Source organism: Aquirufa sp. ROCK2-A2, assembly GCF_054558485.1.
Genome location: NZ_JBPXKA010000002.1, coordinates 115,343 through 173,013, shown reverse-complemented (window position 1 = coordinate 173,013; position 57,671 = coordinate 115,343). Strand labels below are relative to the sequence as shown.

The 57,671-nt window shown below is 34.3% G+C and carries 54 protein-coding genes, 1 tRNA gene and 1 riboswitch (2 of these 56 running past the window's edge); of the genes, 28 read left to right on the top strand and 27 right to left on the bottom strand.

Features of this window, described 5'->3' with window-relative positions; translation table 11 throughout:
• Window positions 1–1,271: the 5' portion of a glycosyltransferase gene (locus tag V7S76_RS03970; RefSeq protein WP_459508745.1), read on the bottom strand. The gene continues 556 nt to the left of window position 1, outside the view; only the first 1,271 of its 1,827 coding nucleotides appear in the window; its start codon is at window positions 1,269–1,271; the stop codon falls past the left edge of the window.
• An 11-nt stretch (window positions 1,272–1,282) separates the two neighbouring features.
• Window positions 1,283–2,224 (bottom strand): N(4)-(beta-N-acetylglucosaminyl)-L-asparaginase, encoded by a 942-nt coding sequence (locus V7S76_RS03965; protein WP_459508744.1) that lies wholly within the window; start codon window positions 2,222–2,224, stop codon window positions 1,283–1,285.
• Window positions 2,225–2,345: 121 nt separating this feature from the next.
• On the opposite strand from V7S76_RS03965, the gene V7S76_RS03960 reads away from it, so the two are divergent.
• The 5 genes from V7S76_RS03960 (at window position 2,346) to V7S76_RS03940 (ending at window position 7,061) form a co-directional block, all read left to right on the top strand.
• Window positions 2,346–4,790: a penicillin acylase family protein gene (locus tag V7S76_RS03960; protein ID WP_459508743.1), complete on the top strand. Its 2,445-nt coding sequence runs from the start codon at window positions 2,346–2,348 to the stop codon at window positions 4,788–4,790.
• A gap of 1 nt (window position 4,791) precedes the next feature.
• Window positions 4,792–5,151 (top strand): hypothetical protein, encoded by a 360-nt coding sequence (locus tag V7S76_RS03955; RefSeq protein WP_459508742.1) that lies wholly within the window; start codon window positions 4,792–4,794, stop codon window positions 5,149–5,151.
• Between the two features lie 70 nt (window positions 5,152–5,221).
• Window positions 5,222–5,806, top strand: a complete 585-nt coding sequence (locus tag V7S76_RS03950; protein ID WP_459508741.1) for an OmpH/Skp family outer membrane protein — start codon at window positions 5,222–5,224, stop codon at window positions 5,804–5,806.
• A 62-nt stretch (window positions 5,807–5,868) separates the two neighbouring features.
• The gene (gene smpB / locus V7S76_RS03945) at window positions 5,869–6,327 is read left to right on the top strand and encodes an SsrA-binding protein SmpB (RefSeq protein WP_459508740.1); all 459 of its coding nucleotides are present in this window, start codon (window positions 5,869–5,871) and stop codon (window positions 6,325–6,327) included.
• Window positions 6,328–6,506: 179 nt separating this feature from the next.
• Window positions 6,507–7,061 carry a DNA-3-methyladenine glycosylase I gene (locus V7S76_RS03940; RefSeq protein ID WP_459508739.1) on the top strand — a complete coding sequence of 185 codons (555 nt, stop codon included), beginning with the start codon at window positions 6,507–6,509 and terminating at the stop codon, window positions 7,059–7,061.
• Between the two features lie 585 nt (window positions 7,062–7,646).
• Here V7S76_RS03940 and V7S76_RS03935 read toward each other — a convergent pair.
• Both V7S76_RS03935 and V7S76_RS03930 read right to left on the bottom strand, forming a co-directional pair.
• Complete coding sequence (locus tag V7S76_RS03935; protein ID WP_459508738.1) at window positions 7,647–7,850, bottom strand: helix-turn-helix transcriptional regulator; 204 nt, start codon at window positions 7,848–7,850, stop codon at window positions 7,647–7,649.
• Window positions 7,840–8,292 carry a hypothetical protein gene (locus tag V7S76_RS03930; protein WP_459508737.1) on the bottom strand — a complete coding sequence of 151 codons (453 nt, stop codon included), beginning with the start codon at window positions 8,290–8,292 and terminating at the stop codon, window positions 7,840–7,842. The genes V7S76_RS03935 and V7S76_RS03930 overlap by 11 nt, the downstream gene beginning before the upstream one ends.
• A gap of 198 nt (window positions 8,293–8,490) precedes the next feature.
• Between V7S76_RS03930 and V7S76_RS03925 the strand changes: the two genes are divergently transcribed.
• From V7S76_RS03925 to infB, 7 genes are all read left to right on the top strand, one after another.
• On the top strand, window positions 8,491–9,225 hold the full coding sequence (locus V7S76_RS03925; RefSeq protein ID WP_459508736.1) for a polyprenol monophosphomannose synthase: 735 nt from the start codon (window positions 8,491–8,493) through the stop codon (window positions 9,223–9,225).
• On the top strand, window positions 9,225–9,761 hold the full coding sequence (locus V7S76_RS03920; protein WP_459508735.1) for a CopD family protein: 537 nt from the start codon (window positions 9,225–9,227) through the stop codon (window positions 9,759–9,761). The genes V7S76_RS03925 and V7S76_RS03920 overlap by 1 nt, the downstream gene beginning before the upstream one ends.
• A 31-nt stretch (window positions 9,762–9,792) precedes the next feature.
• Window positions 9,793–9,983: riboswitch (cobalamin riboswitch) on the top strand.
• A gap of 88 nt (window positions 9,984–10,071) precedes the next feature.
• The gene (locus V7S76_RS03915) at window positions 10,072–12,015 is read left to right on the top strand and encodes a TonB-dependent receptor plug domain-containing protein (protein ID WP_459508734.1); all 1,944 of its coding nucleotides are present in this window, start codon (window positions 10,072–10,074) and stop codon (window positions 12,013–12,015) included.
• Between the two features lie 66 nt (window positions 12,016–12,081).
• Window positions 12,082–12,612, top strand: coding sequence for a DUF4833 domain-containing protein (locus V7S76_RS03910; protein ID WP_459508733.1), 531 nt, complete (start codon window positions 12,082–12,084; stop codon window positions 12,610–12,612).
• A 250-nt stretch (window positions 12,613–12,862) separates the two neighbouring features.
• Window positions 12,863–13,336, top strand: a complete 474-nt coding sequence (locus V7S76_RS03905; RefSeq protein WP_459508732.1) for a ribosome maturation factor RimP — start codon at window positions 12,863–12,865, stop codon at window positions 13,334–13,336.
• Window positions 13,337–13,359: 23 nt separating this feature from the next.
• The gene (gene nusA, locus V7S76_RS03900; protein ID WP_459508731.1) at window positions 13,360–14,607 is read left to right on the top strand and encodes a transcription termination factor NusA; all 1,248 of its coding nucleotides are present in this window, start codon (window positions 13,360–13,362) and stop codon (window positions 14,605–14,607) included.
• Window positions 14,608–14,664: 57 nt separating this feature from the next.
• Window positions 14,665–17,505 (top strand): translation initiation factor IF-2, encoded by a 2,841-nt coding sequence (infB, locus tag V7S76_RS03895; protein ID WP_459508730.1) that lies wholly within the window; start codon window positions 14,665–14,667, stop codon window positions 17,503–17,505.
• Window positions 17,506–17,583: 78 nt separating this feature from the next.
• Here infB and V7S76_RS03890 read toward each other — a convergent pair whose 3' ends face one another.
• A complete protein-coding gene (locus tag V7S76_RS03890) occupies window positions 17,584–18,588 on the bottom strand; it encodes a proline iminopeptidase-family hydrolase (RefSeq protein WP_459508729.1) in 1,005 nt (334 codons plus the stop codon).
• 213 nt (window positions 18,589–18,801) lie between these two features.
• Here V7S76_RS03890 and V7S76_RS03885 point away from each other — a divergent pair, with 213 nt between their 5' ends.
• A complete protein-coding gene (locus V7S76_RS03885; RefSeq protein WP_459508728.1) occupies window positions 18,802–19,503 on the top strand; it encodes an SGNH/GDSL hydrolase family protein in 702 nt (233 codons plus the stop codon).
• Between the two features lie 469 nt (window positions 19,504–19,972).
• Here V7S76_RS03885 and V7S76_RS03880 read toward each other — a convergent pair whose 3' ends face one another.
• The 7 genes from V7S76_RS03880 to V7S76_RS03850 all read right to left on the bottom strand — a co-directional run bounded on the left by V7S76_RS03880 (window position 19,973) and on the right by V7S76_RS03850 (window position 26,911).
• On the bottom strand, window positions 19,973–20,521 hold the full coding sequence (locus V7S76_RS03880; RefSeq protein WP_459508727.1) for an acyl-CoA thioesterase: 549 nt from the start codon (window positions 20,519–20,521) through the stop codon (window positions 19,973–19,975).
• Window positions 20,522–20,603: 82 nt separating this feature from the next.
• Window positions 20,604–21,392: a hypothetical protein gene (locus V7S76_RS03875; RefSeq protein WP_459508726.1), complete on the bottom strand. Its 789-nt coding sequence runs from the start codon at window positions 21,390–21,392 to the stop codon at window positions 20,604–20,606.
• Between the two features lie 45 nt (window positions 21,393–21,437).
• Window positions 21,438–22,751: a serine hydrolase domain-containing protein gene (locus V7S76_RS03870; protein ID WP_459508725.1), complete on the bottom strand. Its 1,314-nt coding sequence runs from the start codon at window positions 22,749–22,751 to the stop codon at window positions 21,438–21,440.
• Between the two features lie 98 nt (window positions 22,752–22,849).
• On the bottom strand, window positions 22,850–23,572 hold the full coding sequence (locus V7S76_RS03865) for a bacteriorhodopsin-like (protein ID WP_459508724.1): 723 nt from the start codon (window positions 23,570–23,572) through the stop codon (window positions 22,850–22,852).
• A 117-nt stretch (window positions 23,573–23,689) separates the two neighbouring features.
• Window positions 23,690–24,547, bottom strand: a complete 858-nt coding sequence (locus V7S76_RS03860) for a Brp/Blh family beta-carotene 15,15'-dioxygenase (RefSeq protein ID WP_459508723.1) — start codon at window positions 24,545–24,547, stop codon at window positions 23,690–23,692.
• Window positions 24,544–25,677, bottom strand: coding sequence for a lycopene cyclase family protein (locus V7S76_RS03855; protein ID WP_459508722.1), 1,134 nt, complete (start codon window positions 25,675–25,677; stop codon window positions 24,544–24,546). The genes V7S76_RS03860 and V7S76_RS03855 overlap by 4 nt, the downstream gene beginning before the upstream one ends.
• A gap of 88 nt (window positions 25,678–25,765) precedes the next feature.
• Window positions 25,766–26,911, bottom strand: coding sequence for a hypothetical protein (locus tag V7S76_RS03850; RefSeq protein ID WP_459508721.1), 1,146 nt, complete (start codon window positions 26,909–26,911; stop codon window positions 25,766–25,768).
• A gap of 155 nt (window positions 26,912–27,066) precedes the next feature.
• On the opposite strand from V7S76_RS03850, the gene V7S76_RS03845 reads away from it, so the two are divergent.
• Window positions 27,067–28,239: a sialidase family protein gene (locus V7S76_RS03845; protein ID WP_459508720.1), complete on the top strand. Its 1,173-nt coding sequence runs from the start codon at window positions 27,067–27,069 to the stop codon at window positions 28,237–28,239.
• A gap of 324 nt (window positions 28,240–28,563) precedes the next feature.
• Complete coding sequence (locus tag V7S76_RS03840; RefSeq protein WP_459508719.1) at window positions 28,564–29,982, top strand: Gfo/Idh/MocA family protein; 1,419 nt, start codon at window positions 28,564–28,566, stop codon at window positions 29,980–29,982.
• Window position 29,983: 1 nt separating this feature from the next.
• Here V7S76_RS03840 and V7S76_RS03835 read toward each other — a convergent pair whose 3' ends face one another.
• Window positions 29,984–31,219 carry a DEAD/DEAH box helicase gene (locus tag V7S76_RS03835; protein ID WP_459508718.1) on the bottom strand — a complete coding sequence of 412 codons (1,236 nt, stop codon included), beginning with the start codon at window positions 31,217–31,219 and terminating at the stop codon, window positions 29,984–29,986.
• Window positions 31,220–31,495: 276 nt separating this feature from the next.
• Here V7S76_RS03835 and V7S76_RS03830 point away from each other — a divergent pair, with 276 nt between their 5' ends.
• Window positions 31,496–31,963, top strand: a complete 468-nt coding sequence (locus V7S76_RS03830) for a nuclear transport factor 2 family protein (protein WP_459508717.1) — start codon at window positions 31,496–31,498, stop codon at window positions 31,961–31,963.
• A 124-nt stretch (window positions 31,964–32,087) separates the two neighbouring features.
• Here V7S76_RS03830 and V7S76_RS03825 read toward each other — a convergent pair whose 3' ends face one another.
• The 3 genes from V7S76_RS03825 to V7S76_RS03815 all read right to left on the bottom strand — a co-directional run bounded on the left by V7S76_RS03825 (window position 32,088) and on the right by V7S76_RS03815 (window position 35,630).
• Window positions 32,088–33,296, bottom strand: a complete 1,209-nt coding sequence (locus V7S76_RS03825) for a nucleotidyltransferase family protein (RefSeq protein WP_459508716.1) — start codon at window positions 33,294–33,296, stop codon at window positions 32,088–32,090.
• Window positions 33,297–33,368: 72 nt separating this feature from the next.
• Complete coding sequence (locus V7S76_RS03820) at window positions 33,369–35,264, bottom strand: asparagine synthase-related protein (protein ID WP_459508715.1); 1,896 nt, start codon at window positions 35,262–35,264, stop codon at window positions 33,369–33,371.
• 69 nt (window positions 35,265–35,333) lie between these two features.
• Window positions 35,334–35,630 (bottom strand): lasso peptide biosynthesis PqqD family chaperone, encoded by a 297-nt coding sequence (locus V7S76_RS03815; RefSeq protein WP_459508714.1) that lies wholly within the window; start codon window positions 35,628–35,630, stop codon window positions 35,334–35,336.
• Between the two features lie 355 nt (window positions 35,631–35,985).
• Here V7S76_RS03815 and V7S76_RS03810 point away from each other — a divergent pair, with 355 nt between their 5' ends.
• Genes V7S76_RS03810 through V7S76_RS03790 form a run of 5 tightly spaced genes read left to right on the top strand, consistent with a single transcriptional unit; the run spans window position 35,986 to window position 37,881 of the window.
• On the top strand, window positions 35,986–36,903 hold the full coding sequence (locus V7S76_RS03810; protein ID WP_459508713.1) for a phosphoenolpyruvate carboxykinase (ATP): 918 nt from the start codon (window positions 35,986–35,988) through the stop codon (window positions 36,901–36,903).
• Window positions 36,887–37,306 (top strand): lasso peptide biosynthesis B2 protein, encoded by a 420-nt coding sequence (locus V7S76_RS03805; protein ID WP_459508712.1) that lies wholly within the window; start codon window positions 36,887–36,889, stop codon window positions 37,304–37,306. The genes V7S76_RS03810 and V7S76_RS03805 overlap by 17 nt, the downstream gene beginning before the upstream one ends.
• Window positions 37,307–37,360: 54 nt before the next feature.
• A complete protein-coding gene (locus V7S76_RS03800) occupies window positions 37,361–37,498 on the top strand; it encodes a hypothetical protein (protein WP_459508711.1) in 138 nt (45 codons plus the stop codon).
• A gap of 52 nt (window positions 37,499–37,550) precedes the next feature.
• Window positions 37,551–37,691 carry a hypothetical protein gene (locus V7S76_RS03795; RefSeq protein ID WP_459508710.1) on the top strand — a complete coding sequence of 47 codons (141 nt, stop codon included), beginning with the start codon at window positions 37,551–37,553 and terminating at the stop codon, window positions 37,689–37,691.
• A gap of 52 nt (window positions 37,692–37,743) precedes the next feature.
• Complete coding sequence (locus V7S76_RS03790; RefSeq protein ID WP_459508709.1) at window positions 37,744–37,881, top strand: hypothetical protein; 138 nt, start codon at window positions 37,744–37,746, stop codon at window positions 37,879–37,881.
• A 146-nt stretch (window positions 37,882–38,027) separates the two neighbouring features.
• Here the strand turns inward: V7S76_RS03790 and V7S76_RS03785 are convergent, their stop codons facing one another.
• Window positions 38,028–38,507, bottom strand: coding sequence for a YybH family protein (locus V7S76_RS03785; protein WP_459508708.1), 480 nt, complete (start codon window positions 38,505–38,507; stop codon window positions 38,028–38,030).
• Window positions 38,508–38,696: 189 nt separating this feature from the next.
• Window positions 38,697–39,722: an endo-1,4-beta-xylanase gene (locus tag V7S76_RS03780; protein WP_459508707.1), complete on the bottom strand. Its 1,026-nt coding sequence runs from the start codon at window positions 39,720–39,722 to the stop codon at window positions 38,697–38,699.
• Between the two features lie 496 nt (window positions 39,723–40,218).
• Between V7S76_RS03780 and V7S76_RS03775 the strand changes: the two genes are divergently transcribed.
• A complete protein-coding gene (locus V7S76_RS03775; RefSeq protein ID WP_459508706.1) occupies window positions 40,219–40,815 on the top strand; it encodes an SOUL family heme-binding protein in 597 nt (198 codons plus the stop codon).
• Between the two features lie 61 nt (window positions 40,816–40,876).
• Here the strand turns inward: V7S76_RS03775 and V7S76_RS03770 are convergent, their stop codons facing one another.
• Both V7S76_RS03770 and V7S76_RS03765 read right to left on the bottom strand, forming a co-directional pair.
• Entirely contained in the window at window positions 40,877–42,388 is a 1,512-nt protein-coding gene (locus V7S76_RS03770) for a glycoside hydrolase (RefSeq protein WP_459508705.1), read from the bottom strand.
• Between the two features lie 256 nt (window positions 42,389–42,644).
• Window positions 42,645–43,925, bottom strand: a complete 1,281-nt coding sequence (locus tag V7S76_RS03765) for a carboxypeptidase-like regulatory domain-containing protein (RefSeq protein WP_459508704.1) — start codon at window positions 43,923–43,925, stop codon at window positions 42,645–42,647.
• A 631-nt stretch (window positions 43,926–44,556) separates the two neighbouring features.
• Here V7S76_RS03765 and V7S76_RS03760 point away from each other — a divergent pair.
• On the top strand, window positions 44,557–45,717 hold the full coding sequence (locus V7S76_RS03760) for a hypothetical protein (RefSeq protein ID WP_459508703.1): 1,161 nt from the start codon (window positions 44,557–44,559) through the stop codon (window positions 45,715–45,717).
• A gap of 593 nt (window positions 45,718–46,310) precedes the next feature.
• Here V7S76_RS03760 and V7S76_RS03755 read toward each other — a convergent pair.
• The 4 genes from V7S76_RS03755 to V7S76_RS03740 all read right to left on the bottom strand — a co-directional run bounded on the left by V7S76_RS03755 (window position 46,311) and on the right by V7S76_RS03740 (window position 51,762).
• The gene (locus V7S76_RS03755; protein WP_459508702.1) at window positions 46,311–46,463 is read right to left on the bottom strand and encodes a hypothetical protein; all 153 of its coding nucleotides are present in this window, start codon (window positions 46,461–46,463) and stop codon (window positions 46,311–46,313) included.
• A gap of 467 nt (window positions 46,464–46,930) precedes the next feature.
• The gene (locus V7S76_RS03750) at window positions 46,931–47,272 is read right to left on the bottom strand and encodes a hypothetical protein (RefSeq protein WP_459508701.1); all 342 of its coding nucleotides are present in this window, start codon (window positions 47,270–47,272) and stop codon (window positions 46,931–46,933) included.
• A 284-nt stretch (window positions 47,273–47,556) separates the two neighbouring features.
• Window positions 47,557–50,997 (bottom strand): S1 domain-containing protein, encoded by a 3,441-nt coding sequence (locus tag V7S76_RS03745; RefSeq protein ID WP_459508700.1) that lies wholly within the window; start codon window positions 50,995–50,997, stop codon window positions 47,557–47,559.
• Window positions 50,998–51,246: 249 nt separating this feature from the next.
• Window positions 51,247–51,762: a VWA domain-containing protein gene (locus V7S76_RS03740; protein ID WP_459508699.1), complete on the bottom strand. Its 516-nt coding sequence runs from the start codon at window positions 51,760–51,762 to the stop codon at window positions 51,247–51,249.
• 278 nt (window positions 51,763–52,040) lie between these two features.
• Between V7S76_RS03740 and V7S76_RS03735 the strand changes: the two genes are divergently transcribed.
• From V7S76_RS03735 to V7S76_RS03725, 3 genes are all read left to right on the top strand, one after another.
• Window positions 52,041–52,505 carry a hypothetical protein gene (locus V7S76_RS03735; protein WP_459508698.1) on the top strand — a complete coding sequence of 155 codons (465 nt, stop codon included), beginning with the start codon at window positions 52,041–52,043 and terminating at the stop codon, window positions 52,503–52,505.
• Window positions 52,502–53,029 carry a hypothetical protein gene (locus V7S76_RS03730; RefSeq protein WP_459508697.1) on the top strand — a complete coding sequence of 176 codons (528 nt, stop codon included), beginning with the start codon at window positions 52,502–52,504 and terminating at the stop codon, window positions 53,027–53,029. Before V7S76_RS03735 ends, V7S76_RS03730 begins: the two co-directional genes overlap by 4 nt.
• Window positions 53,030–53,174: 145 nt before the next feature.
• A complete protein-coding gene (locus V7S76_RS03725; protein ID WP_459508696.1) occupies window positions 53,175–54,344 on the top strand; it encodes a DUF3800 domain-containing protein in 1,170 nt (389 codons plus the stop codon).
• A gap of 162 nt (window positions 54,345–54,506) precedes the next feature.
• On the opposite strand, the gene V7S76_RS03720 is transcribed toward V7S76_RS03725, so the two are convergent.
• Window positions 54,507–55,223, bottom strand: coding sequence for a hypothetical protein (locus V7S76_RS03720; RefSeq protein WP_459508695.1), 717 nt, complete (start codon window positions 55,221–55,223; stop codon window positions 54,507–54,509).
• Between the two features lie 125 nt (window positions 55,224–55,348).
• Window positions 55,349–55,423, bottom strand: a tRNA-Val gene (locus V7S76_RS03715).
• A gap of 155 nt (window positions 55,424–55,578) precedes the next feature.
• Between V7S76_RS03715 and V7S76_RS03710 the strand changes: the two genes are divergently transcribed.
• Window positions 55,579–56,361: a TerC family protein gene (locus V7S76_RS03710; RefSeq protein WP_459508694.1), complete on the top strand. Its 783-nt coding sequence runs from the start codon at window positions 55,579–55,581 to the stop codon at window positions 56,359–56,361.
• 232 nt (window positions 56,362–56,593) lie between these two features.
• On the opposite strand, the gene tsaD is transcribed toward V7S76_RS03710, so the two are convergent.
• Complete coding sequence (tsaD, locus tag V7S76_RS03705) at window positions 56,594–57,592, bottom strand: tRNA (adenosine(37)-N6)-threonylcarbamoyltransferase complex transferase subunit TsaD (RefSeq protein ID WP_459508693.1); 999 nt, start codon at window positions 57,590–57,592, stop codon at window positions 56,594–56,596.
• A gap of 69 nt (window positions 57,593–57,661) precedes the next feature.
• Between tsaD and V7S76_RS03700 the strand changes: the two genes are divergently transcribed.
• Window positions 57,662–57,671: the start of a translocation/assembly module TamB domain-containing protein gene (locus tag V7S76_RS03700; RefSeq protein ID WP_459508692.1), read on the top strand. Its footprint extends 4,472 nt past the window's final position; the window shows 10 of its 4,482 coding nt (coding positions 1–10); the start codon lies at window positions 57,662–57,664; the stop codon falls past the right edge of the window.

Sequence of the window (57,671 nt, the reverse complement as noted above, 5' to 3'; positions counted from 1 at the left end):
ACGGTCCTACGTAAACGTAATCTCCAATATTCATCCACAAATTGGTTCAAATCAGGCAATTGCATATCGTTGGAAGCAGCGGAGGCTTGAAATAATTTATCTCCTACTGTCTTTTCAATGGAATGGCAATTTTCTCTAATTTCGTCCAGCACTGCTCTAGAATGAAGCACTTCTGGGTCAATGGAATGGTAAGGCTGTTTGGTAATGAAAAACATAATGATGGTTTTCTTACTACCAGCCTCTTTCATTTTCCGATTCAGAATTTCCAGGGCATCCAAAGTCATGTCATACCCTTTGTTGGAATATTCAAATCTGCCCGATGTAAATAGATACAAGGTTTGTTCCAAATCGAAAGGTTGATTAGGGAAAAAATGCCCCATAACGAAATCGGAAATGCTTTCTTTGTATTTCGAATGTAAATTTTGATGCTCATGCAAGGCCGCAAATCGTTGAATATTCAAACCATTGGGCAAAATAATCTCTGGAATTCTACCCAGGAAATATTGACATTCCTTGGCTGTGATATCGGAGACAGTTGTTAAGACATCTGCTTTTTGGGCAGCTAATCTTTCAAAAGTAGCTTGCGCTTCGATTCCATAATGTTTGGCTTCTTTGGCCCAATCGAAAGTGTCAATGACATCATAAAAATTGGGAATATTACCTGCCAAATAGCGACCCAGCATGGTGGCATGCGTGGTAAAAACCGTTGAAATTTTAACTTTGCTTTTCTTTAAATCAGGTAAACATGTGGAGGCCATCCATTCATGAAAATGGACAATCACATCTTTCTTGTTATTTACCTCAATCGCAAACTGGGTTAAAAACAACCGGATTAATTCTCCCAAAGCAATGGTTTGTGAAACTAAATCTTCTGCACCTAAGGTAGAAATTTTATGATCAAGCCATAATCGGCCTTTAATGGCATCTACTTGTTCGTAAATGCTTTTAATATCAAATAATACAATTTTGGGTTTTCCTGTAATCAACCAGTTTCCATAATGGACTTCATAACCTTGCTCACGCATCCAGAGAATCGCTTTTCCAAGTGGAGTGTCATCTGTAACATTCAAGGATTCAAATTCTGCGGCTGCCGTTTGAGTCACATAAGGGCCTAATAACAAATAATCATCTCCCCATTTTTCCACCATCGATGGAACCTTGGTTCGAATGACGGTGTAAATTCCTCCCACTTGGTTACAGGCCTCCCAAGCAACTTCAATTAGAAATTTGCTCTTTTCCGTGGATTTTTTGGTCGTTTTTTCTTTAATCATTGCACAAACACTTAAGACATGTAGGATTTACTTTCGATTACTTGGGTAACTCCATTTTTCGTAATAGTGAAATTAAAACCTTTTTGGATAGAATACGCACCATATTCTCCTTTTTTATTGATTGCTAAGTATCCAACTTGAAAATCTTGGTATTTATACCTTTTGACAATACGTATCACGGCTTCTTCGCAAGCTTGTTGAGGAGATTTTCCTTGTCGCATAAATTCAACGATTAAAAAAGAGCCTAAGGTTTTCATGACAAATTCGCCCAAACCTGTTGCACACGCTCCACCAACTTCATCATCACAAAATACGGCTCCTCCGATGATGGGTGAATCTCCAACTCTTCCGTGCATTTTAAAGGCAAGACCACTGGTTGTACAAGCCCCTGCAATTTCTCCATTTTTACCTATACCCAATAAGCCGATGGTATCGTGTCGCTCAATATTGATTTTGGGTTCGTATTTCGATTCTTTTTTCCATTCTTCCCAAGCGTTTTTGGCTTTTTCCGTTAATAGATTTTCATGTGGAAATCCTTGAGAAATGGCAAATTGATAGGCTCCTTTTCCTGACAGCATCACATGGGGTGTTTTTTCCATCACGGCTCTTGCCACCGATATGGGATGCATGATGTTTTCCATAAAGGTCACGGAACCAGCATTGCCTTTGTGATCCATAATACAAGCATCCAAAGTCACATGTCCATCGCGATCAGGGTATCCACCATATCCAACAGAGGTGTCGTTTGGATCAGCTTCTGGAATACGTGCACCCGCTTCAACTCCGTCCAAGGCCAAACCCGTTTGCATTAATTTTTCATAACCAGCAATGGTCGCTTTTTCGTTTTTCCAAGTGGCAATGATGAAAGGTTCCGAGGCTTTTGTTGATTCTGATTTCAAAGTTGTACTAGCTCCGAGAAGTCCAGCAGTTTGGATAAACGTTCTTCTTTTCATAAATAATTCAATTAGATTATAACAGATTGTTTGCTGATTAAAGTGTAAATGTGTAAAATTGTCTTTTTAAAGTAAAAAAAAATCTTTGAAATTTTACTTTTTATCGACTTTTTCAACAATTATGAAACTAATTAAGCTTATTTTCCCCCTATTTCTGGTTGGAGCATGGACTTATGCACTAAATTCCAACTTCGGGACCATACCTCCACTCGGCAAACTTTTAAGTCCTTTTCATGGTTTTTGGCAAAATGCAGAAGGCCCCGAGGCGTCAGAACAGAGCGAGGAATCCTTGCAAATTCCAGGACTTCACAAACCTGTTCAAGTTTTCTACGATGAAATGGCCATTCCCCATGTTTTTGCAACGGATGACCATGATTTATTTTTAGCTCAAGGTTATTTAACGGCCAAAGATCGTTTGTGGCAAATGGAATTTCAAACGCATTTCGCTGCAGGCCGAATTTCTGAAATCGTTGGAGAAAAAGGCCTTGCTTCTGATCAGTTCCAAAGAAGAATGGGAGCGGTTTATGGAGCGGAAAAAGCTTTAGAAGGGATGATGGCAGATCCTCAGTCGAATTTGGCATTGGATTCTTATACAGAAGGGGTAAATGCCTATATTAATTCATTGTCAGATAGAACCCTGCCTTTGGAATATAAATTATTGAATTATCAACCTGAACCTTGGGCTCCTATCAAAAGTGCCTTGTTCTTGAAAAACATGTCGTTTGTTCTAGCATCTGGAACGGATGATTTGAAAATGACCAATATTGTTCGTCAATATGGCAAGGAAGTAGCAGAAAATTTATTTCCGAATTATCCTTTTGAAGAAAGTCCCATCATTCCTACAGGATCTCCCATCGATTTTAAACCAGTCCCTGTTCCTGCTGCTCCGAAGGATTTCATAGGTTTAGGCAGTTCCATGCAAACTCCTGAAAAAGATCCCAACATCGGTTCAAATAACTGGGCAGTTTCGGGTAACAAAACGGTTTCAGGTCTGCCAATTTTAGCGAATGACCCACATTTGACATTATCGCTACCTTCTATTTGGTATCAAATGCAATTGGTTGCACCAGGAGTAAATGTGTATGGTTCTACCATGCCAGGCGCTCCGAACGTGATTGGAGGTTTCAATAAAAATATTGCTTGGGGAGTAACCAATGTGGGTTCGGATGTATTGGATTGGTATCAAATTAAATTCAAAGATGCTTCCAAAAAAGAATATTGGCATGATGGAAAATGGAAAAAAACGACCATGCGAATAGAGAAATTTCAAATTAGAGGTAAAAAAGAAATGGTAGATACCATCTTTTTCACTCACCATGGTCCTGTTGTTTATTTGAGTCATGAAAAACCATTCAAATCAAACATTCCTATTGGGCATGCTTTAAAGTGGATTGCACATGAAAAATCTCAAGAATTATCGGCTTTTTATCGTTTAAATAGAGCCCAAAATTACAACGATTACAAAGAGGCTTTAACCTATTACGCAGCTCCTGCTCAAAACTTTGTATTTGCTAGTAATCAAGGGGATATTGCTTTATGGGTCAACGGCCGTTTTCCTTTGAAGTCGAAATTGCAAGGCAAATATTTGATGGATGGAACAGATGCTGGGGCGGATTGGCAAGGGTATATTCCTCAAGCTCATAATCCGCACGTATTGAATCCCGTTCGGCAATTTGTTAGCTCGGCTAATCAATTTTCCACGGATCCATCTTATCCCTATTATTTAGGTTGGCAATATGCACCTTCTGAACGAGGAAGAAGAATCAACGAACGCTTAGAAGGTATGAGCAAAGTTACCATTGATTCTTTAAGAGGTTTGCAAAATGATGTTTTCAATATACGCGCCCGCCGGATGTTGCCTTTGCTTTTGGCACAAGTAAAAAACCCAACAGCTAAACAACAAAAAGTGATTCAAGAATTGAAGCAATGGAATTTGCAAAACGCACCTAATTTGATTGCCCCAACCATTTTTGAAAATTGGGTCATTACCTTGCAGTCCGCACTTTGGGACGATGAATTTAATCAGGATGAAAATGTTCCAATGAACAAACCTTCGGTTGATCGCACCTTGAAAATGTTGATTGAAGAGCCCAATGCGGTTTGGTGGGACAATGTGCATACAAAAAACAAAAAAGAGCTTATTTCGGATATCATTAGCCTTTCCCTTCAAGCCAATATCGATTCTTTGGAAAAACAACATGGTCCGATGAGTCAAGAAACTTGGGCATGGTACAAACACAAACAAACAGGCGTACGCCACTTAATTCCAGGAATGGATGCTTTGAGTCGTTTGAATATTCCGATCGGTGGTGGTGGTACAATTGTCAACGCAACAACCATGAAAACCGGTCCTTCTTGGCGATTGGTGGTGGAATTGTCCAAAATGGGCACACCAAAAGGTTATGGTGTATATCCAGGAGGACAATCAGGAAATCCGGGAAGTAACCATTATGATGACTTAATTGATACTTGGGCGAAAGGTGAATTGAAACCATTGTTGTACATGGAGTCGCCTACACAACGCACCAATCGTATCCGTAAAAAAATAACATTAGACGTGAAGTAAGATGAAAAAAGAATTATCAAGTGCTAATAAATTAGTTTTGGTTCTCATTATGGTCATAGTGGGAGCTTTGGTGGAAAATTATTTTCCATGGTATTCCATGGGAATCGCTTTCGGAATTTTGTCCTATATTTTTGCCTTGAATGGGAAGTCGGCTTTTTGGATTGGCTTACTCTCAGGCTTTATTTTATGGGCTCTTGGTGCTTATTGGGTCGATTTACAACACCCCAGTACCTTGCCCGGCAGAATGGCTCAAATATTGCCTTTAGGAGGCAAAGTGTGGGTTTTAATGCTCGTTACAGGAGTTTTCGGAGGCTTAACTGGAGGAATTTGGTCATTTTTAGGAGCAAAATTACGCTTCTAATTTCAAATTTTTTAGGACAACTCATTCATTCATACTATCTTTGCCGCAATTCAATTAAACATTAATATACGTGAAAAATTTACCTTTAATTTGGTGTGCCGTTTTAACCTTAGTGGTTGGATTTTTATTATTTAAGCAAAATGGAAGTAGTTCAACAGGATTAGGAACTACCACAGCAGACGGAAAAAGAATCGTTTTTGTTAATTCTGATTCATTATTGAATAATTATCAATTCTACAAAGACGCTCAAAAAGAATTTGAAAACAAAGGATATCGTCTTCAAGTTGATTTAGGTCAACGTGAAAGAACACTTCAAGGAGAGCTTCAAGCGATTCAACAAAGAGCCAACGCAATGACTCAAGCAGAATTACAAGCTGCCGATATGACTTTGAAGAAAAAAGGTGCTGAATTGCAACAATACAGCCAACAAAAACAAGCTGAGCTAGGTCAAGAGCAAGCTAAGAAAAACGAAGAGTTGTACAACAATATTCGTAATTACATTGCTAAAGTTAATAAAACCAACAAATACGAATTCGTTTTAGGTTATTCTAAAATTGGTGGCGGTATTTTATTCGCTGATGAATCAGTAGATGTGACTCAAAAATTAATTGAAGGTTTAAATAAAGAATACGCAGCTACGAAAGACGCTAAATAATTTTTATCCTTTTTAGAAAGCCACGCAGTTATTATTTCTGTGTGGCTTTTTTATTTAACGAAATGGCAAAAGAAAAAATTCAAAAAAAGGTTGAAATTCAAAATAGGCGAGCCTCTTTTGAATACCAGTTTTTGGAAACTTTTACGGCAGGACTTGTTTTGCAAGGGACTGAAATTAAATCGATTCGTCAAGGAAAAGCGAATTTGACAGATGCTTATTGCCTTTTTTTTCAAGATGAATTGTACGTCAGGAATATGCATATTTCCACCTACGAAGAAGGGACGCATTATAACCATGAACCACTGAAAGATCGTAAATTGCTGCTCTCTAAAAGGGAACTCAAAAAGCTGATCAAAGAGCTAAAAAATGTCGGTTTAACCATCATTCCTACTCGTTTATTTATTTCCGACAAGGGCTACGCTAAATTAAACATTGCCTTGGCCAAGGGTAAAAAGACTTTCGACAAACGCGATGATATCAAAGAAAAGGATATTAAGCGTGATTTGGAGAGAAGCTTGTGAGATAGAAGGTAATAGGTAAAAGGTAATAGGTAATAGGAGGCTTCGACAGACTCAGTCACCGAAATTTGTTTATCCTTCTCATGGAATATGCCAATATGGAAATGAAAGTTTTGATATTGGTGATAAACAGATGAATTTTTGGGATAGAATTTTCAATAAACAAAAAAGTGATATCTAAAATGGATAAAATTCGTTGTGCTTGGGCAGGAAATGATCTTTTATATCAAAAATACCATGACGAAGAATGGGGAAGGCCAGAACATGATGAACAAAAATTGTTTGAATTGTTGATTTTGGAAGGTTTTCAAGCTGGTTTGAGTTGGATAACTATTTTAAGAAAACGAGAAGATTTTAGGTCCTGCTTTGACGAATTCGATTACCGTAAACTTGCTGCTTGGGATAATCATCAATTGGAGGCATGTATGCTTAATCCCAAAATCATTCGAAATCGATTGAAGATAAATGCGGTAAAAACGAATGCGCAGGCATTTATGAAGATTCAAGGACAATTTGGAAGTTTTGATCAATACATTTGGTCTTTTGTCGATTTTCAACCTATAAAAAATCATTTTAATCATCATCGTGAATTACCCGCTGCCACCGAATTGTCGATTGAAATTAGTCGATCTTTAAAGAAAGCAGGTTTTAAGTTCATTGGCCCTACCATAGTGTATGCCTTCATGCAAGCTTCCGGAATGGTGAATGATCACGTTAAAGATTGTTTTTGCTATTAATTATTAGTGATTAGTTGTTATTTATTAGTGTTTAGTTAATAATGCGAATCAAGGGTTAAAAACATGTAAAAGGCTGGAATTTAGCTTTGATTCTCTATTTCACTACAAAAATTCAATTTATTGGTCCTTTCATTTTCCATGGCATTTCTTTTTTTGCAAAAAAAGAAACAAAAAAACTTAATTTCTGCAAGTTAATCCAAGACGAATCAGTCTAGCGACTGATCGATTTTCACTTCGCTATCGGCTTTTTTCTTTGACCCTGACGCACATCTCCCATGCGCATTGTCAAAGCTCCGCCTACCGCTTCGTTCAAATCTTTCGTCGGATTAACCGCAAGTTCATTTATAAGTCCTTTAAAGAATAAATAGTGTTAGCTGAGATCGGTTACTGAGCCTGTCGAAGGATGGAAGCCAAAAGCGGTATGAGAAGTAAAAATAGATATTTTAACCCTTGATTCGCATTATTAGTTATTAGTGTTTAGGTATTAGTGATTAGTTTATAATGAATTTTGTCTTCTTCGAAGAGAATATTCTAATGGCTAATAAATATAACTAATCACTAATAACTAATAACTATTCTCACATCTCAAAAATCCGCTTCTTCCAATTCAAAAATCTCTTCTACTGCTTTTGAAAAAAATTTGGCAATTTTCAATGCTAAGATTGTTGAGGGAACATATTTGTTGGCCTCCAAGGCATTGATGGTTTGCCGACTTACTTGCACCTCTTGTGCCAAATACTCTTGAGTAATATCCATGATTGCTCTTTCTATTCGGATTCTATTCTTCATTGGATAATTTAATTTTGAGTTTATAAGCTTGGAAGACGATGATGTATATGGGTAAAAGCGAGAAAAATGAAAGTCCAAAGTATTGCCAGTAAGTTCCATTGTATAAAAATAGCTCCATGCTTATTTGTAAACCTATTTGACTTATAATAGCAATCATCATGGATCTTAACCGGATGTTGTTGAGCATTTCATCCTCTATTTTTTCTTTAGCGAAAGTAATAAAATAGAATCCTATAAGTCTAGATATGATTATGATTTCTTGTTCCAAATCATTTTCAATTAAAGTAAACCATTTGCCTTCATCATATATGACAGGAATTGTAAGGTTAAATGAAAATCTTAAAGGACTATCAGATGGTAACTCTGGCATCATGAGGGAGAAGCCAGCTAAGACAATTCCGATGTAAATAAAATAGCGAGGTAATAAAAAGTGTGTTTTCATAGTGATTGTATGTTTTGTTTGACCAAATGTAAAGTATGTATTTCTAAATGTAAAATTTATTTTACATTATTTTTTTAATTGTGTCACTTTTTCATTTAGGATTTTATCATCTTCTTGATAAAAAAGGCCTCTATGTGTTTAATTCATAAAAAAATGCTAGCTTTGGAGTTAATCTGAAGGTTTATAAAATATCAATCCATGAATTCGAGGGTAGTAATCATCCCCACTTATAACGAAATAGAAAATATTCAAGCAATCATTGAAAAAGTGATGAGCTTGGAACCTGTATTTGATATTTTGATTGTCGATGATGGCTCACCAGATGGAACCGCAAAGGTAGTTAAAACCTTGCAGGGGCAATTTGCTGATCGAATTCATTTACTGGAACGTCAAGGAAAATTAGGTTTAGGAACTGCCTATATCACAGGTTTTCATTTTTGTTTGGAAAAAGGTTACGATTACATCTTTGAGATGGATGCGGATTTTTCCCATAATCCAGATGATTTGATTAAACTCTATCAATCATGTTCTGAACATGGAACTGACATGGCGATTGGATCAAGATATATCAATGGTGTGAATGTCGTTAATTGGCCGATTGGCCGAGTTCTTATGTCCTATTTTGCTGGATATTATGTTCGTTTTATAACAGGTATGCATATTCAAGATACGACTGCTGGTTTTGTTTGTTATCGAAGAAAAGTTTTGGAGACAATTCCTTTGGATCAAATTAAGTTTATTGGCTATGCTTTTCAAGTTGAGATGAAATTTACCGCTTGGAAATATGGTTTTAAGTTGACGGAAGTACCGATCATTTTCACCGATCGCACCAAAGGAGAAAGTAAAATGTCGGCAAATATTTTTAAAGAAGCTATTTTTGGTGTTATCCAATTAAAAATAAGCAGTTTGTTTAAAAGATATCAATCGAATTAATGAGCTACGAGGTAATCAAATCTTTGCACATCATTTTCGTAGTAAGTTGGTTTGCTGGCTTATTTTATCTACCACGCCTTTTGGTTTATCATGTGGAGGCACAAGATAAGGACGAAATCGAGAAAATTATTTTAAGTAAGCAATTTGAGAAAATGGAAAAATTGCTTTTCAATGCGATCATGATTCCTGCGATGTTCTTGACATGGATAACTGGGCTAACACTTATTTACCTGACTTGGTGGAATGGATTTGGTCAACATACTTGGTTGCATCTAAAACTAGCCTTTGTTGTAGTCATTACCATTTATCATTTCTATTGTCGACATATTATTCTTCAGTTTAAGAATCAAAAATTCATCTTTTCTGGCCCAAGCTTGCGTTTGTTCAATGAAATAGCCACCATTCTTTTGGTAGCCGTGGTCTTCTTAGTTGTCAACAAAAACGCCATCGATTGGATGTACGGCTTATTGGGATTTGCTTTATTTGCCATTTTCATCATGTTGGCTGTCAAATTGGTAAAGAAGCTGAAATCCTAAATATTTCTGTAATCCCAGTTTAATTATTTTATCTTTGTACCCAAGTAAGGGTGTACGCGCTTTTCATAGAGCGATTACTTAATAGGGAATTCGGTTGAAGCCGAGACTGTCCCCGCAACTGTAAGTTTCTTTAACACTTTTCATTGTTGTCACTGGCCTTGGCTGGGAAGACGAAAAGGAATGGAAACGAGTCAGGAGACCTGCCTTTATTTATTCTTGATTTCGAATTACGGAGGATGAATCGAGATTGAGCGTTCGATTGCTTTTCATTTTATTAGCCTTTTTAGGCATTTTTATGTTGAATTTTTCTTTGTCACGAACACTAGTTGGTGTTTGTGCACTTTTTAGTTGCTTTTCTGTTTCCGGACAAGAAGTAATTTCCCTACCTACCTTACAAGAAGTCGAAATATCTGCTCCCAAATATCCGCAAAAACTGAGTCGGTCTGGCAAGGTAGTCACGGTCATTTCCAATGAACAAATTCAGATGGCATTAGGGAAGAATTTGGGCGAATTATTGCAAGAACAAGCGGGTATTTCAATTGTTGGTTCCCGAAGTGCTGCCGGGACCAATCAAGAAGTATATGTGCGGGGTGCCAATACGGGCCACGTATTGGTATTGATGGATGGGTTTCCTTTGAATGATCCTTCCCACATTTCTCAAGTTTGGGATTGGAATTTGGTGAGTTTGTCGTCTTTGGAACGAATTGAGATTTTGAAAGGAGGGCAATCGACTCTTTATGGATCAGATGCCATGGCAGCAGTGATCAATTTGGTTAGTAAAAAAATGGATGTAGAACATTTACAAACTCATCTTAATTTACAGGCTGGTGGTTTTGGTACTTATTCGCCGCAAGTTCAGTTGTTAGGGAAATTTAAGAAAATCCAATGGAAAGTATTAGCCAAAGATTATATCAGCAATGGTTTTTCTGCTGCAGAAGTAAAGGGTGGAGAAAACGATGGATTTCGACAACAAAATGTTGATCTGCAATTATCAAGTCCTGTCGGAAAAAAATCTTGGTTGGATTTGGCTTATCAAGTACAAAATTATCGCGGCAATTTAGATGCGGGTCCATTTACGGATGAATTGGATTATACTTCTAAGGTGAATTCATCATCCTTTAGATTTCAATTTCAGCATAAATTAGGTCATGCCGACATCTACTTACGTGGATTTACGGATGTGATTCATCGGATATTTAAGAATGATTCGACTTATGTTTCAAAAGATGCCTTTTCAAGCTATTATGAATCTCATTATCAAGGGTTTAGTAAAGGTGTGGAGTTATATTCTAAGATTTCTTTTGGAGCTCATTCTTTGATGATTTTGGGTGGTGAATGGAGAAATCAATCCACTCAACAGACGGATTTTTCCATCAGCTCTTATGGTCGGTACGATTCACCGGAGATCAATGAATCATTGGCTAATCAGTCGATTTTGGCTTTTTACGCTACTTTTCAACAAAATTGGACCGAGCGAATAGGTTTGGAATTGGGTTCGCGATGGAATCACCAATCTACATTCGGGAATTTCACGACTCTCAATATAAATCCTTATTGGATGCCTCATAAAAAGCTAAAGATTTTTGCTAATGTAAGTACTGGATTTAAGGTTCCTTCGCTCTACCAATTATTCTCACCTTATGGAAATGTAGCATTGGTTCCTGAAAAGGGAGCTACGTATGAAATGGGTTGGGAGAATCGATTTTCTTTTTGGAAGTATCGAATAGTCCTTTTCGACAATCAAGTCAAAGATGGAATTGTATTTCAATCGATGGATACTGATCCATTTGGGAAATATGTGAATGTCTCCAAACAAAATACCCAAGGCCTAGAAGCTGAAATTTCCTTTCAATCGACAAAGTGGTCGAGTCAAATGAATTATACTTATTTGACAGGTACGGTATCGTCTAACATTGGAGGCAAGGATAGTACGTATTCTTCATTAATTAGACGGCCTAAAAATACCATTACTTGGAATGTTACTTATGCTTTCCATGAAAAATGGAAATTGTCGATGATGAATCAATGGTTGGACTCTCGAACAGACTATGTCTATGATGAGCAAGTGTATACGGTGGTAGCTAAACAATTGGAGGCTTATTATTGGATGGATTTACAAGCATTTTATCAAGCAAGTAAAAATGTACAAATAGGGGTGGTTTTGAAAAATGTTTGGAATCAAAAAATAGCGGAATTGTATGGGTATAATGGTCAGATGAGAAATACGCAGGTTAATTTAAGCATCCGTTTTTAGTTTCATAAAAAATATTTACTTTTGAAAGTAAATAACCATCATATTCAACGCTCTTAAACTTATTTAATGTATCGGTCTTTTATTATTATTTTCTTAAGTATAGCTTTATTCAGTTTTATTGACCCAATTGACCGATTTCCGACGCCACCTGAAAGTAAAATTTCTTTGTTTTACATTCAACGAAGTACCAATGCCAATGCCGTCATTTATGATGCCAATTTACTTCCAGATAAAAAATTAAATCCCAAAAATCCAGTTCATACGTATTGGTTGAGATATGGAGAAAAAGGTCAAAAAGAGGAATTGACAGCCATTCAACGAACACTTGCCTATGGACTTTATACGAATCCGATCTTGAATGAACCTGAGGCTTATGAAGGCTATTTTTTGGCATATCGTAAACGTAAATTTGTAGTAAAATTAGATTCCAAAGGAAATCCAATTGCCTTATTTCCTATAAATGGGAAATTGCAAATATTGAAAAAAGTCTTTGTTAGTGTGAATGAGGAGAAATTTATGCCCTCTGTTTATTATATCGAACTCTTTGGAAAGGATCCTGTGTCAGGTAAAGATGTTTATGAGAAGTTTAAACCTTAGCGGAAGATAGAAAATAGAAAATAGAAAAGAGGAAAGAGAAAAGAGGAAAGAGGAAAATGACGAATTTCCATCCATTCCACACAAAAAAATGCCATTCCCTATTCCCTAATTTTCTTATATCGCTTTTTTCTCTCCTCTCTTGTAAAGCATATATGCTTGTTTTATCCAAAAAAATAATTATATTTGCATCGGAAAAAATAGAAAAGAAGAGGGGTTTTTAATCCCTCTTTTTGTTTTCAAAAGAAATTACATGAGTGATATAGCTGAAAAAATTAAGAATTGGGTGTTGGAGTACATTGGAGCAGGCCCAATATTTTTAGTTGATTTTCAATTTGTTCCTGGTACAAAAAGGACCTTATTAACCATTTTGGTGGATACATTGGAAGGTGTTTCCATCGATGAATGTGCCTTGTTAAGCAGGAAATTGGCTCATTTTATTGAAGAGAACGAATTAATTCCAGATGCCTTTAATTTAGAAGTATCATCGCCCGGGCTTGATTTTCCATTGACTCAGGGTTGGCAATTTCAAAAGAACATTGGCAGATTAGTAAAAGTTTGGATGAAGAAATCAGACGCAGTAGAAGGTACGTTGTTGTCTTATACGGCTGATTCCATTGAAGTATTAACGGAGAAAACGGTGAAACATCGCAAGGTGATAGCCAAGGAAAGTTCTCATTTTACTTTAACGGATGTTGATAAAATAAAAGTACAAGTGTCATTTTAATAAAAAATAATAAAAAATTAGCAATGAACAGTGTTGAATTAATTTCGTCATTTGCAGAGTTTGCTCGGGATAAAAATATCGACAAACCGACGATGATTTCGGTATTGGAAGAGGTTTTTCGTACCATGATTCGTAAGAAATTCGGTTCCGATGAAAACTTTAATGTGATTGTAAATCCAGAAAGTGGCGACTTAGAAATGTGGCGTACACGTGAAATCGTTGATGACAATTCAGAAGATATTTGGGATTTTGATAAAATACCTTTGGCTGAAGCGAAATTGATTGAGCCAGATTTTGAAATAGGTGAAGAGGTTGCTGAATTAATTAAATTAGAAGATTTCGGTCGTCGCGTGGTTCAAACGGCTCGTCAAACATTGATTCAAAAGATCAAGGATTTAGAAAAAGAGAGTTTGTATGAGAAATACAAGGATTTGGTTGGGGAATTAGTGTCTGCTGAAGTATACCAAATTTTGGGTCGTGAGTTGATTTTGATTGATAATGATGATAATGAATTGATTTTGCCAAAACCTGAAATGATTCCCAAAGATCGTTTCAAGAAAGGTGATACCATTAAATCAATTATTCATAAGGTAGAGATGTCGAATGGTACTCCGCGTATTATTATGTCACGTATTTCTCCTGTATTTTTAGAGCGTTTGTTTGAGCAAGAGATTCCGGAAATTTATGATGGTACCATTACCATTCGTAAAATTGTTCGTGAACCAGGTGAGCGTGCTAAAATTGCGGTGGAATCTTATGATGACAGAATTGATCCGGTAGGTGCTTGTGTAGGTATGAAAGGATCACGTATTCATGGCATTGTTCGTGAATTGCAAAATGAGAACATTGACGTGATTAATTACACGGATAATTTGGAGCTTTTGGTGAATCGTACTTTGAGTCCAGCGAAATTGAATTCCATGAAAATTGACAAAGAGCGCAAGCGAATTTCAGTTTACTTGAATTCTGATCAAGTTTCTATGGCGATTGGTCGTGGAGGTCAAAACATCAAATTGGCAGGTAAATTAGTTGGTTATGAAATTGATGTATTCAGAGATGTTCCGAAAGAGGAATTAGACGATGAAGATGTAGAATTAGTAGAATTTTCTGATGACATCGATGCATGGATTTTAGAGGAATTACATAAAATTGGTTTAGATACAGCTAAGCAAGTTTTAGCTCTTTCTAAAGAAGAATTGGAGCGCAGAACGGAATTAGAAGAAGGTACCATTGATGAAATCATGGCTATCTTACGTTCAGAGTTCGAGTAATGTTATTGAGTGAATTAAGAGTTTATTAGTTAAAACATATAGTATTTAGTAAAATTTATGGCAGAAGAAAAGACAATGCGATTGAGCCTTGTAGCAAAGCAAATTAATGTAGGAACGTCTACGATTCTACAATTTCTTTCTGCTAAAGGTCACAAAATTGACAATAACCCCAACGCCAAATTAAACTTTGAGCAGTTGACTTTATTGGCTAAAGAATATCATGCAGAGCATATTCTTGAGGCAGGTGAAGCACCTAAAAAAGTAGAGGAAGTAGCTGAGGTTATTGCTCCAACTCCTGTGTCAATTCCAGAACCCGTAGCTGAGGTAATTGCTCCTAAACCTGAGCCAATTCCAGAACCTTTACCTGAACCTTTACCTGTTCAAGAACCTGTCAAGGTGGTTGAAAACATCGTTGAGGAAAAACCGGAAGTGATAGAAACTCCCAAGTTGGAAGAAAAGGTTATTGAAAAGGAAGAACCTAAACAAGTAGGTTTAAAGATTTTAGGCAAAATTGATTTGGATAAAAAGGGTAATCCCGTTCGTCCGAAACCAGAGCCTGTGGTTGAGAAAGTAGAGCCAAAGTCGGAAGCTCCTAAAATAGAAACTCCTATTGAGGAAAAAGCACCAGAACCCGTTGCTGTTGCACCCAAAGTGGAAGAAGTAATCGCTCCCGTTGTTCCTGAAGAAATTCAGTTGATCGAGGCTAGAGGGGAAACATTGAAAGGTTTAACCGTATTAGGTAAAATTGAATTACCTGTTGCAAATGACCGTTCAAACAATAATAACAAGCATAAGCGTAAAAGAATTATTAAGGATGAGAAGAAACCGGCTCCTAACACAGACCAGGCGAATCGTCCAAATAATCCTGCCAACAATAATTCAGGTTCTCAAGACCCGAATAAAAAGAAAGATTTCACTAAAAAACCTGGTGGAAATCAAGGTGGAAATCAACAAAATGCAAAGGTTCAACCAAAAGAAGAATTATCTGATAAAGATATTCAAGAGCAAATCAAGGCTACTATGGCCCGTTTGCAAGGTGCAACCAATAAGCAAAGTTTTGGAGCTGATAAACGTAAATTAAAACGTAGAGAAAGAGCAGAGGCGGAAGAAGCTCGTCAATTGGCGGAGGATGAAGGCGCTAAAGTTTTAAAAGTAACTGAATTTATTTCTGCGAGTGATTTGGCTTCTTTGATGGATGTGTCTGTCAATGAGGTAATCTCCACTTGTATGAGTTTAGGTATGTTCGTTTCCATCAACCAACGTTTGGATGCAGAAGCGATTACCATTATTGCGGATGAATTTGGTTTTGAAGTAAGTTTTGTTTCTGCTGAAGAAGAAATTGATGCGGTAGAAGTAGAAGTAGAAGATGATCCAGCCGATTTAGTTCCAAGAGCACCGATTGTTACCATCATGGGTCAAGTTGACCACGGTAAAACCTCTTTGTTGGATTATATCCGCCGTGCCAAAGTAGCGGCAGGTGAAGCTGGTGGTATCACGCAGCACATTGGTGCATATTCCGTACAAACGGATTCTGGTAAAAAAGTAACCTTCTTAGATACTCCTGGTCACGAAGCATTTACTGCGATGCGTGCAAGGGGCGCTAAAGTGACAGACGTTGTAATCATTGTTATTGCAGCGGATGACTCCGTAATGCCACAAACCAAAGAAGCAATTAATCATGCGATGGTTGCTGGTGTTCCCATCATCTTTGCTTTCTCAAAAGTAGATAAGGATGGTGCCAATACGGATAAAGTAAGAGAAGAATTGGCTGGTATGAACATGTTGGTGGAAGATTGGGGTGGTAAATACCAATCTCAAGAAATTTCTTCTAAATCAGGACTTGGGGTTAACGATTTGTTGGAAAAAGTTTTGTTAGAAGCTGAATTATTAGAATTAACAGCTAATCCAAACAAAAAAGCGGTAGGTTCAGTGATTGAAGCAGAATTAGATAAAGGTAGAGGTTATGTTACTACATTATTGATTCAAGCGGGAACTTTACATGTAGGGGATATGATGTTAGCGGGTGATAATTACGGTCGTGTGAAAGCGATGTTTGATCACCATGGAAATAAAATTAAAAAAGCGGGTCCATCTACTCCAGTTCAAGTATTGGGATTAAATGGTGCTCCACAAGCGGGGGATAAATTGATTTGCTTGGAAAACGAGCGTGAAGCAAGAGAGATTGCCAACAAACGTGAGCAAATTTTACGTGAACAATCTTTACGTACCCGTAAACACATTACATTAGAAGAAATTGGCCGTAGAAAGGCGATTGGTACTTTCCGTGAGTTGAACGTTATTGTAAAAGGTGACGTGGACGGTTCAGTAGAGGCCTTGTCTGATTCATTGATGAAACTTTCTACAGAGGAGGTTCAAGTTCGTATTATTCACAAAGGAGTAGGACAAGTTTCTGAATCTGATGTGGCTTTAGCGAGTACTTCTGATGCTGTTATTATTGCTTTCCAAGTAAGACCTTCTCAAAATGCCCGTAAATTGGCAGAAACAGAGCAAATTGAAATTCGTAACTACTCGATTATCTATCAAGCGATTGATGAAATCAAAGCAGCTATGGAAGGTATGTTAGCTCCAACTTTTGAGGAAGTGAATACTGCTAATATTGAGGTTAGAGATGTATTTAAAATCACCAAAATTGGTACAGTTGCAGGATGTTATGTCTTAGACGGTACGGTGAAAAGAGCTCATAAAATCCGTGTTATTCGCGATTTTGTTGTCATTCATGATGGAGATATCTCTGCATTGAAACGTTTCAAAGACGATGTGGGTGAAGTGAAATTTGGATACGAATGTGGTCTTTCCGTTAAAAACTTCAACGATTTAGAAGTCGGTGATTTATTGGAATGCTACGAAATGAAAGAAGTGAAGAGAACGTTGAAATAGTATTAGTTGTTAGTTATTAGTTATTAGTTGTTAATATTTTTCTGATAACTAATAACTAACAACTAATAACTATCTAAATTACTCCCCACTCACTTTTTTAATAAACCCAATCACCCCACTCATATAAATTTTTTGGTCATCCCACATGGCTAAGTGACTTCCGTTAGGGCAATACAAGTATTCTCCGTTTTGAACCATTTTACTTTGCTCTTCCATGGCTTTAGGGTCCATGGTGTCGTATTTAGCGCCAATCATTAAGGTTGGAACGGCAATTTCTTTCAAACGATTTTTGATGTCCCATTTGGCTAAAAGTCCACTGATGCCAAATTCACTCGGGCCTTGCATTTGCACATAAATGGTCCCATTGGCATGTTTTAAAGAACGATTCAAGGCATCAGGCCATTCATTTAAGCGGCAAATATGTTCGTGGTAAAAGTTGGGTATTAAGAGTTCCATGTAGCGTGGATTCGCAAAATCTTTTTTGGCTTCTATCGCGCGGATTTCACTCAAAATTTCTGGTTTCATTTGTTTTGCCAATACTTCATCGGCATATTTCCCATATTCTGGTGCACTGGCTACCATGTTGGAAACCAATAAACCTTTCATGTTTTTTTGGTATTTCAAGGCATATTCCATGGCCAAAATACCACCCCATGAATTCCCTAAAATGTAGAAATTAGACGCATCCGCTCCAATGGCCTTGCGGACTTGTTCTACTTCCTCCACAAATCTTTCTGTTTTCCAAAGTGTTGTATCAGTAGGTTGATCACTATAATAGGATCCTAATTGATCGTATTCGTAAAATTCAAATCCTTCTCTTTGAAAGAACGTTTCAAAACATTCCATGTATTCATGTGTCATGGCTGGTCCACCGTGCAACAGCAATATTTTAATTTTTGGGTTATTACCAAATCGCTTGGTCCAAACTTTGAATGGTCCCGAGGGAGTTGTAATGGGAATCATTTTTACTCCTGCAGACTCTAACGTATCTGGATAACTGAAATAACTGGAAACGGTTTCTGATGATTTGGAACAAGAAATGATTAAAAAAATCGAGACGATAAATAGTAGCTGTTTTAACATGATAACTTAGATTTAGAGATTTCGATGGCTAATTTGATATTGTAAACATAATCTTATTTTTAATAGAAAATGATCTTTTAAATAAAATAAAAGTTGAAGGTCTTTTTAACAAAGCGGCCACAAAGATTATTTCGTTAAAATTCCTGAATAATCAGCAGAAATAATCCAAGTTTTGTAGTTTAAACAATTAACCTTTGTATGGGTTTAAATGGCATGAAATATTGTTTCCTGATTTTTTGGATGGCTTTAGGATTTTCTTGTCGGAAATCCATGGAAACTGAAATAGTGCTGCCTAAGCCTGTTGTCGTTCAAAAAGATTCAACTTTCATTTCTTGGTTGGCTTTAGGCGATTCCTACACCATCGGTCAAGGAGTCAATCAAGCAGATCGATTTCCTTATCAAGCATTGGAATTATTGAAAATGAAATTTATTCAACCCAAGCGTTTGACTTACGTGGCCAAAACGGGTTGGACGAGTGCTGATTTGCTTAGATCCATGGGGGAGCAAAATTTAGATGGCCATAATTTTGTGTCGCTTTTGGTTGGGGTGAATGATCAATACCAAGGAATCGATACGAGTACCTATCGGAAAAATTTTACGCTTATTTTAAATCGGTCCATTGAATTGGCTGGGGGAGATCAACGTAGGGTTTTGGTGCTTTCCATTCCTGATTACAGTTTAACACCTATCGGAAAACAATTGGATACCTTGAAAATTCGGAAAGAAATAGATGTTTTCAATGCCATTAATAAGCGGATTACACTTCAAAATAAATGTTCCTATTTAGACATTACGGAATTGGGAAGAAATGCCAAAAACAATCCTGATTGGGTGGCTCAAGATGGCTTGCATCCCTCTGCATTGGCCTATCGTAAATGGGCAGAATTGATTTATGCAGGTTTTTTGAGTTTTTGAAATGAAGAGAGAAAAGAGAAAAGAGAAAAGAGAAAAGAGAGAAGCCCTATTACCTATTAATGCGAATTAAAGGTTAAAAAACATATCAATCAATCTATCTATGTAAATATTCATTTATGCCAACGCTTAATCCTAACGAAAGATTTGAACGCAGCGGCAAGGCGGAGCTTTGACAATGCGCATGGGCAATGTGCGACAGGGTCAAAGAAAATAGCCGTGAGCGAAGTGAAAATCGGTCTGTCAGCACCAGCTGACGGATTCGTCTTGGATTAAACAAAAAAAAGTTTTTTTGTTTCTTTTTTTTCAAAAAAAGAAATGCCATGGAAAAAGAATTAGCCCGAAAAGAGCATTTCTGTAAAATAAAGAGTCAAAAAGTAAATTTAAATTGGCTAGTTTTCAAATTATTTGAATTTAGCTTACTGATAATTTTAAGCCTTAATTCGCAATATTACCTATTACCTCTTACCTCTTAATGATATTTCAATTCGCATTTTTCTCCAATACACATTTGTTGAATATCGCCGGCAATATTTCTTAAATCAGACTTTAATAATTCACGCTTCTCTAAAGATAATTTGCGTAATAATTTTCCTTCTGCAAATCGACGGACTTGTGTTTCGTTCTCTAAAATCAATCCAGGAACCTCTGTCAATTGACCTTCCTCATTTTTGGCAGCCATGGTGAAATAACAGGAATTAGTGTGGGTCACAAGCCCCGTTTTGGGTTTTAAGGTCTCGATTCGCATGCCGATGATCATGGTCGTTCTTCCCACATAATTAACAGAGGCTTTGATGGAAACTAAATCGCCAACTTCGACCGGATTAAAAAATTCTACGCCTTCCACGGCCACCGTAACACAATATTGACCACTGTGTTTGGCTGCGCAAACATAGGCTACTTTATCCATCAAGGATAACAAAGTGCCCCCATGAATTTTACCACTGAAATTGGCAAAAGCGGGAATCATTAATTCGGTAATAGTTGTTTCGGATTCGGAAACTCTTTTGGAAAGGATCATTTGGGTGATTTGAATGCTAACAAATTTACGCTGAATTATTTACTTAATGGACTATAGCCTTTTCAAAATTGGTTATTTTGGATTATTTCTGGGTTGAAATATCTGGATAATCTTTTCTCAACACTTGGATCAAATGTTGTAGTTTATGTTCATAATTGACGTAATAACTCGATTGAGTTACTTGCATGAGAAAATCTACTCCTCTTAATGCATTTACCGTTTTGTTGACAAATCCTTTTTCATTCACATCAAAGAAAAAGTCTTTTTTTGACAATTTACTAGGATTGTTTTTAAGTAAATTCAATGTTGATTCTCTGGATAGACCTAACCTTAGTGAATCCTGGTAGGCTAATTCGACATGATCCACGACCAAAGGTTGGATAAACGAGTAGAAATATTCTTTTTCTCGCTCTTGTCGAAATTCAATTTTCTTTAACTCCATTTTTAAGTCGGAAATGGCATGAATGAGTTCATCATTTTTGAAATATCTCAAAGAGCCCGAACTTATAATTTGGTCCATATTGGCGTATCGAAATTCGGGATGTCGCCAAACAAATACCCCTTTGATAAAATGATAATATAAAATGGAATCATGGGTAGATATTCCACGCGTTTCGATGATTTTGATCGCTGAATCAATGGAATTTCGGTCAATTTTACGAATGGATCTGAATTTGTAAAAATCGGTTGAATCCGCCACCAAATCCTTTAAAAGGGCTTGTGCTAATTCTTCTGCTCGATGACCTTCTACATAATGTTCTCGTTGATTTTCGACTAAGAATCCCAAAGAAACGGCCAAAAATAGCATAAAAAATTCTCCAAAATATTCTTTCCAATTTTTGGGAGCATGGTGTGGGTGATGTACTTCCATGTGGGGAGGTAATTTGTTTTTCAATTAAAAAAATGGGGAGATCCCTTATTTCAAATCTTGAAAAATGGTTTTTCTGAATTGATCTCCAAAATAATAATGCAAAGGATTTGGATTGGGAATGGATCCAATTTGTGTCATAAATATTCCAATGATTTTTTTCTCAGGATGGATGAAAAAATGGGTTGAATTAGCGCCACTCCAAAAATATTCTCCTGCTTGGGCATTGTCTCTTCCCGCTTCAGTTGGATTATTTAATATGGCAAATCCCAGTCCAAAGCCATAACCCGGTTCCAAATTGGAACTTCCATCTGCTCCAAAAACAATGCCATTGGCTAATTTAAACATGGGTGAATTTTTATTGGGTTTATTGGTAAATGTGGCTGTTTGATCTTTTAACATCAAATCAATCGTTTCCTTTTTAAGAATTCTTTTGCCATGTAAAGTTCCACCATTGTATAACATGCTAGCAAATTGCAAATAATCATGCATCGTTCCGAACAAGGCATTAATCCCTGCAAAAATGGTTATTCCTGAGCTTGCTGGTTGAGTGGAGCGATCCAATTTTTTACTACTGTTGAAATCATAGACAGTCATTATTCTCTTCTGTTGCTCTGGACTTAAATTATAACCTGCATCTTTCATACCTAGTGGAGTGAAAATATTTTTTTTCAGGTATTGTTCTGTTGTTTCTCCAGATAAAACTTCAATCAAACGTGAAAGTACGTCTGTTGAAAAACTATAATTCCATTTAGTTCCTGGTTCGTAGGACAGAGGTAACTTGGCAATCTCTTTGACTCTATCAGCTACCGTTTTGATCGAAGGATTTAACACGGCATTCCAAATTTCCCGATCCATTTTTAGCGGAGTTAATCCGTGGGATAATCCACTGGTATGACTAAGTAATTGTTCAATGGTGATTTTGTTTTTGGCAGGATGTGTACCACCAGCTGTGCCAAGGTTAACATTATTGACCACTTGCATATTAGCAAATTCTGGAAGGTATTTCTCAACTGGATCATTCAATGCAAATTTCCCTTTTTCAAATAAGGTCATTAAAGCAACAGAAACGATGGGTTTCGACATGGATTGTAAATAATACAATTCTTGTCCATTCATAGCCACATTTTCTTCTCGGTCTCTTTGGCCATAATATTGATTATACACCACTTTCCCATCTTGGTAAACCAATCCGTGTACACCTACTAATTGTTGTTTGGCAACTTCAGATTGCAAGTATTGATCAAAGTTTGGAAAGGCTTTTTGTGCTAAAATTGATTGAGAGATACTCAGAAGAAATACAACAAAAAGAAAAATTTGCTTGAATACTTGGCGATACTTTGTGATAGGTAATGTTTTCATGGGTGATAAATTTAGATGCTCTACAAAAGTATTTTATTTTGGCATAAAAAAAAACCACCTCTGAATAGAGATGGTTTTCTTTTGAAAAGAGAATTGAATTATTTCTCGCTTGCTGTAGCTCCTTTTGCAATTGAATAAATAACTAAGCCAAAGCCAATTTTATTTACTGCATCCGCAATGTTGTAAGCTAAGTCGATGTTTCCAGATAATCCAGATAGCAAGTTTCCTGGTAACATCATATAACCAATTGGATAAATAGCCCAACCTACTAATGTAAACCAACGCATTACTTTGTAACCCGATTTTACATGTTCGTTTGTAGAACTAGCCGCTAATTTAGAAGCCTCACCCATGTAAATTTCATAGATAATTACTGCCCATCCCAAAGTCGAAATGAAACCCCATAACATGTTTTGATCTGGCACAACAGCCTCACCAATGTAACCTGCTACTAACATCACCACGGAACCAAGAATCAAACGAGAAAGCATTCCCGATTTTGCTCCAGCTGGCTTTAAAATTAAATAGTACTCGATACACATTAATGGAACGGTTAAAGTCCAGTCAATGTAACGGAACTGAGTTGGTGAAACTCCTTGTTCCAACCATACTCCACGCATGTAATAATAGTGTACAGCTGCGATGAAAGTAATCAATGCTGAAATCAACAAGGAAGTTTTCCATTTGTCGCTAACCGTTCCGCGCTCAACGATAAAAAAGATGGACGCTGCAAGCATTGACATATAACCTGTAAAGAAGGTGAAGCCAATGTAATCTCCGGCTGCTAATGTGCCGTTTAGTAAAATGTTTAATGTTTCCATAGATTTTGGATGTTTAAAGTGAATTATTGTTAAAACATTGATAATGAGATAATTGTTTAAAAAAATATAAAAAAAGTTTAAAAAAAAGTTAAAATATTTCAATAAACCCACTTAGGATTATTTCAAGGCCATTTTATGCATTAAAAAAAAATGTGGAAGTGTCAATAATGAAAGAAATATAAAGAGTTGAGTTCCAATAATTTGATTCCTAAAAGTGACTACATACACTACGCCAATGAAGGTCGCGAGTAAACTAAATGGAAGCAGTTTAAAAAGTAGGGTTGAGATAGGGATTTCCAAAAACCTGCTCATCGCTTTTAGGCTATAACTAGCATGGCAAGCACCAAAATAACACATGAATGCTGGATAAAGTGGTAAAAAACTGCCTAATAGTAGCGTAACAAGTGTATGGATGAAATACAATTTGTTTTTAGTTTGGAAACATATTATGATGAATATCAAAGAAATCTCTTTTGAATATGGAGGTAATTGGAAGAATGGGTTAACTGACATATCGGTTAAAATATCCCGTGTTTCAGTCCAATGTGTCGAAAGAATCCACCCCAGGATGCCGCTACCCAAAACGATGGCTCGTCCAATGTGCATTCCATAGGTAAGCATATTTTTATTTTTCGAATGAGTTTCCTCATTTTCTAAGTCGCCAAAATGAAAAACCGAAATAACTAAGAAAATGAATAGCGAGAAGGTAGGTAGAAAATACCAGCATATTCCATATAATGCCATAACCAATAAGTATTTGGTCATAAATTCGAATAATTGAAATTTTCCAGATTCTGTTTTTTTTAGTTTAGCGGCAATTAAATGATCTCCAGCCCCATGAGGTAAACCAAGCGTAAACAATAAGATTCCGCTGAAAACTAAATCAAACTGAATAGGTAAATGTCCATACAAAGCTTGAATACCTAAATAAATCAATGAAATGATAATTCCCCCGAAATAAGTGATGATTTTCATTTATGAAGTTTTAAAAGATGTTTGATGAAGAGTGGTATGTTCAGTCGACTAAAAATTTGGATTTCTTGCTTGATCGTCGATTTTTCATCTAAAAATTTCAAAATCTGTAGGAAAGGTATTCTCTTGAATAGTCGATCCATGACCAGAGGGATTTGCTGAATTTCATTCTGAATGATGGAAAGTAACATGGAATCATAGAAGTGAAAACGGGCTTTTTTTTCTTGAGTTGTGTGAGAATGTATAATATTTTTGGCATTTGAATGCATTCTGGTAAAAGCATAACCCGTGGAAGCCTTTATGTGACCATTATTACTACCGATATAGTGTATACGCTTGCTAGATTTTTTGATATTTTGGATTGTCATGGGAATACTTCCTTTTTCTACGGATCGAATTTGATACGCTTTCCCTGGAAAATTATGCTGCATATAATTCAGCCAAATAGTCTCATATTTTTCATCGTTGAAAGTCTGAGTGGTAAATAACGTTGTTTCAATCAAGGCATAATTTTCGGAAAATGGTAATATGTAATGAAAAACGGCTTGTTGGTCATTGGAGGAATCACAACTGAAATCCATCAGCGTGGCGGATTCTGCTGAAAGAATACTTTCCTCAAATTCAATGAATTTGCCCCAAAAATGCTGCTTGGCTATTTTATCCATATTTAGCTTTTCCGTATTCATTCTTGAATCCGCGACTTGAAAAGCAAGATAATTCGATTGATCACTGCAACTTATTTCCACCCATTCCGACTTTTCAGTCAAAGTAGTTGCCAGCCCTGAAACACAATGGATGGATGGATGATTAGGTATGAATTCATTGAAAAAATAGGCAAAGAATTTCTCTGAGGATATGTAATGATATTGGAACGGATAAACAGATTCGGTTTTTAATTCTCCTGAACTGGATTTATAGCTTATGTTGTTCCAAGATTTTTCAACTAAAAATGGAAAACTTGTTTGTTCTTTTTTCTGCCAAAAACACCAACTCTTTCTGCTACGATCACCTGAGTCAATTAATAAAACCGATTTATTGAAATTTTCAGGATTTTGAAAATATTCATATAAAAATTGCAAACCGGAAGCTCCAGCACCAATAATGGCAAGATCATATTTGTGCAAAGTTTCCAATATAAATATTTAAATAATTTTTTATATTATTTAAACCACCGTAAATGAAAATTGTTTCAAAGAGTTTTCAATCCTTGCCTAATTCGTGTTACCAAAATTTCCCTGCCGGGTTTACTTTTTTCACTTTTGGACCCATTAAAAAATGGATGTCTTTGAAATTGGTCGTGAAAATATGGGTAAAGCCAACAAATCGATCAGAACTGTAATCAATGTAAACGCTGGAAGGAGCAAGGTCATCCGCCAATACCTCATCAACTGAAATATGCCAATTGGGTAATGGAGATAGATTATTTTTTTTGAAATATAATTCTGTCCAGGTAATTCCCCCCGTTTTTATTCCTTGCGATTTTACCCCTTTCTCGAAGCGAATGGAACCGCAATAAGTCGTTTCTTTGCTGGATTTTTTGGTGATGTATAATCCATACCAATCGCCAATTGTATCTGAATTATCCAATTTCAGTTCAATAACATAGGTGCCAATGGTCCAATCATAATTTAAGCGTATCCCAATGAAATCTCCTTCATAACCTGCACTTTGTCCAAAACCACCGGGGGCAATTTTGTAATTTTGAATATCTCGAGTTCCCCAACGGGAAAAGATGATTCCTTTTTTGGGTGCACCACCATTCGGATTAAAAATAAAATTTTGAATACCATAATAAAAGCCAATATCATCATTTAATTGTCCTTGATAAAACTGATAATACAAACCATCTTCCGAATTACTCCCATCCACATTCGTAGGGTTACGATGGATGGTGAATTCATGCGAGATTTTGGTAAATGTTTTTTTAGGAAAGGTCCAATAGGCATAATTTAATCCGCCAATTTCACCATTTTTTGGAGTAGAAGTATTGATGGATTCATCTGCTTGTCCGCTAGATTCTGTTGATTTATCAGATTCAGCATTGGATGAGGTGATGGATGAAATCCGATAATAATATTTTTTATTGGGTATAATGAATCGATCCGTATAGGAACATTTAGCGGTTGTTTCAATCAATAATTTAGAAGGGGAAGGGATTGTGTCTCGATAGATTTTATAGCCCTGGATGCTAGTGTTTTTGATGGTATCCCATTGGATTTTCAAGTTGTATTCGCCTTTGGATATTGTCACATTTGTTGGAACTAAGCCAACATCCGTATTCAAAACTTCGGTTTTTTTATCACAAGAGAAGAATATTCCTAAGCTAAAAATAAGTAAATAAAATGGTCTAACTATTTGTTTAAACATGTGGACAACAAGTATATGTTTTCTCAAAGAAAGCAAATCGTATTGTTAAATCAAATGAAAAAGCGTTAGATAAAGTTGTGCAACTAATAAGGATTTATTTTTGCGGATTTTTTTTTAACTTGTTGCGTTTCGTCATTTGCTTAAAATGTCCATTCATGAATAAATTTCTATGCAATCTTATTTTGCTCCTATTTCCTTTTGTCTTAAAGGCGCAAAGTCCTTTTTCCATCGTTTATTCTTCCGGACAAGAGGGTCATAAAACCTATCGAATTCCTGCTATCATCCAAAATGGCCAAGGTGCTTTATTGGCATTTGCAGAAGGTCGAGTAAAAGGTAGTAATGATTTTGGAGATATCAATATCGTTTTAAAGCGAAGTTTAGATGGAGGAAAAAGCTGGTCAGCTCTTCAAACATTGGTTGATTTTCAAGATTTACAAGCGGGAAATCCAACACCTATTTTGGATACCACAGATCCCCTTTATCCTAAAGGTCGAATTTTTCTTTTTTATAACACTGGGAATAATCACGAAGGAGAAGTTAGGAGAGGGCGGGGACTAAGAGAAGTTTGGTTCATTACTTCTATCGATGGTGGTATAAAATGGTCTAATCCTGTCAATATTACTTTACAAGTACACAAGCCAAATCAACCAAGCATGAATCCTGCCTATCAATTTAAAGAAGATTGGAGACATTATGCCAACGGACCAGGACATGGAATGCAGTTTGCCACTGGAAAATACAAAGGTCGAATTTTTGTGCCTGCGAATCATTCTGAAGAAGGATTTGGGGATCATGGGGTAGATTATTTGGCACATGCATTTTATACTGATGACCATGGTAAAACATTTCACTTAACCGAATCCATTGCCATTCCGGGTAGTAATGAATCCACCGCTGCACCATTATCTAAGAATGGTTTAATGATGAACATTCGAAACCAAAAAGCAGATATTCATACCCGTATTGTGGCAAAAAGTAAGGATGGTGGTGCTTCTTGGGATACCACTTATTTTGATCACCAATTGCCGGATCCCATTTGTCAAGGTAGTTTATTAAGTATCCCTCAAAAAAAGGGATCGTTTATTTTGGCTTTCAGTAATGCCGCTGACCCCCAAAATAGAGACCATTTAACGCTTCGCATAAGCAAAGACGAAGGCATCACTTGGCCCATTACAATTCCCGTTGATGATAGTTCATTGAAAGACGATTCTCCAAAAGACTTTACTGCATATTCCGATTTAGTCCTTTTGGATGCATCGAATATTGGAATTATATATGAAAGAAAAGATTATTCCCAAATTGTATTTAAAACGATAAAATGGAAATAGCGTCGGGAGAGAGAAGATAGGTAAAAGGTAATAGGTAATAGGTAAAAGGTAATAGGTAAAAGGTAATAGGTAATAGGTAAAAGGTAATAGGTAAAGGATAATAGTGCGAATTCAAAGTTGAAATCCTTTTTGAACAAATAATCCATCCATGGTAGACGGATGATATAATCTTTGTGTCCCTTGTGTTAACACCAAGAGAAAAGAGAAAAAAGAAACATACCTATTACCTATTACCTATTACCTATTACCTATTACCTATTACCTTTTACCTATTACCTATTACCTTTTACCTCTAAAAAATGACCTATTTAACTTAAAAATAACATGAAAAATAACCGACGTGATTTCCTGAAAATAGGAGGTCTTTCAGCGATTGGATTAAGTCAATCACTTTCTGTCGCGCAATCAGGCGATTTGGCACAAACGCAAATCAATCAATTAATGAAAAAGCCCAATCAGACATTTAATATGTCGGGTTATGCGGCTCCCAAAATAGACACTGTCCGAATTGGATTTATTGGCTTGGGAAATCGTGGCTCTGGGGCCGTAACTAGGGTGAACCGAATTGCTAATGTAGAAACCGTGGCCATTTGTGATATTCGACCAGGCAAAGTGGCGAATGCGTTAAAAGCCTTGAAGAAAATGGATATTAGCCCTATCACTTACACTGAAAAGGAAGATGCTTGGAAAGAAATGTGCCAAAGGACGGATATCGATTTGATATATATCACCACTCCATGGTATTTACATACTCCAATGGCTGTTTATGCAATGGAGCATGGCAAACATGTTGCATGTGAGGTGCCGATCGCCACAACTTTAGAAGAATGCTGGCAATTGGTCGAAACCTCAGAAAAGACCAAAAAGCATTGTATGATGCTTGAAAATTGCTGCTATGATTTCTTTGAATTATTAACGCTCAACATGGTTCGTCAAGGTTATTTTGGCGAATTGTTGCACGTGGAAGGAGCCTATATCCATGATTTATTGGATGCTAATTTTCAGCAAGGTCAGTATTATGATAATTGGCGCTTGAAGGCTAATTTGAAAAATGGCAATTTATATCCAACCCATGGTTTAGGACCCATTTGCCAATTATTGAATGTCAACAGAGGTGATCAAATGGATTATTTAGTTTCTGTTCAATCAGAAGATTTTTCCATGCAAAAAAAAGCGAAAGAATTGGCTGAAAAAGATCCTTATTACAAGCAGTTTATCGATAAAAAATTTAGGGGTAATATGAATACTACCACCATCAAAACCCATCTTGGCAAAACCATTATTGTGCAACACGATGTATCGAGTCCGCGGCCTTATTCACGCATACATTTACTGAGTGGGACCAATGGAGTTGCGATGAAATATCCAGAAGCTCGAATTTCTGATCATCACCATGAATGGATCAAACCGGAACAAATGGCTGAAATGGAAAAGAAATATGCACCTGCCATTGTCGCTAAAATTGGTGAACTAGCCAAACAAATTGGCGGGCATGGAGGAATGGATTTTATGATGGATTGGCGACTGATCGATTGTCTACGCAATGGACTTCCTTTGGATCAAGACGTATATGATGCAGCGTTATGGAGTTCCATTGTTCCTTTGAGTGAGATTTCGGTCAATAATCGTTCTCGATCCATGGATGTTCCTGATTTCACTAGAGGGTCATGGAAAACCAATCAACCAGTCGATATCAGTTTGAGTCAAGGTGCCAATACAGGCGTTAGACCATCCAAATCGTAAATTATTTCTTTTTCCAGAATTTTTTCCCTGGTTTTTTCCCACCCGGTGAAAATTTTCTGGCTTTATCAAAGGTTTTTTGTGCACTTGGTTGGTATTCAGGTGTTTCGCCGAATTCCTTAGGGACTATCGCTTTTTCTACGGATTTTTCCAATAAAGTCTCGATGGTCGCAAATTTTCGTTGTTCCGTTGGACTAATCAATGTATAAGCAGTTCCCTCACTTTCCGCTCTGGCAGTACGTCCAATTCGGTGAATGTAGTCTTCTCCGTCATTGGGTACGTCGTAATTAATCACCAATTCAATCTCATCGATATCTATTCCACGACTCAAAATATCCGTGGCGACTAAAATTTTCAGTTTTTTGTTTCGGAAATCCTGCATGACTTTTTCTCTTTGGTCTTGCATTAGATCGGAATGGATTTCTTCCACGCTAAATTTGGCGCGTTTTAAATCGGCTGTTAACTGCTTAACATTTTGTTTTTTGGAACAAAAAATAATTACCCTGGTATAGTCCTTAAGTTTTAATAAATATTTTACCAATGGTGCTTTTTGTGTTTCATAAACCACGAAGGCATTTTGGATAATTTGTTCGGGTGGTTTGGAAACAGCAATGTTGATTTCAACAGGTTGGTGCAAAATTTTTCGAGCTAATTCCCGCATTTTATGCGGCATGGTAGCAGAAAACAATAGATTCTGACGTTCAGGAGAAAGAAATGAAATGATCTTCATTAATTCATCTTGAAAACCCATGTCAAGCATCCGATCAGCTTCATCTAAAACGAGGTATTTAACCTCTTTTAAATTAACATAGCCCATATTTAAATGAGCGATCATTCTTCCCGGCGTGCAGACCACAATATCAATTCCACTTGTTAAGGCAGTTTTTTCCGTAGTAAACGAATTGCCGTCCCCACCACCATATACGGCGATACAACCTACATTGGTGAAATAACCCAATCCTTCCATGTTATCTGCAATTTGGATGGCCAATTCACGGGTAGGCACGATGACCAAAGCATTTATTTTACTCTCTGAATGAGGTTCAGTGATTAATTTATGCACGATGGGTAATAAAAATGCAGCTGTTTTTCCTGTTCCGGTTTGTGCGGAGGCGATAATATCTTTTCCCTCTAAAATGGGTTGAATTACTTGGGATTGTATGGGAGTAGCGGTTTTGTAGCCCATGGAATCAATTCCTGCTAATAAACTATCTGCTAGTCCAAGTTCTTTAAATGTCAAAGTCGTTGATTATTAATGTAATCCATAAATTTAACGAAATTAAATGGCTTTCTACATTTTGATTGAAATTCCATCTTATAATAATTTAGTTTCCTGTTTAAGTCTTTCATTTATGTTTGACAGTATCTTATCTCTTTTACTCTTTTCTCTCCTTTACTCTTTTCTTCTTCTCTTTTCTCTTTCCTCTTTTCTATCTTCTCTCTTCTATCTTCTCTCTTCCAGTTTTCTCTCTTCAAATAATTTCCACATGTCTCACAAAACCCTTAATTTAGATTCATGAAAACGAAACATATCTTAGTGCTTTTAGTAAGTATTTTACTAAGTTCTTTTATAACCAAAGCGCAAACTCCTTCAAGCAAGGACGATCAAGAAAATATTAAAAAGGTGATTTTGAAAACCTTTACAGCAATGAAGTCGGTGGATTCATTGGCATTAAGCACTTGCTTTACTCCTAATGCAGTTTTGCATGTGAGTCAGGTTAGGCCGGAAGGAAATATCGTCAGAGAAGTGCCTATTGCCAAATTTGTGCAAAATGTACGGAGTAGAAAGGCTGGAGAAATGGATGAGCGTGTAAGTTCTTGGGGAGAAATTTTAATTGATCATGAAATTGCGAGTGCTTGGGTGCCTTATGAATTCTATTTAAATGGAAAGTTTACCCACAAAGGAGTGGATGCCTTTTTGTTGATTAAAGTAGGGAGCGAATGGAAAATTCAAACCTTGATGTACAATATGCAAAAGGAGTAGGGGAAACTTTATTTTACCTTAAATTTCTGAAATAAAGTTTGTCAATGAAGCCTACTATAATTGTATTCACAATTCCAGATAAATGTAAGAATCGCAATGATAAAGTTTTTGCCATTAAAACTGATTATGATTTGAATATTAGCTCTTTTAATACTCGAAATGGTCGTATTATCAGATAGAAAAAATGGAGTTGTTTAGGAAGAGAGAAAAAGTGATAATCTGAAATACTTGGTTTGACAAGCAAATTAATATGGCGAATAATGGCATTGAACATGTTGGATTTGTCATCTAGTAATAATATTCGCTTTATTAGGCATTGATAAACACTGATCAATTGTGAAGGTTTTTTTTGACACTTGGAGGTATCAAGTAGTGTTTTTAAAAAGTAAGCTTGAGTTTTAGAAGAAATATTTTTGGATGATATGTTAGGAATTTGTATTCCAAGCAATTGATCAATTAGTTTGCCAACTAAATCATAAGAATTTAATAGACCTACTTTTTCAATATTGGTTTGAAATTTTTCCAGTTCTTCAGGATTCAATTTTTGGGAGGCCTGCGCTATGTCGATCAAATTTCTAATTAAATTAAAAACATCTTTACCTGCATGATGAAAAAGCATCGCTAGTAAATGCGAAACATTTGTCAAGTTTGTTATATTTTTCTGAACTAAGATTTGTCCTTCTGGCTTGGTTTCCATGAGAAGGGTTACTTCATCAGAAAAATGAATGATTGGATTTCCTATGCTCCAATGTAATTCTACATGGAAAAGTCGTAGGTCATTTTGATATAAATCCATATTGTATTCATTTTCCTGCTTTTCTAATTCAGTATTCCACCCATGGATGATTTCCTTATCATGTTCAGGAATATATCCTTCTTTTTTAAGAAGATCAACACATGGTTTTACATCTTTCAAATCAATTAACAGGTCAATGTCTGAAGAATAACGGGAAACTAAATTTCCATAAAATTGTTGAGAATAGGCTGTTCCTTTATATGGAATAGCTTGGATATTAGCACTTTGAAAAAGTTCAATGACTCTTTCAGTTTCTTTGGCTAATTGCCAATTCCTAAGTGTAATTTGTTGAAGCGTATGTTTAAAATGTTCAATATGATGATTTTTTTTTCCACAAGCTAGAATCACTGGATATACGATTGTCTGTACTTTATGATATTCTGTATATATGATGAAATTTTCCCAATTGATTTGGTGTGTTTCAATGTATGTAGAAACCTCATTCAAATCTGAAGTCTTAAAATGCCCTCTAATACTTACAATGATTAAGGCAATTTCTGCATCAAATTCTTTTTCGATTGTATGTATTGGAATCATTTCGGTAAAGGTTACAGTTTAAACTGTCATAAAAAAATGGCTAATAATCATGGAGAGAAAATGGTCAATACACTAGTCGAATTGTTTCAAAAAGTTAGCAAATTGCATTGTTTTTAAGATTTTTTGTTGTTTTTCAAATGCCGAACCTTTTTCTAGTTTGGCTTGAAATATGGCTAAATCTCCTTCCAATTTTTTTAAATCCAAAATTTGATTAGCCATTCTACTGTTTTTGAATGAGTCAAAAAGAGAAAACAATTCATTATTGTATTTCAAAACTCGAGGTGTTAGGTCAGAACTTTGTAAACCCTTTTTAGGGGCAAATAATACCTGATCGGGTAATTTATTTTTCATCATTTTTTTCACAAGCATTCTATTTTGGTAATTGGAATCAATTAATTGGTTATTAGGTATTTGGAAAAAATAATTCATTAAATCTATATCCGTAGTTGGATCTCTTAATTCAATCCCATGGTATTGCCCTAATTCGGCACCTAATATACTACGAGATATATAGAAGAGATTAAATCTAATTTTTGCTTCGTAGGGTGTTGTGAAAATTTTTTGAAAATTGAGATCATTCTTTTCGATATCTTGAACTATATCATAGGAATCCAATACATCTGGTTTGATGTACATACTATGCAAATATTTGAGTAATACTGGATTTTTTCTAAACCAAAAACGTTTAAAGTTATGGAATATGATTGGTTTTAAGACTTGGTTTTTTACATATTGAACAGGATGTTTGATCAATCTTTCCAAAGAATGTGGTAATAAATAGTCGACCCCTCCAAAAGATATAGAACCATTACCCCCTTCACCGCTTAATATACTTCCAAATCCATCTTTCGCCGTTGATTCAAAGATGTCTAGAATCCAATAGAGATTGCAAGCGCCATGCAAAGGCCCTGATAACATATCAAGTCCCATTTCAACACCTTTCAAAGGTGAAAAATCAGAAGAGGTCAAGTAATTAGGTCTAATATTACCTGAATGTTCAACTATCGCTTTTATATTTGAATGTTCATCTAATTCTCTTAGTCTAGCTAAGGGATTGGTGAGAAGTGAGTCTTTATAAAAGGGAATATGACTGTAAGTTGTTAAGCTTAGGCCGTCTTTCCTTAATAAATCAGCAGCAATATAGCTGACACTGCTACTATCCAATCCTCCACTTAACATGGATGCTACTGGTTTATAACTTCGTAGTCGACGCTGAACGGCTACTTGGAAAATTTCCAAAAATTCTTCAATATAATCTTGTGGGTTTTTATAATGAATTTCAGTGATTTTGGGTGAAGGCCAATATTTTTGTAATTTTCTTTGAAAGTTTGTCAGGGATAAAGAATATCCATTTGGCAAATAAAATACATTTTGGTAGAATGTGATGCCTTGCTCAATTTTCTCTTCAATTCGCCACAGTGTTAAATTGGAAATGAAATTTTCTTCATTTAATCTAAAATTTTGTCCCGGAAGGTTGAGAATAGACTTAATCGAAGAACTAAAGGCGAAATATTCGTTTGTTTGATAAAAATACAAGGATGTATACCCCATGGTATCACGGCTAATATACAATTTCTTAGTAGGGTAATGGTAGGCAGCTAAACACCAATCGCCTTTTAATCGAAATTGAACTTGATCTCCATATTTTAAATATGCTTGTAACATGATATATGCATCAGACATTTCTTCCTCTTTCCTTAAGGATAAATGCTTAATCAATTCATCTCGATTATCAATTCTACCCAAACCTACAAACAGTACGTCGCTTTCACTTTCATACAAGGGGAGAGCATCATGGACATCTTCTGCCGTTCCAAATGTTAGCATTTTGGCAAAACTAGACTCTTTGTTTTTGGTAATTTTGATGCTTTCATGAGGGAATTTAGATAATGGTTCCAGCATTTTTTCTATGCAGGATTCATTTGCATTAGCTTCATCTAAATAGACAATACCAAGTAGTAAACTCATGTTGATAGGGTATTTGAACTTGATAAATAAAATGCTTATTTCGAAGTTCGTTTATGATATGTTTGGGATTTAGGATTTAATGTCCAATAAATCGTGTTGGAGTAATGTGTTCAAAAATTCAAAAACCTGGTTTTGACATTCTTGTTCTTCCACTTCAAATTTAAATAGCAATTGATTAATTAATTCATGAACCAGAATGGGATTTTCAATCCTATTCCAAATCGAACTTCCTATTCGATTGAGATTTAAATAATTTCCATTTTTTAAGTCCATGATGACAATTTCATCGTGCAGTACATTGCAGATGATATTCGTACTGTTTCTAGAAATTAGGCTATTTAATTGTAGATTTTTTAAGGAGCTCATAAAAAATAATTGTAATCGGTGGAAATTTCATCATTTTTTCAATTATATGAATTTATTTCGAATTTAAGACGATGATATAAGTTGAATTTAACACAATAAAGTTAGCCATTTAAAAACATTTTCTATACCTCATCTTTTTATTAATTAAATTTGGAAAAATTCAACCTTCCTTTTAATGAATCTGAAATAGATTAGAATGATCATTTTTTTTACATTTTTAATTTGATTGAATTGAAACATCAAGTATTTTTTATTAAATAATCATTTTCTTTGTTTTTACTTTCACAATTGATTAGAGGAATTATTCGATTTTCTCGACATTCAAATGTGGTAAGGTTTATTTTGAATTGTATCTATGTCTTATCAATATTTAGCTTTTGGATTATTTATTCAATCAGAAATAGAGTTTCCAGAATTTGTGTCTTTTGATTTTGAATACCTGGATTTGATGATTTCAAATGGCATTGTTCCGACCAAACTAAAATCCGAACCTTTAATAGATGAATTACATGAGTCCATCAATGACCAGGAATACGTTTTGCATGTCGAAAATGTAGCGAAGTATTATGCATTTGATGGAAAAGAGATTATCGTAGAAAGTGTTCCAAATGTGGATAAGCGAACAATCCGAATATATATACTAGCAACCGTTATGGCGGCTATTTTGCACCAAAGGAATTGTATACCTCTTCATGCTTCTTCCATTAAATGGAAAAATGGACTAGTGGTTATATCGGGTGATTCAGGTGCAGGGAAATCGACGACCGTTTCTGGCTTGTTTAAATTGGGATATTCCATTTTTAGTGATGACGTCATCGTGTTGGAGCAGGACGAAAATAAAAAAATCCAAGCTAGAGCTTCTTATCCAATGATTAAATTATGGGATGATGCGATACAAAAATTACAAAGCGAATTGTTTGAAAGCCGCATTTTCGTCGTTAAACCGGGCTATGAAAAATTTGGATTCTTTTTTCATGAACATTTTGATAAAAATCCCTATTCCATTAAGTTAATTTTAGTGTTGAAAATCAAAGAAATTGACCACATTGAATATGAGGAATTACATGGAGGAGATGCATTTAAAGAATTTATCGCACAATCATATAGACCCAATATGTTGCATAGTAATTCGTTGAGAGCCTTAAATTATGAAATGCTCGTATCTATTTTGAAAAATGCAAAATTGGTCGTTGTGCACAGGCCACCCCATTGTAATCCAGAAGATTTAGTATCCCAAATTGAAAGCATCATTCAGAATGAATATTCAGTATAGTAAGCAGGAAATAGGTTTATTTTTGGAAGCATGGATTTTCATAGCTTTAGCTCGATTATGTATACTAATTCTGTCATTTGGGGACTTGATGAAACTGATAGGTCGACCAATTCTTCATCAGTCTATTAATGAACCCAATAAGATGCTCAATGAATACTTTTCCTATAATCAAGCCATAGAACGTGCTTCTAGGTATTCTTTTTGGAGGACCAAATGTTTTGAACAAGCGGTGACAGCCAAATGGATGTTGGACAGGAGAGGGAAAACTACCTATTTATATTTTGGAGTAAAGAAAGATCCATTGGAGAAATTAATGGCACATGCTTGGTTAACATGCGATGGAGAAATAGCGACCGGAGGAAATATGGCCTCAGATTTTGTGATTATAAGTTGCTTTAATTGATTATTTTTTTAAAATTTGGGTTTATTAATATTTTCCTACCTTTAATATCGACTTATGGAAAAGAGCCAAAAACAATTATCTGAAGTTCATGTGAAAGAAACTTGGGAAAAACCTGAATTAGATATGGTTTCAGTGAAAAAGAAAACCTTAGCAGGTGGACCTGGAGTAACTGATTTTACAATTTTAAGCTAAATCGTTCAATAAGATTCAATCAAATTATATTTATCATTCAAATTTTTAAAAAATGGAAAAGAGCCCAAAACAATTATCTGAAGTTCCAGTGAAAGAATCATGGGAAAAACCTGAATTAGAAATGGTTTCAGTGAAAAAGAAAACCTTATTTAATCCAGGAGGAGTAAGTACCGATGGTTTTTTTTATAGTTAAATCGTTCACTAAGATTCAATCAAATTATATTTATCATTCTAAATTTTAAAAAATGGAAAAGAGCCCAAAACAATTATCCGAAGTTCATGTGAAAGAATCTTGGGAAAAACCTGAATTAGAAATGGTTTCAGTGAAAAAGAAAACCTTAGCAGGTGGACCAGGAGTTGCGGATGCTGGTTTTTTAAGCTAAATCGTTTAATTTTTATCATAATTATTATTGTTTGAAATTTTAATATTATATTCAACATATTTTCTCATTTCAATAGTAAAAAAACACCTTCCACTTAAAGAGAAAGGTGTTTTTTTATTTTTAATGAATATTGATAGTATTTCAAATTATTTAGAAGCTGGAGCCGCTGCGGGTGCATCTGAATTCCAAATATCTCTTACTGCAACTAATTTGCCATCTATTCGTTTGAAAATACCCATGTATTTTCCTTTATCAATAGAAGTTCCATCAATTAAGAAATGTTCGTAAGTTCCAAAAGTCGTAACTGTTTGCTCATCTCCCATGGCATCTATGTTGGTAAGATTGGTTGATCCAATTACTTTTAATGGCTCGACAACACTTTTCAAGATATTGGCTCTTCCCTCAACTTGAACTGAATTAGGTGCCATTCGAACTGCATCTTCTGAAAATAAATTGGAGAAAGCTACAGAATCCTTATTTTTGACAGAAGCCTCAAATTTTTCTTGCCATGCTTCAATTTCTTTTTTGGTTGAATCTAAATTGAAAGCTTCTTTTGTTTCTGCTTTCTTTTCACATGAAGTGAATAGAATTGTTCCTAAAACGAGGGGTAAGATAATTTTTTTCATGATATAATTGATTAAGTTAATTTACATTGGACATTGACGCCCAAATACAAACCTATTAAATCAAAAGGTACTAAAGAGGTATAAAACTTTTATGTTGTACCATTTTACCTAAAGTGGTACAAATTCTATTTTGGCTATCTACTCAACAGTTATTGATGAACATAGTTAGTTGATTTAAATAGTTAAAGCTTAGTTAGTTTTCAAGACATCCCACAAGGTATAGTATCCTTGTTTTTTGATGTAATTCTCATCAAATAATAGGGGATATTCCTTTGGTCGTTTGAAATAACCGCGCAGCCAAGAATCTTTATCAGAGATATTCCAAAAGGTGATTCCGTATTGTTGTTTGGATGGAATAGACTGATAAGACTTAAATACAAAAGTGAATAAATCATTTTGTTTGGATTGAGCTAGCGCATCATAAATGAATTCTACTTGGTTTTTTGGATTCACAGCGATATCTAATTCTGAAAAATGGATAACCAATCCAGTTTGAACAGATTCCTTAATTACCTTTTCAATATCTTCTTTTTTTGCATGTACATTTATATGCATTTGTAGTCCAAGTCCATGAATGGGAATATTGCGTTGCTTTAATTCCCTAACCAATGATAGAATTGCCTGCATTTTCTTGGGATTTCCATCTTGACCATAATCGTTATAAAAAAGAATGGCAGATGAATCGGCTTCATGAGCCCATTGAAAGCTTTTGGCAATGTAATCAGGTATGTGATCTGCCCATATGGTGGGCCGCAAACTCCCATCATCTAAAAACGATTCATTCACTACATCCCATCCAGCAACTTTGCCCTTAAAATGTTGAACAACGGTTTTTATGTGCGTTTTTAATAATTCTTCCCAAGCTTTTTGATCACCTTGGAAATCTTTCATCCATTGTGGAACTTGATTATGCCAAACCAAGGTATGTCCGTGAATTCGCTTATTTGTCGCTTGGGCAAAATGCACGATTTCATCTGCTTTCGAAAAATCAAAACGCTCAGATTCAGGATGAACAAGCATCATTTTCATGTGATTTTCGGCGGTAATGCTGGTAAATTCATCGATAGCGATGGCTCGGTAGGCTTCATTTTCGTTTAATAAGCGAGGGTTAACGGATGCGCCTAAGTGAAACTTGATGACATTTTTTAGAAAGGGTGCTTTTTGGCCAAAACAAAAAACGGAGGTGCCCAATAAACATAGGATGATAATTTTCATTGAATTCATGATTTCTGTACTATTAATGCCAATCAAGGGTTGAAATAAGAAATATAAGTTTAGTATAAATAATTCAAAAAGAAGTCAGATCCTTGATTAAAATGCAATTTAAGGGCTAATACTTTTTCTACGGTATTTCTTTTTTTGAAAAAAAACAAAAAAACTTTTTTCTTTTGCTTCATCCAAGACGAATCAATCAAATGCTACTGACTGAACGATTTTCAATCGCTCACATCTAACTCCTCTGACCCAGACGCACATCGACCATGCGCATTGGCAAAGCTCCGCCTTGTTACTATATTCAAATCTTTCGTTCAGATTAAGCGTTGGTATAAATGAGTCTAAAGATAGTTTGTATGAAAGGTTTTTGTCGCTTAATTCGCATGATTAAAAAAGCGAAGGCAATTTTTTTAGATGAAACAATTGTATAGTGTCTATTGTTATAATAAGGCAATTTGTTTGCCTTCCATTTCACCTTGTATCATCTTCTATTTTCATGAAAGCTTTTTACCTTATTGCTAGCATTAGCTTATTATTTCTCCTGCTTCAATCCTATCAATTATTGAGCAATAATTGGAAGATTGAAAACCAAAAATTCAGACTTGTGTTCAAAGATTCGCAATTTGAAATCAGGTTTTACCCTGCTGCTACATTTGCTAAAATTTACAGTAAGGGGACGAATTACAAGTCAGTAGCCAGTAGCGGTTTCAAGAAATTGGCAGGGTATATCTTTGGAGGCAACGACCAAGGAAAAAGTATATCCATGACAGCACCTGTACGGATGGAACTCAGTGATAAAGGGTCAACCATGAGCTTTGTGATGCCTGAAAAATACAAAGAAACGGATTTACCTAAACCCAAAGATGCCAATGTGCATATTGTTAAATCAAGTCCACAATATGTGGCTGTCATTGGTTTTGGTGGATATGCAGATGATGAAAAGATTCAAGAAAGACGTGATTATTTATTGAAATTAATTCAAGCTAAAGGAATAAAAGTGGCTGGCGATTATACCTTTTTAGGCTACAATGCTCCATTTCAATTTTGGGGTAGAAAAAATGAAGTGGTTATTCCGATTATTTGGAAAGAGTAAAGGAACTATTTTACATGTTGAAACATGATATCGTAAAAAATCTACCTTCAATAAGCAGAACTCATTCAAAAAGAATCGTTGTGATGGATGAAGCTGTTAGGGTAATTTGATTAGAAAGAATGCTTTGATAAGCTAAATTTTGATCATAGGAAGTTGTATAGCTATTAATTTTTTGATGGGGTAAATTTTTAGGTAATTCAATCAAACATGACTCGCCTGAATTTATAAGGACCAAAACAGTTGTTTTGGAATCTGAATAAGCAGAAATTAAACAATTGGGTTGTTGAATGGTCGCCTCCACGCGTTGCATACCTGGTCGTACAAAAAGCGAGTAATTTCCTAAAGCCCAAAGGGTTTTGGAATCATAAAGATCAGCATCGTACTTATTGCCGTCATTTTCTCCTTTATTGGTTCCATGGAAGGTATATATCAATCCATCTTTGTAATCATTTGCACTAACTGCTAGCCACCAGCTCCAAGAAGAGGCATTGGCATGTACTAAATCAGCATGAATTACTTTTGCAACATACAATGCGGTTTTTATACCAAGATCTACTCCACTACCGTTTATTTCTCCAGCATTATTACCTAAAACACAGTATTCCGATTGCCAAAAACCAAGTCCAAATGTAGAAGTTGATTTACGTACTTCTTCTCGAGTACTAGTAAGCACTTTTTCAGGTGAAGTGGTAAAGTAACTATGCCCACTGATTATTTTTTCAACATTCGGAATATTTCCAACATAATGAGGAGAACTGGGAGAAAAAAAACTTTCGATTTGCTGGTCTTGGTTCGGTCGATTTGTTTTTTCTGCGAACAAATAATTGAGTTGGCCTGCTTCGGGAATAACGATGGTCGTTGGAGTATTATTTTTTTGAAAGGTGGAGGCAAGATTTCTAACGGCCCATGCGATATCCGGATTGTTGATTGGGCTACCTTCTTGCGAAGCCTTACCTGATTTATTAGGACCCCAATCCCATTGAGGCTCATTAAACGGACTAATGTAGGTAAACTGGAAATGTTTGGAAACTTCCGAAAGGAATATCGACCACTCATTTATTTTATCTTTATTGAAATTCCATTCCCCGAGTTGTCCATTTCCAAAGGCAAGGCCATTTTTGGTCATTTCAACTGGTGCGCTATTCAAAAAACCAAGCGTATAAGGCACCTGGTAATTTTTGGCAGCCTCTAAAAACCATTGTTGACCTTCCTGTTTGGTCCAATTATATTTCCCCAAGCTAAGTAAAGTTTCAGCTCTTCTCCATTCGGAATTTATTTTGCTATCATTTCCTTGTTCAAAGCTTCCTGCACCGATATTAAATCGCCACATCGATAAACCTATTCCCTTGGGGTTGCCATTTTGATCTTTTTCTGTACTAAAAAGCCATTCAGCGATTTTCTTTTTCTTTTCTAGGGGATAATTTTTGCCCACCATAGCGATCGACCAGCAATCAGACGCTCCAAAACTATGTATTGTTTGATACTTATTCTCAGGATTTAGTTGAATATTTTGGCAAAAAATAGGATAGCTAAACAGCAGGAAAATGAGACTTCTTAAAAATAGCTTGTTCATCGGTTTCTTTAATTCCTTCCAAGTTAAATGATTTTCTCGCAAAATAAATAATTTAAAATTCTATATTTAAATCAATCCGATTTGAAGGATGTTGGTGCCACTAAAATAGTTTGAAGCGACATATATGACATCATGTAAAGCGTTGATATCGGGTCTATATCCTTGCTTTCTATGTTTCATTAAAACGGTTATCAATACGCATTGATTGGTGATTAGCATCTTGACATGGTAAATACTTGTCGAAAAAACAGGAATCCTATTTTACAGCTTTTCTTTGAATTTTTCGGATAGCAGCATCAATGGATTTTTCAGGTTCTATGATATTGTATTCTCCCCAAAAATCTGGGTCAGCCAAAGAAGATACTTTATCCGACATGATTACATTGTCGGGCAATTTGATTGAATTTTTGATCTCATGGTTATCCTCTTTTTTCCATCCTGTAACGGCCATTTCTAATGTGGTGTTATAAATAGTGTTGAAAAATCTTTTATCCCAATTTAATGTAAAAGATAAATCCCCTCGCGAATAAGCAAAAACCCATTTTCCATTTTGTTTTCGGTAGTTAATTTGGTACTTGACTTCGGTGGGATAAATGACAACTCCAGCAGGTTTTTGACGAGTAAACAGAAGTCCTGCATTGATTTTATCTTTAACATTTAATTGGAAATTAGCGCTTATGACAGCATGTGTTTTCGCGTCAATGAATAATTTTCCGAAATAAAGAGGATTATCATCGATAGGTTTTTGTTTGAAAGCTAAAACCAACACTTTTTCATCATTTATTTGGGTATCCTCTTCTAGGTTAAAATCATATAATTCGAATGCATCATCTGTAAATACGAATTTTGGGTATTTGATTAAATCAAGGTACAAAGCGGAAAAAGGACCTCCTTGTAATTTAAAATTTACGGTGTCTAATTTGCTGTAGTCTGTATTTTTTCGACCTTTAAAAAGATGGATTTTGTCTGGTAAACCTAGTGAATATGCCTGTTTTTGAATGTCAACGATGGATTCAGATAGAGCGACATAGGTACGCCGTTTTCGAATAGTTTCTCGATAAAAACCGGTCAAGTCCATTGATGCATCTCCATAATTTTGCGATCGATTTTGTAATACTTCTAAAAAAGTTTTTTGGGGATCCTTCACTTTTACCACTACCTCTTCGAGCATCGTATTACTGGGTTCCAAATACAAAACATTTTTTTCGGGCTTTAAATCTTTGATGGGAACCACCTTATTTTTATATCCTAAAAATGAAATTATGAGGTTTGACTGCTGTTTTTCTGTCGGTACTTTTATCGAAAATTTACCTTCGCTATTGCTAATAGTGGAAATGGTTGTTTCTGCTATTGTTACACTCGCAAAGATGAGTTCATTCTTTGTTTTGCTGTCCAAAATAGTTCCTTTGAATTGTTGGAAGGAACTGGAATCCGTCGTTTGATACAGGGATGAACGAGCTTCTGATTGCATTTGAATAAGAAGGAGGAATAATAATCCAAAGAATCCTCTGTAAAAAAAAGGTGAAGTCGTTTTCATTTTTTTGATTCAATAAATGATATGCCCAAAATTTAATTAGTGTCTTTTTTCTTTTCGTATCTTAATTCATGCCTCAAGGGAAGAAAACAATACTAATGAGGCTCAAATATAGTGAATGAGGTTTTGTTAAAACGTATTTGCTTAGGTATTTGTTTTACTGTCCTTATCGAATTTCCTTTAATGGGAATTTAGAAAGTTTAGAATCCCAACCAACATGTTTTACAAGATGCAATCCGATTCATGAACTCGATGATTTTTGGTTAAAGCTGATTATTTTCGATTTTTATAACAAATGTATCATTGATCATCTCAGATATTGCTGATTGTTTAAACTATAATTCTATTAATTTTTCCATTTTGAGTAATTAAATAATTACGTTTAAAATTTTAAGATGTATCAAATAAATTCATCTAGACTGCCAAAATTGGGCGCCATTTGTCATTTTTAATACTTCATCATTTTAATGAAAGTCAAAGATTGCGTAGAAAAAAAAGAATGGGTAATTTTATTTTAAGATCAAATTCACCTTCAGGGAATTTTGACTAGATACAATATTACATGCAATAAATCATTTGGTCTTAAGTATTTTAAGCTTTTGAGCCGAGGTTTATAAACCTTAGAGAAGATAGAATGAACAGCCGTTATAATGTCAAAGGAGAAGATTTAATCGGGAAATACGTTCTTTTGTCCTCATTGGTTTTACTATTTTTTTTAATTTGTTTCTATTTATATCAATCAGATTTATCCGGTTTACCGCATAATTATGTTGTGGGTGATTGGCTAATTAATTATCAAGACGGAGGTTTTAAACGAAGAGGCTTGTCTGGTTCCTTTTTTTTTCTTTTGCAGGATTTAACTGATATACCTTTAAAATATTTGGTTTTTTTCTCCCAAATATCCTTTTATTTGATTTTGTTGTTTAATCTGGCAAGGATCTTAAGCACAAAAATTTTAAACTGGGGATATGTGTTATTGTTGTTTTCGCCGCTTACGCTTTTGTTTCTTGCAAACGATAAGCTGGCCGTTGGAAGGAAAGAAGTTATACTTTTAGCCATTTTTTCAATGGCCGCACATTGGGTAAATAAAGGGAGTTACAATTTTAATAAAAAACTCTTTATCATGTTTAATTTGTTCATAGCCTCTTTTTTTCATGAACTTAGTTTGTTTTTTACCCCATATTTTTTTTTACTGGAATCGAATTTGTCTTTTTCAAATTGTGTCGAAAACCTAAAAAAGAATTTTGGGTATGTGTTAGCAACATTAATTCCAGCACTAGCCATAATGATTTTTGGGGTAGATATTAATGAAGGCCATAGTATAGCTATTTTGCACGAGCGTAATATTGAGCTACAAGGTGGCATATTTGAACCACGTTGGTCTAGTTACAATCAATTAATCTCCGACATTAAGTTATATCCCATGGGGTATTTTAAATATTCCATATCGTTAACCTACATGCTTTGCTTTCTTATTTATTACTTAAGAATATCAAAGAAAATGGATTTATTGTTTTCCATTGTTATTTGTTTCCTATTCAGTATTCCATTGTTTGTTGTCGCGCTGGATTGGGGTAGATGGCTATTTATTCATTTTACTTTACTTTTAATGATACTTTCAATTAAGTTGACGAATAAAGAATCGAATACTGGAAATCAAACTTTATCTTTTAAGCATATTTCAAGTTTGACTTATTTCTTCTTGATTGGTAACCTGGTTATAGGAGTTAGTCACTGTGCAAATGGACTTCAATATTCTTTATTTTTGCGTCAAATAATTAAGTATTTATTTTAAAAGAAACCTGACCTCTATTAATTAGCTTGATTAAAATGTTTAGAAATAACCTTAATGATCGTATTTTCACTTAATAATAGAATTTATCTAGATCATTCGATATTCCATTTTCAAAATTTTCGTTCAATCTACACCTGTTTTTAATGATAAATATTGGACAGTTATGACATTGTCGATTTTTTTATAATCCTACAAGCCTATTTGAATGTTCTTCAAAAATTGGATCTCGCTTTGTTTTTCAATTTGATATTTTCTTGAATTCTCAGCAATGAATACCTAAATAAAGGTTGCAAATAGCATTAAACCTTCTGAATGATATTCTTTCTATTTTTAGGGTGATGAGAATGATAATAGACTTCCAATGAGTGTTTTTAATAAAAGGGAATTTATTCAATATTCTGAAACTTATTAGAGAATCAGAAATTGTTTATTATTGAACAAACCCACATTTCGATCGAAAACCCTTTTCGTGTTAGCTAATTTGCTACTCTTTGCGGAAAACAAAAAAACAATCCTTTTGAAGATGGTTTAGGAAGAGGGGCGAAGTATTAAGAGATGATTGTTGAAATTTTGATGGTTCCTTAAATCCAAAATTAACTCGGAAAAACAAGTCCAACAGTACTTTCCCATGGATCTCTTGGCATTCCTCCATTTACATCCAAGGGAGATAAAGCTGGTAATTCCCAAGGTTTTTTAAGATTTTTTGTTGGTTGAGGGATGGACGAAAATGGTAAAGTCTTTGACATTTTTTTTAAATTTAGATCTTATAATCTTTTAAAAATTACGCTATTTATATACCCTGCAGATGAAATTAGGATAATTTAAAACCCTAACTTTAACCCTATCTTTAAAACAAAAAAGCCCATAACATTTTTTGTTACAGGCTTTTAATTTACTTAATGGTGGTCCCAATAGTTGACTAATTTAGTAGACTAATGAATCTAAATCGAATCAAAATCGAACCAGATTAATCTATTTGTATTTTATGGGTTTCTTAACGGATTATAATTCGTTGAAATCATACCCTTGTGCTCTCTTATTTGCTGCTCTGTTTTTAAAACTATCAAACTACCTTTATGTAAATTGAAGGAAGTAAAAAATTCCACTCATGATAGACACAAATCTTGAACTCGACCAATATCCTCTTGTAAGTAATCGTGGAGCTATCCAACTTGTACCAACGAAGTTGTTTGTAGATTGGTTTAATTATTATTTATCCAACCAAATACAGAACACATTTTTCACTTGATTTTTTGATAACTGCTATTCTTGTTTCAAAACTATCATCATCAAAGGATTTTTCTATTCTAAAATCACGTGTTTCAAAAATTTCAGTATAACTTCTATGATTTCCGGTACTAGAGACAAATTTGAAAAATTCTCTAATTTTTTTTGGATTAGTCCTAATAAATTCAATTAGTTCATTTTCACCGCAGTTATAAAGTTGAGATTTCTTATTTTCTATATTTGAAGTTAAAGTGTCTTTCCCCCCATTATTATTTGTTAAAAAAATAAAAATTATGATTATTATGATTAGTAGTAAGAAAGCACCCATTTATTTTAAATTTTGTTTAATCAATTCTTAAAAAGGTAAATCATCTCCTTAAAAAGTTGGAAAATCCTGAATATTTGGTTTTTGATGATTTTTACTTGTGTACCATCCTGAAAGTTGTAAATAACATCTTCTCTCATTATCGTTTGGAGATGCCCACCACCTAGCTAAAGAAACTAGGATTAGGGTTCCTGCTGGTATAATATCTAGAGGATTTTGGAATCCAACGAATTTTATATTTCTTCGAATGTATGGATAATTGTTCACTATTTTTAGTACAAATACTTTTAAATTGACAAATCATCAAAATCGTTAAAAAAAGTATCTTCTTCTAATTCAGCTTGTTCATCGTTCTTATTTGTACGATCAAAATTGTATTTACGTAAATCAAAATCCTTTCTACAATTTTCACAATGAAAAATTTCATTTTCTTTTTCGTACATTAAATTTGAACAATTATAGCAAAAATGCTTCCCTCGTTCTCTATGCCCTTTTTTGTTTCTGATTTTTTGAATAAACTCTGGGTGAATATAACCACCCACTAATTTTAAATTCTCATACCTCTTTTTCATATTGTAATGAGAACAGCAGCTACTACATTTGTCACATATAACTAATCCATTTGGACATCTTTTAGATATACGATCATCAATAATATTTTCACATGAATTTGTAACACATCTATTTAAATAAATTGGTTTTTTATGAAAACTGCAACTTAAATTTTCACAACCAAAAGTAGTATAATTATTTGCAGCAAAATGAGAAGTTTGAATTGGGTATAAAATTTCATCGCATTCATGGCAATACAGATGATTTAAGAGCTTATTAAAACGATTTATTAAACCTGTAAATTTATAGTATTGTCCTTTTGGAATAAAATCACCCATATGATTAATTTCATCTAAATCAAATCCAAGAATTGCAGCAAAATCAATTAATGTATAATTCTCCCATTCATTTTTTTCATGAATTGTTTCACAATGATTATAACAAACATTTCCCGCACACCACCAAAACGGTACTTTGTAATATTTGTCTACTTTATTTGCTAGTCTACCTTCACAAAATGAAATACCATCTGGTATTTCGTACCTAACTATTTTTGCAAAGTGTAGGTTATTAGATTTTATATTTGAAGCATCAGTATTTATTTTAAAATTATTTTTTCTTCCAAAATCATACACTTCGGATTCGTATTTAGAATGAATACCCCAATGCTTTTCCTGTGGATTCCATTTAGCACTGGGTAACATTTTTATGGTATCTTTAATACTTGCAAATTCTGAATTATTCGAATAATTATTTCGAATTGCAAAGTAAAAATCTTGATTTTCATTATAAAATTTTTTAAAAATTACCCCATTTTCCGATGATTTATAATCGAACTCATATTTTGCTCTTCCTTGGCACTCTTCAAAATAGTGCGCAATTTTAAAACGTTTATTTTTGTTGAATTTAAAATTTCTTAAAACGATATCTAATAAATCTTTCTCAGATAGAAATTTATTCTGTTTTGAATATGATATTATACTTTTAATTAATATATCTGATGATATATCTATATCAACCGAATTGTCATATTCCTTACCTAAATTATACAAGTCAAAATCAATTCTAAAAAGACTATCTAGTTTGTCGACCGTTAAATCAAATTTGTTTTCAGCTTTAAGGAAAAATAGCTTTTTAATTATTAATACTTCTTGGCTAGGTGAAAATAAAATGAATTTCTCCTTAAGAAATTCAAAATCAAATAATTCAGATTTGTTTAAAAACCATAAAATTAGATTGTAATATTTATTCTCAGATTTAATTATATTAGTCAAATAGCTTGAATCGTTAATTGAAATCCATCGAATTTGATTTATTACTGTTTGGAAAATAGGTCTTGAATCAATGGAATGTAAACTTTCAAGGTTATTTGATAATAGATTACATATAAAATCCTTTGAAACTAAACCTTTATTTATCCAATTTTGTAAACTTTTAAAATTTTCTGCTTGGTGATTTAGGTGTGAAATAATATATTTTTCTGGGAAAATATCAGAAAGACCAGTTTCCCAAAGGTTAAAATGACTTATTTCGCTTACTTCCTTTAATATTTTCTCATCAACTTTTTTAAAGTTAACCTTGTTCAGAACACTTTTGGCTAACGTTAAAATTAATTCAATATTTTGCATTGATTTTAACGTTAGCCAAGTATTAAAAATTTGAATTAATTCATTCTGTTTAAACTTTTTAGTTGTGCAAATTTCTTTAAATTGATCAATATTAAATGAATCGAGCTTTTCTAGAACTAATTTGAGAGGAATTTCATCTATATAACCGATGAAAAAAAGTTCAAGTTTTTCAATATCATTACAATTTTCTAAAACGGATAAATTAAAAGTTTTAATGATTTCATGTTCTTTCTTTTTTATCCATTGTTTGTTTGAAGTAAAATAAGAAGCATATTCAATGTCACCGGTTAAATTATTAATAGATTTAATATAAAGTTTCAATAATTCATACGCTTTTTCCCGCATGTATAAGTTTAAATATTGTTTTAATAGTTCAAGTTGAAATTCAAAAGGTGACTTTAGTAAAAATTTTATCCTTTTATTATTAGTAATTTCAGGATTAATAAAATACTTTATTGAATCATTTAAATTTGGCTTTGAGGCAGTTATATCCGAAATCCATAATTCTATCAAAAAATCACTTGAAGATTTGTTTATTATTAACTTTTCAAGGTCTAAAATAATTTCAGTTTTGAATTCATCGTTTAGATTAGCAGGTAACTCTTTTTTTATTGAAGTAAATTCATTTAAAATTTCAAAATCAGGAATCAAATTATATTTTAATGACACTTTATTAATTTTTTCTTTTATCTTTTTAAATACAATTTGATCTAGCTTTAATTTTTGAGCATTTAATTCTTTTTCAAATGGGATATCCAATATTTTATATAGAGAATTATAATTGTCCACATCCAAATTAATTGATTTCTCAATTTTTGTTTCCAATAAATTGAAAACAAAATCACTATTAAAACCATATTTGAAAATCCTTTCAAATTCATTAATCCCTAATTCTTCTACGTTCTGTAAAAATATATTTTCAGGGATTTGAAAATCTAAAGCATCTACATAACCTATATATCTAAAATTGTGTGATTTCCAGCATGCAAAAAGAATTTCATGATTTATAAAAACACCAAAGTGATTAAAAATTCGGCTCAATAATTTTTCAGCAATTATTGAATCATGAATATTTATGTTTAAAGAAGACTCAATCAATTTACAATATGATATAAATAAATTAGTATGTAAATTTTTCTCATAATAATCGGTTATCATATTAAATATATCTTCAATATCATTATTCAATATAATATTCTGTATTCCTTCTTGAAGAATATTAAAAGTTTTGAATTCTATCGCTTTATAAGGATTACCACGATGCCCTCTTTTAATTACTTTAATTTCAATAGTAACTGATGAATGGCTATCTAAATAATACATTAATTCTTTCCAGTCTTCAGTATATAAATTTGTTCTACATTTTTTTGCTGATTTTTTATCTGAAATAGAATTTGTTTGTTCTTTAAATATAACAATGGTACCTTCTTTAATGTCCACGTGGAAATCTAATATTTCAGTTGAGTGAATAAAATATTCAATCTCATTGGGGTTTTTAATTACTCCAAATCCTTTATTTATATCAAACCATTTTATTACACCAAGCATAATTTATTTACAATTAATAGAGTTTTAATTAACATACTTAAAATTGGAATATTTTTTTATTTATTTTTTATTTATTTTTTAAAAATTTAAAATAACCTATTCCTTGAAATTTCAATTTAAAATAAAATTTAATTTGTTTATTAAAATAGATTGCATTTCAAAATTCTCATTTTATTTTTAAATACAATTTTTTACTTATGTAAGTAGAATCCACCAAGACCTTTTACAGCCTTGGTGGACCCCATCAATCTAAAACTTTTTCAAATCTTCCCCTTTTCTCTTCCGATCCATATAGTTTTGTATGGAGTCTGACACGCGATTGAACACCGCATCTTTCATCTGTGACTTATCGAAGTATGCGCTATTATCCCTTCTTATATTCATCTTTTCTGCCATATCAACGGCATCCAATGTAGCTCCTAAGAAACTAAAGGTGAATTTTCCAGAATCCTCTTTGGTTTTGATTAGGTCCCGTATTTGTGAAAGGGAATAATACCGAGAGGCATTTTCATGGCCATCCGTCAGGATCACAATGATAGCAGTATCGCCCTCGTTGATGAGTTGATTTTCTACCTTTAAAACACTAAGGCCAATGGCATCCAATAAGGCTGTACTTCCATATGGCCTATATTCAATTTGTTGAATACTGGGTAATTTTTCAGCAGGTACATCATGGTACATGAATTCTACGTCATTATTAAATACGGTCAAGCCTACACGAATCTCTTGCTCAGGGAATTCTTTGGCGATAGAGATGATGTACATTGGCTACAAAGTTGGTTACAGAGCTAGGAATCGATTTAAGTACGGTATGTTTGATTACAGGTCATAAGTCTATTAAGACGTTGGAAATCTACCTGAAACATAATAATAAGAATGCGTTGACTGGGGTGATTAATAAGGTTAGGGCGTTGGAAGAGAATTTGGTTTAGTAAATTGTGATTTAGACTTTAGAGTAATACCTTATTTCAAGCCTGTAAAAGAACTTTAGCTTCACATTTAAAAATTTACATATTTGTTAATAATTGTAGTATATTTATATCATGGATATAGTAATTATTAAAACTGGTGAGCCTAAGAAAATTGTTGTTGAGCAATTACAAGATTCAGATTACAAGAAGATTACAAAATCTAAGTATCATTTTAACTGGAAAAATCAAAAGGAACATGATGTATATAAACTTAGACTTGTTGAAAGCGAAGAAATTTTAGGTCTTATGTCATTGAAAGTATATATCAATGAACTGAGAATTGAAATTGTGTTATTAGCTTGTTCGATTGAAAATACAGGTAAAGATAAAATTTTTGATCGAATAGCAGGAAATTTAATTGCTTTTGCATGTCGCGAAGCTATTAAATTGTTTGGTGTTGATGCTTGTGTTTCATTAATACCAAAGACTGAATTGAAAAAATATTATATGAGCCAATATGGGATGTTAGATGCTGGTAGGCAAATTTATTTAGCATCAAATTCTCTATTTAATCTTTTAAATAAATATAAGGTATGAAAACTAATAAAAATAAATTTACATTAGACGAGTTGGCTGACTCTGTTGTATTTGAAAGTAGCCTAACTCCCGAGGAAAGAAAATCAGCTGAAGTAGAACTTGCAGAAGCTCGAAGAAAAAATAAAGAGATAATCACCGAGAACCAGAAATTGTATGCAAAAGTTTTACAATTACGTTTTTTAATGGAAGATTATGCTAAATCTGAAATATTCGACCAGGAGTTATCATTTGCATCATTCCTAAGAAAATATATTAGATTAAATTATAAGGTTAATAAAAAGTTCGCTAATGATATTAATTTAAAAGAGGCTGAACTTAGTCTGATTTTGAATAGACACCGTTTGCCAAATGAAAAAACAATAGTGCGGTTAGAGCTTCATTCTAATTCTATGATTCCTGCAATCAGTTGGTATCGAGTTTTAGAGAAAGAAAAAGAACATGAACTTCAGTCAAATATTGCATTTAAGCAAAAACAAAATAAACATGTAAAAAATCGTCTGAATTTTGAATTACAAGAAGTTTGAGATAATTAAGTTTTTGGAATGTGCTAATGATTAAAGCTTTTTGAGATTGTCGCATTGGGAAGTTCATCTCCCATCGAAAGGAAATAAAAAGTGCTTAATAACCCAATTTCTAAACATTTAGATGTCAAAAAGGGAGTACTTACCTATGGAAGAAAGAATTTTAATATTTGGTGATGAATTTGGCACCCACAGTCTAAATAAGGCTGATCCACAGATAATCTCTCATTTTATTTATACAGCAATTGCAATCAAAGAATCAAATCTTCAAAATGCTTTAAGCCTAAGAGATGAAATCAGTAAAAGATATTTGTCTTCACAAAAGCTCAAATCAAGTTCAAAAGCCCTAAGAGATAAGAATAATTTTCAAAAAAGGCTTGATGTAGTAAAAGCAATTTGCGAGGAATTGGATTGTGCAATCTATTGTCTAGTTGTAGATAAGTTAAGCTTAGAAAGTGAAGGGCTGAAATTTAAGGAAGTATTTTATAAATTTTTTCAAAGAATCTTTCTTGAACAAATTGCTAAAAATTACAATAACTATTCAGTCATTATGCACAATATCATAAGTGATGAATATGCCATTGGAATGCAAAAATACCTACAAAAGAAAAATCCAAGTACACTCTTTAATGAGTATACATATAAAATGTGTACTGATGATGAGGAGCCCTTAATTCAATTTGCGGATGTTTTATCAGGTTCTTTAGGTCGAATTTTTTCAAGTTCTCATAAACACCATAGATGGGAAGAGCTTTATGATATTATTTCTCAAAAGCTTATCAAACCCTTTATCTTTCCAAATTCATCCAAAAGTAATATTGTATATGAAAATGATAAGAATGATGAAAAAATAGATGTGGAAATTTACAAAATTGTTCAAAATGACGGAGAGGCCTTACTTAATGATAGTTCTGATAAGACTTTAAATAGTATTCTTGAACATTTACTTTTTTATCAAAAAATTGCGCCGTTCAAATTAGTTGAAACATATGAACTAATTCCAATTGTTTTTCGTAACACAGGTGTGACAATTACAGCAGAGCAATTAAGGAGATATATAAGAGATATACGTTACAAAGGAATTATGGTTGTTACTTTAATGGGTAAAAGTGGTTATAAATTAGCATCGTCAAAGGCAGATATATTAAATTACTTTTCACATTATATGAAATATGTATTACCAATGCTTCATAAAGTGGAAATAGCAAATAATATTTTCAAAGGTAAAACAACAGGTGATTTCATTCCCTTAGATGAACGCGAGGTTAATGTTCTCAAAAGAATAATTGATAACTTGAATAAGCCTGAAATGGATTGATTCTAATTTAGATTTTGTTTTATTTTAAACAAACTGACATCTAAAAATCTACTCATGTGCTACCCACTTTGCTTCCCCTGCCGTAAAATAAAAAAAACCACCTCGTTTGAGGTGGTTTTTTTAGATTGATTAGAACAATACTTCGTGTAGCTCGAGTCGGATTTATTTCTTAATTCTATCCAGAATATTGCCATATTCCCCATCCCATTTATTATATAATTCTATAATTGACTCACCATAATTTTCATTACCGCTTCTGCAAAATGCAAGATAGATTAATAAAGTCTTTACTTGGCCTAAAAATTTGGTTTTCAGGAACTTTTCGATAAGGTTTAAATCAATATTATCATTTAGTATACTTAATGCGAGAAATTCGAGTTTATCAAGATGTTCAGTAATCTTTAAACGATTTCCGTTATGGGTGAAGGTGCTTTTTGCCCTGTTATATACCATTTCTTTTGTCTCTAAAGTAACGACAAATGGTTCATTTAGATAATTAAATGTATTTTCCGAACCAGTAAAAATTCCTAATTCAACTAACTTTATATATGAGGTTTGTATCTCCCAGAAAAACATTTTTGCTAGATTGGAGGATAACTCTTTTTCTTGTTTTTCTTTATTCGAAGAGTTTGTTTTAACTAACTCAATATAGTTTATGTATAAAAAAAATGAAGTCACTATTGAGAATAGGGAACTTAATAAAATGCCTAAAAAAGGTGAAATTTTGTTAGCTATTTCAAGGTCAAATAGATTATTGATGTAAATGAGTTTATTAATATATAAGGTTTCTAAATATTTAATAAACATCAAGAGTAAAGCAAGAAAAACTACAGAGATAATAGTTTTGCTCGTAAATGTTATTTTTTTTGAGAACTTCATTTTAGTTTCTAAAAATAAATCGTTTAAAATTAAACAAATTTTAACCTGAAATCCCCTCTCGTGCTACCCACTTTGCTACTCTTGCCGTAAAATAAAAAAAACCACCTCGTATGAGGTGGTTTCTGTGGTCCAACTAGGATTCGAACCTAGGACCCCCTGCTTGTAAGGCAGGTGCTCTGAACCAGCTGAGCTATTAGACCATTCCGTGTGAATCGGTTTGCAAATATCTGAATTTTATTTTTTTTATGCAAATGCTCTTTTGAAAAAACAGGTATTTTTTTTGTAAAAAGCCTTATTTTTTGATTATCTCATTGAAACACACCATCTTTGCAATCAAATATTTTTTTCGATTTTTATGCAATCACTACTCTCTGTCGACAATCTAGTTAGCTTATTGACCTTGACCTTTTTGGAAATTGTACTTGGTATTGATAATATCATCTTTATCTCCATTACTGCTTCCAAACTTCCCAATGAACAACAATCCAAAGCCCGGAACATTGGTCTTGCTTTGGCTATGATCTTTCGTATTATTCTCCTTTTTGGTATTTCTTTCCTTATTTCTTTGCAACAACCATTTACCCATTTTGATGTCTTGGGAATTTCCGCTGCACCTACCGGACAATCTATCATCTTGTTTGTCGGCGGATTATTTTTACTTTACAAAGCAACCAACGAAATATTTCATAAACTAGAAGGTGAGGAGGTTAACATCGAGAAATCCATGGGTAAAAAAGCCATGTCCAATATCGGGAAGGTCGTTACGCAAATTGCTTTGATCAATTTAGTATTTTCCATCGATTCCATTTTGACAGCCATTGGTTTGTCGAATGATTTAACAATCATGATCATCGCGGTGGTGGTTTCAGCACTCATCATGATGGGTTTCTCCGGCCCTGTTGGTCGGTTTGTTAATAATCACCCTTCACTCCAAATACTTGGTTTATCATTTTTAATCATGATCGGTTTTATGCTGATTGCAGAAGCCAGCCACGACTCCGAAGTAGTTATCCTAGGAAATCACATCGGTCAAGTACCAAAAGGTTATTTGTACTTCTCCATCGCCTTCTCTGTGTTTGTGGAATTTATTAACATCAAAATGCGTAAAAAATCCACGAAACCAGTGGAGATTAGGTAAAAGGTAATAGGTAAAAGGTAAAAGGTAATAGGTAAAAGGTAAAAGGTAATAGGTAATAGGTAAAAGGTAATAGGTAATAGGTAAAAGGTAATAGAATAGGTAAAACTGTCACTAAACACTAATCACTAATACCTAATAACTAAACAATAAATCATGGTTTAGGCGATGAACACAAAGCACAAAGTGCGATATCTTTTTTGAATAAATTATACATCTTACTTCTTGCATAATTTTAAAATTCCATCCTAGCCAATGGACTAACGCTTTGGTCACAGAAGAGACCTGCTTCCGCTTTGAAGTGGCCAGCCATGGCAATCATGCCAGCATTGTCTGTGCAATAAGAAAAAGCAGGAATAAAAACATCCCAACCCTGTTCTGTACCCATTTTTTGCAACTCAGCTCGTAAACCTGAATTGGCTGAAACGCCGCCTGCAATGGCTATTTGACGGCAATTTTTTTCTTTCATCGCCCGCTTTACTTTTCGTAATAATATATCGATCAAGGTTTTTTGAACCGATGCACAAATGTCGGCTTTGTTCTCCTCAATGAATTGTGGATTCGCTTTTTGCTCTTTTTGTAAAAAATACAAAATGGCCGTTTTAATGCCCGAAAAAGAAAAATTCAATCCGGGTATTTCGCCCAAGGGTAATTTGAATTTGTTCAGATCTCCTTCTTTCGCCAATTTGTCGATGAGCGGACCACCTGGATAAGGGAGTCCAATCAGTTTGGCCGTTTTGTCAAATGCTTCTCCCACCGCATCATCCATGGTTTCGCCAATAATTTCCATTTCCAACGCACTGCTTACCCAAACCAATTGAGTATGCCCGCCACTGACTGTCAAACATAAAAATGGAAAATTTGGTTTTGGATCTTCTATGAAATGGGCCAATACGTGCGCTTGCATGTGATTTACCTCAATCAATGGAATGTTTAAACTCAAGGCTAATGACTTTGCAAACGAGGTGCCAATCAATAAGGCACCCAGTAAACCTGGACCCCTCGTAAAAGCAATGGCATTCAGGTCATTTTTGTTTATATTTGCCAGTTGTAGAGCTTCTTGAACAACAGGAATGATGGATTTTTGATGTGCTCTACTGGCTAACTCAGGAACAACTCCTCCCCATTCGGTATGAATGAGTTGGGTTGAGATAACATTTGAACGTAAATTTCCGTTAACCATAACAGCAGCGGAGGTTTCGTCACAAGATGATTCAATGGCCAGTAGATTCATAATTTTTCCTATTTCTCTGCAAAAATAGGGCAAAAATTGCCGGAATAGATTTTTTCTTCAAAAGAAAATATGATTAAAT

Bases quoted from the DNA above. Each gene is read 5' to 3' on its own strand.
- V7S76_RS03840 (WP_459508719.1), top strand. From the start codon at position 28,564: ATGAAAAATAACCGACGTGATTTCCTGAAAATAGGAGGTCTTTCAGCG.
- V7S76_RS03730 (WP_459508697.1), top strand. From the start codon at position 52,502: ATGAAAACTAATAAAAATAAATTTACATTAGACGAGTTGGCTGACTCT.
- V7S76_RS03830 (WP_459508717.1), top strand. From the start codon at position 31,496: ATGAAAACGAAACATATCTTAGTGCTTTTAGTAAGTATTTTACTAAGT.
- V7S76_RS03780 (WP_459508707.1), bottom strand. From the start codon at position 39,722: ATGAAAATTATCATCCTATGTTTATTGGGCACCTCCGTTTTTTGTTTT.
- V7S76_RS03815 (WP_459508714.1), bottom strand. From the start codon at position 35,630: ATGAGCTCCTTAAAAAATCTACAATTAAATAGCCTAATTTCTAGAAAC.
- V7S76_RS03935 (WP_459508738.1), bottom strand. From the start codon at position 7,850: ATGAAGAATAGAATCCGAATAGAAAGAGCAATCATGGATATTACTCAA.
- V7S76_RS03845 (WP_459508720.1), top strand. From the start codon at position 27,067: ATGAATAAATTTCTATGCAATCTTATTTTGCTCCTATTTCCTTTTGTC.
- V7S76_RS03770 (WP_459508705.1), bottom strand. From the start codon at position 42,388: ATGAACAAGCTATTTTTAAGAAGTCTCATTTTCCTGCTGTTTAGCTAT.
- V7S76_RS03720 (WP_459508695.1), bottom strand. From the start codon at position 55,223: ATGAAGTTCTCAAAAAAAATAACATTTACGAGCAAAACTATTATCTCT.
- tsaD (WP_459508693.1), bottom strand. From the start codon at position 57,592: ATGAATCTACTGGCCATTGAATCATCTTGTGACGAAACCTCCGCTGCT.
- V7S76_RS03885 (WP_459508728.1), top strand. From the start codon at position 18,802: ATGAAATATTGTTTCCTGATTTTTTGGATGGCTTTAGGATTTTCTTGT.
- V7S76_RS03765 (WP_459508704.1), bottom strand. From the start codon at position 43,925: ATGAAAACGACTTCACCTTTTTTTTACAGAGGATTCTTTGGATTATTA.
- V7S76_RS03875 (WP_459508726.1), bottom strand. From the start codon at position 21,392: ATGGAAGTACATCACCCACACCATGCTCCCAAAAATTGGAAAGAATAT.
- V7S76_RS03745 (WP_459508700.1), bottom strand. From the start codon at position 50,997: ATGCTTGGTGTAATAAAATGGTTTGATATAAATAAAGGATTTGGAGTA.
- V7S76_RS03775 (WP_459508706.1), top strand. From the start codon at position 40,219: ATGAAAGCTTTTTACCTTATTGCTAGCATTAGCTTATTATTTCTCCTG.
- V7S76_RS03795 (WP_459508710.1), top strand. From the start codon at position 37,551: ATGGAAAAGAGCCCAAAACAATTATCTGAAGTTCCAGTGAAAGAATCA.
- V7S76_RS03865 (WP_459508724.1), bottom strand. From the start codon at position 23,572: ATGGAAACATTAAACATTTTACTAAACGGCACATTAGCAGCCGGAGAT.
- V7S76_RS03940 (WP_459508739.1), top strand. From the start codon at position 6,507: ATGGATAAAATTCGTTGTGCTTGGGCAGGAAATGATCTTTTATATCAA.
- V7S76_RS03710 (WP_459508694.1), top strand. From the start codon at position 55,579: ATGCAATCACTACTCTCTGTCGACAATCTAGTTAGCTTATTGACCTTG.
- V7S76_RS03930 (WP_459508737.1), bottom strand. From the start codon at position 8,292: ATGAAAACACACTTTTTATTACCTCGCTATTTTATTTACATCGGAATT.
- V7S76_RS03790 (WP_459508709.1), top strand. From the start codon at position 37,744: ATGGAAAAGAGCCCAAAACAATTATCCGAAGTTCATGTGAAAGAATCT.
- smpB (WP_459508740.1), top strand. From the start codon at position 5,869: ATGGCAAAAGAAAAAATTCAAAAAAAGGTTGAAATTCAAAATAGGCGA.
- V7S76_RS03735 (WP_459508698.1), top strand. From the start codon at position 52,041: ATGGATATAGTAATTATTAAAACTGGTGAGCCTAAGAAAATTGTTGTT.
- V7S76_RS03920 (WP_459508735.1), top strand. From the start codon at position 9,225: ATGAGCTACGAGGTAATCAAATCTTTGCACATCATTTTCGTAGTAAGT.
- V7S76_RS03805 (WP_459508712.1), top strand. From the start codon at position 36,887: ATGAATATTCAGTATAGTAAGCAGGAAATAGGTTTATTTTTGGAAGCA.
- V7S76_RS03880 (WP_459508727.1), bottom strand. From the start codon at position 20,521: ATGATCCTTTCCAAAAGAGTTTCCGAATCCGAAACAACTATTACCGAA.
- V7S76_RS03905 (WP_459508732.1), top strand. From the start codon at position 12,863: ATGAGTGATATAGCTGAAAAAATTAAGAATTGGGTGTTGGAGTACATT.
- V7S76_RS03750 (WP_459508701.1), bottom strand. From the start codon at position 47,272: ATGGGTGCTTTCTTACTACTAATCATAATAATCATAATTTTTATTTTT.
- V7S76_RS03820 (WP_459508715.1), bottom strand. From the start codon at position 35,264: ATGAGTTTACTACTTGGTATTGTCTATTTAGATGAAGCTAATGCAAAT.
- V7S76_RS03755 (WP_459508702.1), bottom strand. From the start codon at position 46,463: ATGTCAAAGACTTTACCATTTTCGTCCATCCCTCAACCAACAAAAAAT.
- V7S76_RS03725 (WP_459508696.1), top strand. From the start codon at position 53,175: ATGGAAGAAAGAATTTTAATATTTGGTGATGAATTTGGCACCCACAGT.
- V7S76_RS03785 (WP_459508708.1), bottom strand. From the start codon at position 38,507: ATGAAAAAAATTATCTTACCCCTCGTTTTAGGAACAATTCTATTCACT.
- V7S76_RS03910 (WP_459508733.1), top strand. From the start codon at position 12,082: ATGTATCGGTCTTTTATTATTATTTTCTTAAGTATAGCTTTATTCAGT.
- V7S76_RS03965 (WP_459508744.1), bottom strand. From the start codon at position 2,224: ATGAAAAGAAGAACGTTTATCCAAACTGCTGGACTTCTCGGAGCTAGT.
- nusA (WP_459508731.1), top strand. From the start codon at position 13,360: ATGAACAGTGTTGAATTAATTTCGTCATTTGCAGAGTTTGCTCGGGAT.
- V7S76_RS03960 (WP_459508743.1), top strand. From the start codon at position 2,346: ATGAAACTAATTAAGCTTATTTTCCCCCTATTTCTGGTTGGAGCATGG.
- V7S76_RS03740 (WP_459508699.1), bottom strand. From the start codon at position 51,762: ATGTACATCATCTCTATCGCCAAAGAATTCCCTGAGCAAGAGATTCGT.
- V7S76_RS03800 (WP_459508711.1), top strand. From the start codon at position 37,361: ATGGAAAAGAGCCAAAAACAATTATCTGAAGTTCATGTGAAAGAAACT.
- V7S76_RS03825 (WP_459508716.1), bottom strand. From the start codon at position 33,296: ATGATTCCAATACATACAATCGAAAAAGAATTTGATGCAGAAATTGCC.
- V7S76_RS03890 (WP_459508729.1), bottom strand. From the start codon at position 18,588: ATGTTAAAACAGCTACTATTTATCGTCTCGATTTTTTTAATCATTTCT.
- V7S76_RS03760 (WP_459508703.1), top strand. From the start codon at position 44,557: ATGAACAGCCGTTATAATGTCAAAGGAGAAGATTTAATCGGGAAATAC.
- V7S76_RS03955 (WP_459508742.1), top strand. From the start codon at position 4,792: ATGAAAAAAGAATTATCAAGTGCTAATAAATTAGTTTTGGTTCTCATT.
- V7S76_RS03925 (WP_459508736.1), top strand. From the start codon at position 8,491: ATGAATTCGAGGGTAGTAATCATCCCCACTTATAACGAAATAGAAAAT.
- V7S76_RS03860 (WP_459508723.1), bottom strand. From the start codon at position 24,547: ATGAAAATCATCACTTATTTCGGGGGAATTATCATTTCATTGATTTAT.
- infB (WP_459508730.1), top strand. From the start codon at position 14,665: ATGGCAGAAGAAAAGACAATGCGATTGAGCCTTGTAGCAAAGCAAATT.
- V7S76_RS03870 (WP_459508725.1), bottom strand. From the start codon at position 22,751: ATGAAAACATTACCTATCACAAAGTATCGCCAAGTATTCAAGCAAATT.
- V7S76_RS03850 (WP_459508721.1), bottom strand. From the start codon at position 26,911: ATGTTTAAACAAATAGTTAGACCATTTTATTTACTTATTTTTAGCTTA.
- V7S76_RS03810 (WP_459508713.1), top strand. From the start codon at position 35,986: ATGTCTTATCAATATTTAGCTTTTGGATTATTTATTCAATCAGAAATA.